This is a genomic window from Leucobacter sp. L43 (genome assembly GCF_016597785.1).
In the GTDB taxonomy this organism is placed as follows: domain Bacteria; phylum Actinomycetota; class Actinomycetes; order Actinomycetales; family Microbacteriaceae; genus Leucobacter; species Leucobacter alluvii.
On sequence record NZ_JAENJG010000002.1, the window covers coordinates 224,344 to 282,014 of the forward strand.

Genomic DNA, 57,671 nt, shown 5'->3' on the forward strand with positions numbered 1-57,671 from the left:
GCTGCCCGGCACCGGGCGGGTCACCGCGGGGTCCGTGCAGTGGGGTGGCCGAGAACTCGTCGGGCTCGGGCGCCGCGAGATGGAGCGCATCCGCGGCCGCGAGATCGGTCTCGTTCCGCAGGACCCGATGTCGAACCTCAACCCGGTGTGGTCGGTCGGGTTCCAGGTCGAGGAAGCGGTCCGCGCGAACGGACTCGCGACCGGCAAGAAGGAGGTGCGCGAGCGCGCGATCCAGGTGCTCGAACAGGCCGGATTGCAGAACGCCGCCCAGCGCATGAAGCAGTTCCCGCACCAGTTCTCCGGCGGGATGAAGCAGCGAGCGCTCATCGGCATCGGCCTCGCCGCCAGTCCGCAGCTGCTGATCGCCGACGAGCCGACCTCAGCGCTCGACGTGACCGTGCAGCGCGTCGTCCTCGATCATCTGCAGGGGCTCACGCAGCAGCTGGGCACGGCCGTCGTCTTCATCACCCACGATCTCGGGCTCGCTGCTGAGCGCGCCGAGAAGCTCATCGTGATGTACAAGGGCAACATCGTGGAGTCGGGGCCGAGCCGAGAGATCCTCGAACGCCCGCAGCACCCCTACACCAAGCGGCTCGTATCCGCGGCGCCGAGCCTGGCATCCCGTCGCATCGGTGCGGACGCCGAGCTCCCCACCGCGCCCACGCAGACGTTCGACCTCTCGGCACTCGCCGACGAGCCGAAGCCGACCGTGAAGCACGGCGAGCCGATGATCGAGGTCTCGGATCTGGGCAAGATCTACAAGATCCGGAAGGGCAATTTCGGATCGGAGGAGTTCCACGCGGTCGCCGGCGCATCGTTCTCGGTCAACCGCGGTGAGACCCTGGCCCTGGTCGGGGAATCCGGCTCCGGCAAATCCACCATCGCGAAGATGGTGCTGCAGCTCGAGAAGCCGTCGTCGGGCTCGATACGGATCGGCGGTCAGGAGACCGCGGATCTGTCGGGGCGGGGGCTCTTCGACCTCCGCCGCACGCTGCAGCCGGTATTCCAGGACCCGTACGGATCCCTCGACCCGCTCAACAACATCGCGAGCACCATCATGGAGCCCCTCAAGATCCACGACGTGGGTGATGCCGCGAGCCGGAAGGCGCGCGTCTACGAGTTGCTCGATCAGGTCGCCCTGCCGCGGGAACTGGCGACGCGCTACCCGAACGAGCTCTCGGGAGGGCAGCGGCAGCGCGTCGCCGTCGCGCGCGGGCTCGCACTCAAGCCCGACATCCTCGTGCTCGACGAGGCGGTGTCGGCGCTCGACGTGCTGGTGCAGGCGCAGATCCTCGACCTGCTCGCGCAGCTGCAGCGCGAACTGGGACTCACGTATCTGTTCATCACCCACGACCTCGCCGTCGTGCGCCTCATCGCGGATCGTGTCTGCGTGATGCAGCAGGGCCGCATCGTGGAGCAGGCGACCACTGATGAGGTGTTCGAGAATCCGCAGGAGGAATACACGAAGAACCTGCTCGCCGCGATTCCGGGCGCCCACATCGAGCTCGGGCAGCAGAGGTAGCGCGTTCAGCAACGCCCGCGCCTGTCTGGCACTCCGGACAGGCGCGGGCGTTGCTGCGTTGTCGCGAGGCGGGCGAACCGCTGGGATAGGGGAAGCGGGATGAGGCCCGCGATCCAGCACTTCAGCGAAAGGTCCAATGATGGCACTTCCCGGCGCACGCCCCGTCCGTTCCCCACGAGGCAGCGAGCTCTCTGCGAAGAGCTGGCAGACGGAGGCACCGCTGCGCATGCTCATGAACAATCTCGATCCAGAGGTGGCCGAGCGCCCCGACGACCTCGTCGTGTACGGCGGCACCGGCCGAGCGGCGCGGAGCTGGGAGGCGTTCGACGCCATCGTCGATACCCTGCGCGACCTGGAGGAGGACGAGACCCTGCTCGTGCAGTCGGGCAAGCCGGTCGGCGTCTTCCGCACGAACGTCTGGGCGCCCCGCGTCCTCATCGCGAACTCGAACCTCGTGGGGGACTGGGCGAACTGGCCCGAATTCCGCAAGCTCGAAGCCGAGGGCCTCATGATGTACGGCCAGATGACCGCCGGCTCCTGGATCTACATCGGCACGCAGGGCATTCTGCAGGGTACGTTCGAGACATTCGCCGCGGTCGCGCGCAAGCGCTTCGGCGGCACGCTCGCCGGGACCATCACCCTGACCGGCGGCTGCGGGGGAATGGGCGGAGCGCAGCCCCTCGCCGTCACCCTCAACGAGGGCGCGTGCCTCATCGTCGACGTCGACCAGAGTCGACTCGAACGCCGCGTCAGCAAGCGCTACCTCGACGAGGTCGTGACCAGCGTCGACGAGGCGCTCGCGAAGGTCCAGCAGGCGAAGGAGGAGCAGCGCGGGTGGTCCGTCGGACTCGTCGGGAACGCGGCCGAAGTGTTCCCCGAGATCCTGCGCCGGCACCGCGCCGGCGAGATCACCATCGATGTGGTCACCGATCAGACGAGCGCGCACGATCCGCTGAGCTACCTGCCGATCGGCTACGAGGTGGGGGAGCGGCTGCAGCGGGCCGAGGTGGATCCCGAGCAGTTCACCCGCGATGCGCAGGCCGCCATGGCGGCTCAGGTGCGGGCGATGGTCGAATTCCAGGACGCGGGCGCCGAGGTCTTCGACTACGGCAATTCCATCCGTGACGAGGCGCGCACCGGCGGGTACGACCGAGCATTCGAGTTTCCCGGGTTCGTGCCGGCCTACATCCGTCCGCTGTTCTGCGAGGGCCTCGGCCCGTTCCGCTGGGCGGCGCTCTCGGGAGACCCCGAAGACATCCGCGTGACGGACGAGGCGATCCTCGAGCTCTTCCCGGAGAACGAGCACCTGCACCGGTGGATTCGCGCGGCTCAGGATCGCGTGGAGTTCGAGGGACTGCCCGCGCGCATCTGCTGGCTCGGCTACGGCGACCGCGCGAAGGCGGCCGTGCGCTTCAACGAGCTCGTGGCCGAGGGCAGGCTGTCTGCTCCGATCGTGATCGGACGAGATCACCTCGACTCCGGTTCGGTCGCCTCGCCCTACCGCGAGACCGAGTCGATGGCGGATGGCTCCGACGCCATCTCCGACTGGCCGTTGCTCAATGCCCTGACCGCCGCTTCGTCGGGGGCCACGTGGGTCTCGCTGCACCACGGCGGCGGCGTCGGCATCGGTCGTTCGCAGCATTCCGGCCAGGTCTCGGTCGCCGACGGCACGCCGCTCGCGGCGGAGAAGCTGCAGCGATTGCTGACGAACGACCCGGGCATGGGGGTGATCCGCCACGTCGATGCCGGCTACCAGCGGGCGGTCGACGTGGCGGGCGAGCGCGGCGTGCGCATCCCGGTGGCCCCCGTGATCCGCAACACCGACCAGGCCTGGTGACGCGATGACGCGATCGGCGAGCCTGCTCATCGACAACATCGGCGAACTCACCACGAACGACGATGCCGGGGGCGGTCGCCTGCACGATGCCGCCGTGCTGATCGAGCGGGATCGCATCGCGTGGGTCGGCGCGGCAGCCGACGCCCCCGCGGCCGACGAGCGCGTCGATGCCGCTGGGCGCGCGGTGTTGCCGGGGTGGGTCGACTCGCACACCCATCTCGTCTTCGCCGGCGACCGCACCGCCGAGTTCGAGGCTCGGATGGCGGGCGAGGCCTACGCCGCCGGTGGCATCAACGTCACGGTCGAGGCGACGCGCGCCGCGACGGATGCCGCGCTCGAGGCGAACCTCGAGCGACTGGTGGCCGAGGCGCGGCGCGGCGGCACCACGACGATCGAGACGAAGACGGGGTACGGTCTCACCGTGCGCGACGAGCAGCGCGCGGCCGTCGTCGCGGGCAGGCACGTGGATGCCGTGACCTTCCTCGGCGCGCACGTGGTGCCCGCCGGCGCCGACCCCGAGGGGTACCTGGATCTCGTCACCGGGCCGATGCTCGACGCCGTCGCGCCCCACGTCAGCGCCGTTGACGTCTTCTGCGAGCGCGGCGCATTCGACGAGCTGGCGACGGAGCGGGTGCTCGCGGCCGCCGGGCGCGCAGGTCTCGCAACCCGCGTGCACGGCAATCAGCTCGGGCACGGACCGGGGGTGCGGCTCGCCGTCGGCGCTGGATCGCTCAGCGTCGATCACCTCGGGTTCCTCAGCGAGGAGGATGTCTCCGCGCTGGTCGATTCCTGGGCCGAGTGGAGTGGGGGATCGGGACGCCGCGGCACGGTTGCGACGGTGCTCCCCGCGTGCGACCTCTCCACGCGGATGCCGCTGGCGCCTGCGAGAGCGCTGCTCGACGCGGGGGCGGTGCTCGCGATCGCCTCGAACGCGAACCCCGGCACCTCGTACACCAGCTCCATGGCGTTCTGCGTCGCGACGGCGGTGCTGCAGATGGGGGTGACCGTGCAGGAGGCGGTGCGCGCCGCCACGCTGGGCGGAGCCATCGCGCTCGGCATGGACCGAGACGGCTGGCGGGATCCCAAAGGTGCGGAGCAGGGCGCGGTCGGCGTGGTCGCGCCCGGTGCGCGGGCCGACCTGCAGCTGCTCGACGCGCCGTCCGTCACCCATCTCGCCTACCGGCCGGGGATGCCGCTGGTGCAGGGTGTGTGGCGGGCCGGGCGACGCATTGTGTGAATCGGCATCAAGGCAGAGTCTTGAGGGGTCCAGAAGGACCTGCCTGACAGATGTTGCCGGTCAGTATCAATCGACGTCCCATTTTCGCTAGGCTGCGAATGTTCAAACACCGGGCGCATCGACACCGTAGTGATGCGCGTTTCCCGGGTAGTGAGAGGGAAAAAGATTGAAGAAGACGATGATGTCTGCGGCCGCTCTGATGGGCGCCGCACTGCTGTTCACCGGGTGCGCCACGAGTAGCACCAGCGGTTCGGGCGATGGCGGCGACGAGGGCGGTGACGCCATCATGATCGGCACGACCGACAAAGTCACGTCGCTCGATCCGGCCGGATCGTACGACAACGGATCGTTCGCGGTCATGAACCAGGTGTATCCGTTCCTGCTCAACAGCGAGTACGGCACCGCTGAGGTCACGCCGGACATCGCGGAGTCGGCCGAGTTCACCTCGCCCACCGAGTACACCGTGAAGCTCAAGAAGGGGCTGACATTCGCCAACGGCAACGACCTCACGTCGAGCGATGTGAAGTTCTCCTTCGACCGTCAGGTGGCGATCAACGACCCGAACGGCCCCGCGTCGCTGCTGGGCAACCTGGAAAGCGTCGAGGCTCCCGACGACACCACGGTCGTGTTCACGCTCAAGAACGGCGACGACCAGGTCTGGCCGCTGATCCTCTCGAGCCCCGCCGCACCGATCGTCGATGAAGACGTCTTCGCCGCCGATGCGCTCACCGGCGACGACGAGATCGTGTCGGGCAAAGCCTTCGCCGGCCAGTACGAGATCACCTCGTATAAGCTGAACGAGCTCATCGCGTACGCCCCGTTCGACGGCTACCAGGGCAACCTCGGCGAACCGGCGAACAGCGGCGTGAACGTCAAGTACTACGCCGATGCTTCGAATCTGAAGCTCGACATCGCGGGCGGGGCGATCGACGTCGCCTTCCGCTCGCTGTCGGCCACCGACAACGACGAACTGGCCAAGAACGACGACGTGAAGCTCGTCGAGGGCCCCGGCGGCGAGACCCGCTACATCGTGTTCAACTTCAACACGCAGCCCTACGGTGCGACCGCGCCCGACGCGGACCCGGCGAAGGCGATGGCCGTGCGCCAGGCCGCGGCCGACCTCGTCGACCGAGCGGCGATCGCGAAAGAGGTCTACAAAGACACGTACAGCCCGCTCTACTCGTTCGTGCCGGACGGCCTTCCGGGCGCGACCGAGCCGCTGAAGGAGATGTACGGCGACGGCGCCGGCGCACCCGACGCCGCGAAGGCCAAGCAGCGCCTCGAAGATGCGGGCGTCGAGACCCCGGTGCAACTCAGCCTGCAGTACAACGGGGATCACTACGGCCCGTCCTCCGGCGACGAGTACGCCATGGTGAAGACGCAGCTGGAGCAGGACGGACTCTTCGAGGTCGACCTGCAGCAGACGGAGTGGGTGCAGTACTCCAAGGATCGCACCGCCGACGTGTACCCGGCCTACCAGCTCGGCTGGTTCCCCGACTACTCGGATGCTGACAACTACCTCTCGCCGTTCTTCCTGAAGGAGAACTTCCTCGGCAACCACTACGACAACCCCGAGGTGAACGACCTGATCGTCGAGCAGCAGACGCAGACCGACGAGGGGAAGCGGATGGACGAGATCGGCAAGATCCAGGAACTCGTCGCGAACGATCTGTCGACGCTGCCGCTCCTGCAGGGCAAGCAGGTCGCCTACACGGGCACGGACGTCGAGGGCACCACGCTCGACGCATCGTTCAAGTTCCGGTACGCGCCGATCTCCAAGTAGCGCACGCCGTGGCAGCGGGCTCCACCCTCGGGTCGGGGCCCGCTGCCATGGACCGACGCGAACAGGCTCTCACATGACTGCTCCCGCACCTGTCGTCGCGGCGCGACGCGCCCCGACCGGAGGTGGGCTCGGACGCTACGTCCTGATCCGCCTCCTGCTCATCATCCCGACCGTGTTCATCCTCGTCACCGTCGTCTTCTTCCTCATGCGCCTCACCGGCGACCCCATCACGGCAGCCCTCGGCGGGCGGCTCCCTCCCGACCAGCTCGCCGAGCGAGTGCACGAGGCGGGATTCGACCGACCGCTCATCGTGCAGTACTTCGACTACCTCGGCGGCATCTTCCGCGGAGATTTCGGCACGTCGATCACGGACAACCGCCCCGTCATCGAGATCCTGTTCCAGTACGGCTCCGCCACGCTCGAACTCGTCTTCTACGCGCTGATCGTCGCGTTCGTCATCAGCATTCCGCTCGGGCTCATCGCCGCCTACCGGCGCGACCGCTGGCAGGACGCGGTGCTCCGCATCATGGCGATCCTCGCGTACGCGACGCCGATCTTCTTCGTCGGGCTGCTCCTCAAGCTCGTGTTCTCCGTCTGGCTCGGCTGGCTCCCGGTCGCGGGCCGCGCCGGCACGCGCACCGAGCTCGTCATGGGCGGCGTGGATGCGCCGACCGGCATCTACCTGCTCGATGCGCTCCGACTCGGCGACATGCAACTGGTCGGCGACGTGCTCTGGCACGCCGTGCTCCCCTCGGTCGCCCTGGGCCTGCTCACCGCCGGGGTGTTCCTGAGGCTCATCCGCACGAACGTCATCGGCACCTTCGGGCAGCAGTTCGTCACGAGCGGTCGTTCTCGCGGCGTGAGCGAGTACCGGCTCCTCACCAAGCACGCCTTCCGGCCCGCACTGATTCCGATCATCACGGTCATGGGCATGCAAGTCGCACTGCTGCTCGCGGGAGCCGTGCTGACCGAGACGACATTCGAATGGAAGGGGCTCGGGTTCATGCTCGCCGAGTACCTCAAAGCGCGCGATTTCGTGGCGGTGCAGGGCATCGTCGTGATGATCGCGGTCATCGTCGCCGTCACGAACTTCGTCGTCGACCTCGTCGCGGCCGCCGTCGACCCGAGGGTGAGGTACTGAACATGAGTATGCAAGATCTCCCCACGCCGTCGACTGCGACGCTCGCCGTCGCCGTCCCGCAGGGCCGACGAGTGCGCGACCGTCTGCCGGTGCTCACCCAACTGCGGCAGAGCGTCGGACTGCAGCGCGGCATGCTCGTCACCGGGCTCGCGCTCACGGCGCTGTTCGTGCTGCTGGCCCTCCTCGCCCCCCTGATCGCGCCGTACGGGTGGGCGCAGCAGTCGGTCGACGGCGTCGCGTTCGGCACCCAGCAGGCTCCGAATGCGACGAACCTGCTCGGCACCACGGTCTCGGGATTCGACGTGCTGTCGCGCGTGATCTGGGGCGCCCAGACCGCGCTGTTCGTCATCGCCGCCGCGATCCTGTGCTCGATCTTCCTCGGCATCGCGCTGGGTCTCGTCTCGGGGTACTTCGGCGGCTGGCTCGACCGCATCCTCGTCGTGCTCTGCGATGCCATCTACGCATTCCCGTCGCTGCTCCTCGCCATCGTCATGTCGATCGTGATCAGCCGCGGCCAGTCGACGCTGTTCGGCGGCATCCTCGCCACGGCGCTCTCCATCACGGTCGTGTTCGTGCCGCAGTACTTCCGCGTCATCCGCGCTGAAGTGGTGCGCGTGCGCTCCGAACCCTTCGTCGAGGCCGCACGCGTGATCGGCGTGCCGACCCGCCGCATTCTCGTGCGGCACGTGCTGCGCAACTCGGTGCGGTCGCTGCCCGTCGTCGTCACGCTCAACGCCTCCGAGGCGCTGCTGACGCTCGCCGGGCTCGGCTTCCTCGGCTTCGGCATCGAAGCCACCTCGGCAGCGGAGTGGGGGTACGACCTGAACCGCTCGGTCGCGGATGTCACGAGCGGCATCTGGTGGACGAGCGTCTTCCCCGGCGTCGCCATCGTGCTCGTGGTGCTCGGCATCACGCTCGTCGGTGAGAGCCTCAACGATCTGTCAGACCCGCGACTGCGTCAGCGCCGCCGGGCAAAGGGAGCATCATGAATCGCATCGCCGAGATCACCGACCTCCGGGTGCGGTTCGCGACCGACGGGGAACCGGTCGACGCGGTCAAGGGCATCAGCCTCTCGGCCAGCGCCGGCGAAGTGCTGGCGATCGTCGGCGAATCGGGGTCTGGCAAGACCGTGACCGCGAATGCGCTGCTCGGGCTGCTCCCGGAGACCGCGACGATGTCGGGCGCGGTGATCGTGCGGTCTCGCGCCGGTGACGAGACCGACGTCGTCCACGCCTCCCACGCCGCGATGCGCGATATGCGCGGGAACGCCGCGGCAATGGTGTTCCAGGAGCCCTCGACGGCGCTGAATCCGGTGTACACCGTCGGGTGGCAGATCGCCGAAGGGTTGCGCGCCCACGGCCGCATCGGCAAGAAGGCGGCGCGGGCGCAGGCCATCGACATTCTCCGCCGCGTCGGGATCCCCGATCCCGAGCGTCGGGTCGATGAGTACCCGCACCAGTTCTCCGGCGGGCAGAAGCAGCGCATCGTGATCGCCATGGCGCTCGTGCTCAACGCCGGCCTCATCGTCGCCGACGAGCCCACTACCGCGCTCGATGTCACGGTGCAGGCCGAGATCCTCGAACTGCTGCGCATCTGCCGCGATGAATTCGGTGCGACGATCGTGCTCATCACACACAACATGGGCGTCGTCGCCGACCTCGCCGATCGCGTCATCGTGATGTACCGCGGCGAGATCATCGAGGAAGCGCCGGTCGCCGAGCTCTTCAGCGCTCCGCAGGAGCAGTACACCCGCGACCTGCTTGCGGCCGTGCCGCACGTCGGCCACGGCAAATCGCTCACCCAGGCGCGCGAGGCGGGCGACGTCGTCGCCGAGTCCTCCGAACGCGACACCACCGGGCACCTCATCGTCGCCGAGAACGCCCAGATCGGGTACCCCTCCCGCTTCGGGCGGGGCGCCGTGGTCGCGGTGCACGGCGTCGACTTCTCCGTCGCACCCGGCGAAGTGGTGGGGCTCGTCGGCGAGTCGGGATCGGGCAAGACCACGATCGGCCGCGCCGTCGTCGGCCTGACGAAGGTCGTCGACGGGTCGCTGCGAGTGCTCGGCCACGAGATGCGCGATGTGCAGCAGCGATCGCTCGCGCCGCTGCGGCCCGACATCGGATTCGTGTTCCAGGATCCGGCGACGAGTTTCAATCCGCTGCTCTCGATCGCCGAGTGCATCGCCGAGCCGTTGATCGTGCACGGCCGGGCGTCGAGCCAATCCGCCGCGCGGGGTCGCGTCGACGAGCTGCTCGACGCGGTGCGCCTGCCCGCGAGCTTCGGCGATCGCTTCCCGCACGAGCTGTCGGGCGGGCAGCGCCAGCGGGCCTCGCTCGCCCGGGCGCTCGCGCTCGATCCGAAGCTGCTCATCGCCGACGAGCCCACCAGCGCCCTCGACGTCTCCGTGCAGGCGACGGTGCTCGAACTGTTCGTGCAGTTGCAGGCGGAGCTCGGGTTCGCGTCGCTCTTCATCAGCCACGATCTCGCCGTCATCGACGCGGTCTCCGATCGCATCATCGTGCTGCAGCAGGGGCGGATCATGGAGCAGGGAACGACGGCCCAGGTGCTGAGCCGCCCGCAGAATCAGTACACGCAGGAGCTCCTCGCCGCGATCCCGGTGCCCGATCCGGCGGAGCAGCGTCGCCGGCGCGAGGCCGCACGTGCCCGCAAGGTGCGTGCGTAACGCCAGCAGCAGGGCAAACAATCGTCGAGGCCGGGCCGTGCAGCACGCACGTACACCCGGCCTCGACTCAGTATTCGCGGGTCGTTCACGAAGAGACCCGCTAGAATAGTGCGTCGGCGTCTTTCGGCGCCACCGCGGGGCGATCCCGCTCCGTGGCCGGCATCCCGCCGCGCCGACGCTCACTCGTCTCGTTAGGACTCTACTACTTATGGCTCTCGCCACTCGCGATGACCTCCGCAACGTCGCCATCGTCGCACACGTCGACCATGGCAAGACCACCCTCGTCGACGCCATGCTGCGTCAGACCAACTCCTTCGACGCGCACACCGAGGTCGACGATCGGGTCATGGACTCGAACGACCTCGAGCGCGAGAAGGGCATCACCATTCTGGCCAAGAACACGGCCATCACCTACGAGGGCGAGCACGCCACCGGCGGGCCCATCATCATCAACGTCGTCGATACGCCCGGCCACGCCGACTTCGGCGGCGAGGTGGAGCGCGCGCTCTCGATGGTCGACGGCGTCGTACTCCTCGTCGACGCCTCCGAGGGCCCGCTGCCCCAGACGCGCTTCGTGCTGCGCAAGGCGCTCGAGTCGAAGCTCCCCGTGATCCTCGCGGTGAACAAGACCGACCGCCCCGACGCGCGCATCGAAGAGGTCGAGGGCGAGGCGCAGGACCTCCTGCTCGGTCTCGCATCCGACCTCTCGGAGGATCACCCGGACATCGACGTCGACGCCGTGCTCGACGTGCCGACCGTGTACCTCTCGGGTCGCGCCGGTGCCGCCTCGCACGAGCGTCCCGGCGACGGCGAACTGCCGAACAACCCGGATCTCGAGCCCCTCTTCCAGACGATCCTGGAGCGCGTGCCGGCGCCCCAGTTCGACGACACGTTCCCGCTGCAGGCGCACGTCACGAACCTCGACTCGTCGCCCTTCCTCGGCCGCATCGCGCTGCTGCGCGTGCACCACGGCTGGATCAAGAAGGGCGAGACCGTCGCCTGGGTGCGCCACGACGGCAATGTGCAGAACGTGCGCGTCACCGAGCTCATGCTCACGAAGGCGCTGACCCGTTTCCCGGCTGAGAAGGCTGGCCCCGGCGACATTGTCGCTATGGCCGGCATTCCCGAGATCACCATCGGCGAGACGATCGCCGACGCCGAAGACGTGCGCCCCCTGCCCGTCATCACAGTCGACGAGCCCGCGATCTCGATGACCATCGGCGCGAACACGTCGCCGCTCGTCGGCAAGGTGAAGGGCCACAAGCTCACCGCGCGCATGATCAAGGACCGCCTCGATCGCGAGCTCATCGGCAACGTGTCGCTGCGCGTGCTCGACGTCGGTCGTCCCGACGCGTGGGAGGTGCAGGGTCGTGGAGAGCTCGCACTCGCGATCCTCGTCGAGAACATGCGCCGCGAAGGCTTCGAGCTGACCGTCGGCAAGCCCCAGGTGGTCACCAAGGAGATCGACGGCAAGAAGCACGAGCCCTACGAGCACCTCACCATCGACACCCCTGAAGAGCACCTCGGTGCGATCACGCAGCTGCTCGCAGCGCGCAAGGGGCGCATGGAGAACATGGTGAACAACGGCACCGGCTGGGTGCGCATGGAGTTCATCGTTCCCGCCCGCGGTCTCATCGGCTTCCGCTCGGAGTTCATGACCATCACTCGCGGCACCGGCATCGCGAACGCGATCTCGCACGGCTACGGCGAATGGGCCGGAACCATCACGACCCGCAACAACGGGTCGATCGTCTCCGACCGCTCGGGTGTCGTGACGCCGTTCGCGATCATCAACCTCCAGGAGCGCATGAGCTTCTTCGTGCAGCCCACCGAAGAGGTCTACGAGGGCATGGTCATCGGCGAGAACTCGCGCTCCGAAGACATGGACGTGAACATCACCAAGGAGAAGAAGCTGACGAACATGCGTTCGGCTGCTGCGGACACCTTCGAATCGATGACGCCGCCCCGAAAGCTCACGCTGGAGGAGTGCCTGGAGTTCGCCCGCGAGGACGAGTGCGTCGAGGTGACGCCCGAGAACGTGCGCATTCGCAAGGTCGAACTCGCAGCGACCCTGCGTGCCCGCTCGGCATCGCGTCTCAAGAACCAGAAGTAGCACGGGTTCGCCCGGAGGGCCCCGACTCGCGCAGGTGCGCGGGCCGGGGCCCTCGTGCTGTTCGAGACGCTCGACGCGCTCCGAGGCCCGGTCGTAGGATCGGATCATGTCGATCATTCACCGCACCACCCTGAGCCCGTCCAAGTACGATCTGCTCGCAGCGTGGCTGCCGGCGCAGCCGTGGTTCGCGGGCGATGTCGCACGACTCGCGCCCGTCGGCGCCTACCGCTTCGACGATCCCGAAGGCGAGGTCGGCCTCGAGGGTCACGTGTTCACCGCGGGTGACGAAGTCGTGTACCACGTGCCGCTCGCCTACCGCGGGGCCGCGCTGGACGACGGTGACGACTTCGTCGTCGGCACCATGGAGCACGGGGTGCTCGGCAGGCGCTGGGCGTACGACGCGATTGGCGATCCGGTCTTCCGCGCGGTGCTCTCCGGCGCGATCGTGCGCGGCGAGCACGGCAGTCGCGAGTTCACGCAGGATGCCGAGGGAAACTCGGCCGAGCGCGAACCCTCGGTGCGGGTGCGGGGCACCGGAACCGCGGGCGAACCCGTGCCCGACCTCGCAGCGGTGCGGGTGCTCTCGGAGGGGGCGGCGACGATCGCCGAGACGGAGTTCGCTCGGCTCGCCGTGCACCGCGCGGTCGCGGTCGACGCCGGGGACGATCCCGTGGGCACGCTGAGCCTCCGAGGCGAGTGGCCGGGCGCGGTCGACGCGCTCCTGGCGTCGCTCACCGTCTGACGCCGCTGCACCGCTCCACCGCACGCCCACCGCTCCGCCGCACGCCCACTTCTCCACCGCCCACCCACTTCTGGGAGCGGGGTCACTCTTCGTGCGTGTTGCCATCGCGACACCCACGAAGAGTGACCCCGCTCGCAGAGGGGAGGGAGGGGCGACACGTCCGGAGCGCCCCCGTTTTCGTGATTCGCAGGGAAACCGCTAGAGTATTCCTTGCGTGAAACACGCAATCGGGATGTGGCGCAGCTTGGTAGCGCACGTCGTTCGGGACGACGGGGTCGCAGGTTCAAATCCTGTCATCCCGACGGAAACGGCCCGGAACTGCGTTGAGAAATCAACGGGGTTCCGGGCCGTTGTCGTATGCTGAGGCCCATCGGTGCAGCGGCGGGAGGAGCGCACATGGAGCACGCAGACCGCGTTCGGGCGCTGCTCGTCTCCGAGCAGGATCGCATCGGCGCGCGCGTGTCGAAGCTGGAGCACGACATCGCCGCGTTGACGAGCGCTCGACGAAGCGCGGTGGACGACGACGAGCACGATCCCGACGGCGAGCCGTTGTCGGCGAGATGGTCGCTGCTCGCCGGGCTGCTCGACTCCGCTCGCGACGACGCCCGACAAGCCGCGGACGCGCTGCGGCGGCTCGACGCTGGCACGTACGGCGTGTGCGCGCAGTGCGGAGAGCTGATTCCCGTCGGTCAGCTCGAGGTGCGCCCGTTTCGCGAGCGCTGCGTCGCCTGCACACCCTAGGGCTGCGAATCAGCGTGCTGGTGCCGCTGCTGTCGAGGCGGGCGCACCGAGTCGCCCGCGCAGCACCGATCGCGGCATCCAGCGGGCCCTGGCGCGGCGCGCGGGGCCGGCCCCGTCGCGCAGCGCCGCGATGGTCGCGTCGAGATCGCGTTCCATATCGGAGCGGCGGTCGGATTCACGACCGGAGTCATCCGCGTCATCCGCGTCATCCGCGTCATCCGAGTCATCCGAGACATCCGAGACGTCAGAGACATCCGCGCCGTCGCTCGGGGTTTCGCCTCTGGGAGAACCCGCGCCATAGCGCTCGGCCGACATCGCTGCGGCGATCCTGCGCGCCGCGAGAGCCGGCGCTCCGGTGAGTACCCCCGCGCGCTCCCAGTGCTCGAGCAGAGCGTCCGAGGTCTGCGCGCGCGGGGCAGCAGCCCCGTCGAACGCGTCGAAGCCGAGATCGGAGGCCGTATCGCGCAGCTCCTCCCATGCAGCTGACGCCGGAGCAGAGGCGCTGCGCATCGCGCGCACTCGGCGTCGTCTGCGCCGGCCCCGCCGAGCGGCGGGAACGCTCAGTGCCGCACCGAGGAGCAGCAATGCTCCGGCTGCGGTCGCGAGCATGCTCGGCAGCGTCGCCGGCGCCGCAGGGCTGCTGTCGGTTTCGGCGCCAGCTGCGGTCGCCTCCGCGGGAGCATCCGGGGCATCCTCGGTCGGTTGGGCGAGATCGGTCGGCTGCTCCGCCGGTGCGGAGGTCGGGTCCGGCGCGTCACTCGGATCAGCGCCCGACGCCCCGTCTCCGTCGGCCAGTGCCCCCGCTCCGCCCGGTGTCGGTTCGAAGGCCACCCAACCGAGGTCATCGACGTAGATCTCCGGCCAGGCATGCAGTTCGCGCCCCAGCACGACCGTCGTCTCGTCGGCCTCCGCGCGGCTCGCGTACCCCACGGCCACGCGGGTCGGTACGCCGAGCTCTCGAGCCATGACGGCGAAGGTCGCGGCGTAGTGCACGCAGAAGCCCTGTCGCGTCTCCAGAAACTCCGTCATGACGGCATAGGGATCGTCGGGGTCGGCGCCGGGCTGATACGGCGCGGCCTCGTCGTAGCTGAACGCTCCACTGCGGAACCAGTCCTGAAGCGCCCGGCCGACCGCGATCCGGCTCGTTCGCCCGGCGGCCACATCAGCGGCCGCCGAGGACACCGCATCGGGAATCCCATCGGGAAGCGCGAGGTAGGGGGTGATCGGTGCGCCGGCCTCCGGGTCCCGGATCAAGGCGGTTGCGCTCTCCGGCAACGAGGCGAGCCCGTCCGCCGGCAACTGGCCCGCGTCGAGGGGAGCGGCCTCGGCGGTGTAGCGGTACCCGCGCCGGGTGATATCGCGTTCGGTCTGCGCCGTGTTGGACGCCGCCGACCACCACCACCGCTCGGCCTGGAACTCGTCTCCGTCACGGCTCGGATGCACGACGGTGGTGGATTGCGGCAGCGGGAGCCACGAGCTCAGCAGCCCGTCGATGGTGATGGTCACCGTGCGCGCGGGCGCGGGCGGTGCCGAATCCGTAGCGGTCGGCGGCAGCTGCGCCGGTGACCGCTCCTGGCTCACGTCGGCGCGATTCGCCGCGAGTTCCTGCTGGGGCTGCCACTGCCCGCCGTCGAACTCTGCGAGCGTCGCGAGCGTGAACCGCAGCGGCCCAGGCGCCGAGCTCGTGAAACTGAACGCTGGGGCGCTGCTGCGCTCCTGGAGATCCTCCGCCAGCGCGAGCGTCACGTCGGGAACCGTTCGCGACACGGGTGAGGGGAAGAGCGAGTCGTTCCACACGCGGTCCTGCGTCGCGGGGGTGATGGCCATCGCGCCGACGGCGAGCGCTCCCGCGAGGAGGCCGGCTCCGATGCCGTGCCACCTCGGTGATCCAGAGCCGACCCACGCGAGGAGGCCCAGCATCAGGAGCGACGCGCTCCACGCGGTGATGCCGATCGAGACTCCGGTGACGGCTGCAGGGACGAGGAGCACGAGTGCGACGAGTGCTCCGGCGAGCAGCGGAGATTCGGTCAGTACGAGCAGCAGGGTCGTCGCCCCTGCGACGAGCAGCACGGTCGCGAGGAGCAGCTCGGTCAGCGGTCCGGAAACGACGAGCGGCGCCGAACCTCCGACGATGCGCACCTGCACCTGCTCGAAGACCGCGGCAGGTTCGATCCACCAGTCGACGGCCCGGCCGCTGGTGACGAGGAGCGCGGCCCATACTCCAAGGCCGGCTGCGAAGCCGGTCATGCCGGCCAGAGCGCCGCGCTTCGGCCGCCCGGCCCGCACGGCGCAGGCGGCCGCGATGGTCGCTCCGATGATGCCGACGGCGGACGGCCACCAGGATCCCCAGACGAACACGCGGGTGAGCGCCGACAGCGCTACGATCCAGAGCAGCAGCAGCAGGCCTCCGGCGATCCACAACCGAGGCGGCGACATGCGATCGTCTGCCGCGACCGTGCCAGGCGGGGCCGCACTCCGCCCGGTTGCGGCCGGCCCGCGGCGCGTGCGCCGCAGCGCACTCATGACGGCTCCCGCACCGGAAGCGCTCGCCAGGCGCCGGGCAGCGCGCCCTGCGCGGCCCCCACTGTGATGAGCGTGCCGCCGGCCGCAGACATCTCGAGAGCGCGCATGAGCCGGCGGTGCACGATCCCGGTGACCACGATCCCGGGGAGCAGCTCCGCCGTCGCCTCGTCTGCGCCGTCGTCGGCCTCGCACCGTGCTGCTGCGAGCGTTCGCAGCAGCACGTCGACGTCTCCGCTGATCGCGGCAGGCTGCCCCGCGCACCGCACCTCGACGACGTGGCCGGAACGCGCCCAGTGGATGACGATCGCGGCGGCAGCCGAGACGGCGACCTCGAACTCTGCATCCGATCGGTAGGCGTCGGCGTCGCAGTCGACGCGGAGCGCCCGCTCGGAGCGTGTCGCAGGCTCGGGGAGGTTCACGAGCCACTCGCCCTGCCTGGCGCTCTGCTTCCAGTTGATCTGCCGGGAGGCGTCACCACGACGGTACTCGCGGAGCGCGCCTCCGCCGATGCCCCCGTCGCCGATGCCGTTCGCCGCGGTTCCCGCATCACCGCCGAACGACGCGGTCACCTCGGCTTCGAGCAGCTCGGGGAGCCCCGGGAGGGCGCGGGGCAGGACGGTCGCCGGGGCGACGGCGTGCGTCTGCGCGTCGAATCGCACGAGGCCCAGGGGGTCCACGATGCCGACGGCGGTCACGCGCACCTCCTGCGGCCCTCGCGCGCTCGCGTGCCAGTCGAAGACGCCGGCGGCATCGGATCCTCGCACCCACCGCAGTGGCACGGAAGCCTGCCGGCCGGCCGCATCCCACACGAGGCGACCCGACGCCGTCCACGGCAGCCGGTGGGAGACGGTGGCCGTGCACACCACGATCGAGCCGACGAACGGTGCGGGCTCGTCGAGTCGAACCCGCACGTCGAAGCGAGCGAGCAGACCGCTGACCAGGGCGCAGGCGAGTGCGACGACGACGAGTGCTGCGAGCAACCAGGCGAGGTACCAGACATCGCGCAGGCCGATCGCGTACCAGCTCGCCCCGAGCAGACCAGCGCCGAGTGCGCACCCCCAGCCGCGAGGCGTCAGCGTTGCCGACCAGCCCGGGGATTCCGCGCGGCTGTCGCGCATCACCGGAGCGGGGTTCGAGCGACGATCTCCTCGACGATCTCGGTCGCGGCCCGTGCGGCCTCGTCGGCGCGGGCGAACCTGCCGCGCGGCACGAGGCGGTGCGAGAGCACCGTCGTCGCGAGGGCGGCGACATCGTCGGGTGACACGAAGTCGCGCCCGAGCACGGCTGCCCTCGCCCGGCTCATCCGGCTCAGGTGCACGGAGGCGCGCGGGCTGGCGCCGAGCGCGACGCCGCCGTGGCCGCGCGTCGCATTGATGAGGTCGACGATGTAGGCTCCGACCTCCGCGGAGAGGTGCACGCTGGCGACCGCGCGCTGCGCGGCTCGCACCTCCTCCACCGATGCGATGGCCGGGACGACGTCGCGGCGATCCTGATCCGACTTCGCGAGCAGCATGCGCAGCTCGGACGCGGGATCGGGGTACCCGAGCGAGATGCGCGTCATGAAACGGTCGCGTTGCGCCTCCGGGAGCGCGAAGGTCCCCTCCATGTCCTGCGGGTTCTGCGTCGCGACGACGACGAAGAGGTCGGGGAGGCGGTGGGTGCTGCCGTCGACCGTCACCGACCGCTCCTCCATGGCTTCGAGCAGCGCGGACTGCGTTTTCGGCGTGGCCCGGTTCACCTCGTCGCCGATCACGATGTTCGCGAAGATCGGCCCGGGGTGGAACTGGAAGCGACGGCTCTCCTGGTCGTACACCGAGAGGCCGGTCACGTCGGTCGGGAGCATGTCCGATGTGAACTGGATGCGGCGCGCATCGGCGCTGATGGATCGTGCGAGGGCCGTCGCGAGCGTCGTCTTGCCCACTCCCGGAACGTCTTCGAGGAGGAGGTGGCCGCCCGCGAAAACGGTGGTGACCACCGTCTCGATCACCCCTCGCTGACCTTGGATGACCTGCGCGAGCGTATCGCCGATGCGCTGCGCGAGTACGCTCGGAGGCACTGCCTGGGCGGGTGCGGCCGGGACCGGCTCGTGCGACAGTTCGGTCATCGACATGGCGGCCGCCCCTCTTCAGTCCAGTGACAGGCAGCTTGCCACACCACCCCGGGAATTGCCGGGTTGCGCGCACTTCGGCTCGCGGGCAGCGGGAGCCGGGGGAGCGGCCTAGACGCTGCCGCCGAGTTCTCCGGTCAATCGTTCGTGCATGGTGCGGCTGTCTGGGTTCATGCCGACGAACTCGACGGCCGCCCCGTACTGCGCGTACTTGGTCTCGATCGCGTCGAGCGCGGCGACCGTCGACGCATCCCAGACATGCGCTGCGGTCAGGTCGATGACGACGCGCGGGGGGTCACTGTGGTACTCGAAGAGCGTGGTCAGATCGTTGCTCGACGCGAAGAAGAGCTCGCCCGTGACGGTGTAGTGCGCGATCGCGCCGGCGACACCGTGCTCGTCGCGCAGCTCGCGGCGCACGTCGACCACGCGCGCGACCCTGCGGGCGAAGAGCACCGAGGCGATCAGTACGCCGCCGATCACGCCGATCGCGAGGTTGTGCGTCGCCACCACCAGCGCGACGGTCGCGACCATGACGAGCGTTTCGCTGCGCGGGAGACGGCGCAGCGTGGCCGGCGCGATCGAGTGCCAGTCGAACGCGCCGATCGAGACCATGATCATGACGGCGACGAGCGCGGCCATCGGAATCAGCGCGACGATGTCGCCGAGCGCCACGATCAGCACGAGCAGGAAGACGCCGGCGAGGAACGTCGAGATGCGGGTGCGCGCGCCCGATGCCTTGACGTTGATCATCGTCTGCCCGATGACGGCGCAGCCGCCCATGCCGCCGAAGATGCCCGACATCATGTTCGCGACTCCCTGGCCCCAGCTCTCGCGCGTCTTGTTCGAGTGGGTATCGGTGATCTCGTCCACGAGCTTCGCCGTCATCAGAGACTCCATCAGCCCGACCAGCGCCATCGCGCACGCGAACGGGGCGATGATGGTGAAGGTCTCCCACGTCAGCGGAACGTCCGGGATGAAGAGCTCGGGGAGACTCCGCGGCAGTTCGCCCTGGTCGCCGACGGTCGGGACGGCGATGCGCGCGGAGACGACGACGACGGTGACGGCGATGACCGCGATCAGCGGCGCCGGCACGACCTTCGTGATCCTCGGGAAGACGACGAGGATCGCGATGCCGAGCACGACGAGCGGGTAGACGAGCCACGGCACGCCGATGAGGTGGGGCAGCTGCGACATGAAGACGAGGATCGCCAGAGCGTTCACGAACCCCACCATCACGCTGCGGGGAATGAAGCGCATGAGCTTCGCGACGCCGCAGGCGGCGAGCACGATCTGGAAGACACCGGCGAGGATGACCGTCGCGATGAACATGTCCATGCCGTAGGTGGGAGCCACCGGAGCGATCACGAGCGCCACGGCCCCGGTCGCTGCGGTGACCATCGCCGGCCGGCCGCCCACGAAGGCGATGGTGATGGCCATGATGAACGAGGAGAAGAGGCCGACCTTCGGGTCGACGCCGGCGATGACCGAGAAAGCGATCGCCTCGGGGATCAGGGCGAGAGCGACGACCAACCCGGCGAGGGCCTCCCGCGTCAGCAGGCGCGGCGACCGCAGTGCGGTGAGCACCGAGGGATCGGCGCGGTATCGGACGCGGTCGTCAGTCACTGAGCGGTTCACCCGACCACTGTAATGCCCCGCGGGGTCGGCGGTTTCCATGCCGGCGGAACGCGCGTCAAGGGGGAGCGCGCACGGCGGGCGCTGAGTAGACTTCGGATGAAGCCGCTGGGAGGTGCGATGACCGGAATGCAGGATTTGACCGGAGGGCGCGAGCTCGTGATGGTGTCGAACCGATTGCCCGTTGACCGGGTGGTGGCGGCAGACGGGACGACGTCCTGGCGCACGTCGCCGGGCGGTCTCGTGACGGCCGTCGAGCCGATCGTGGAGCAGCTCGGCTGCGTCTGGGTCGGGTGGGCCGGGAGCGAGGACGAGCACATCGAGCCGTTCGAGATCGGCCGCATGCGGCTCGAGCCCGTCGAGCTCTCGCACGACGATGTCGAGCGCTACTACGAGGGGTTCTCGAACGGCACCCTGTGGCCGCTGTACCACGACGTGATCGCGCCGCCCGAGTATCACCGTCACTGGTGGGACCGGTACGTCAAGGTCAATCGACGCTTCGCCGAGCGCGTGGCCGAGACCGCGGCTCAAGGAGCGGTCGCCTGGATCCACGACTACCAGCTGCAGCTCGTACCGGCCATGCTGCGGGAGCTGCGCCCCGATCTCACGATCGGGTTCTTCCTCCACATCCCCTTCCCGCCGCGCGGGCTCTTCGAGCAGCTGCCCTGGCGTCGCAGCATCATCCAAGGGCTGCTCGGGGCGGACGTCATCGGCTTCCAGCGCGTTCCCGACGCGATCAGCTTCCGCACGATCGCCGAGCGCTACACGCACACCCAGGCGCTCGGCAACACGATGGTGCTCCCGGCCACGCCGGATGCCCCGGGGCGCACGGTGCTCGCGCAGGAGTTCCCCATCTCGATCGATGCAGCGGCGTTCGCCGAGGTGGCGCGGCGCCCCGAGACGCAGCAGCGCGCTCGTGAGATCAGGGCCGAACTCGGCGACCCGAAGACGGTGATGCTGGGCGTCGATCGGCTCGACTACACGAAAGGCATTCGTCACCGATTGAAGGCGTTCGACGAGTTGCTCGCCGACGACGAGATCGATGCCTCGAACATCGTGCTCGTGCAGGTGGCGAGCCCGAGCCGCGAGCAGGTCGACGCGTACCGTCAGCTGCGCAACGAGGTCGAGCTCACCGTCGGCCGGCTGAACGGCGAGCGAGGCACGATCGGCCACTCTCCGCTCGTGTACCTGCATCGCGGGTATTCCCGCGAGGAGATGGTGGCGCTGTATCTCGCGGCCGACGTGCTGCTCGTCACGCCGCTGCGCGACGGGATGAACCTCGTGGCGAAGGAGTACGTCGCCTGTCGCGAGGACGAGCAGGGCGTGCTCGTCCTGAGCGAGTTCGCGGGCGCCGCCGATGAGCTGAAGGATGCGCTGCTCGTGAATCCGCACGACATCGAGGGCTTGAAGGCCGCGTTCCTCCGGGCGACGCACATGCCGCAGGAGGAGCAGCGCCGGCGCATGCAGGGGATGCGGCGCGCAGTGCACGACAACGACGTCGAGCACTGGGCCTCCGCGTTCCTCGGGTCGATGACCTCGATCTCCGAGACCCGGGCGACGGCGCAGGCGAATGGCACGGCCGAGGGAGCGACTGGACCGGTCTCGCTGGTGCCGCAGGCGTTCGTGCCGCGCAGCGTCGGTGACCGGCTCCGGCGCATCGCGACGGCATCATCATTGCTGGTGGCGACCGACTTCGACGGCACGATCGCTCCGATCGTGCCTCGGCCGCAGGACGCGCGGATGCTGCCCAGGGCGCGGCAGGCGCTGGAGATGCTGAGCGCTGCGCCCGGCGTGCGCGTGGCCCTCCTGACCGGGCGCTCGCTGGGCGGGCTGGCCGACACCGGCACCGGCAGCGAGGGGTGGATCGTCTCCGGGTCCCACGGTTCTGAGCTCACGGGATTCGATGTCTCAGGAGTCGTCGGGACGAACGGCTCGGGGGAGCCGACCGATGAGGAATCCGATCGACTCGATCGCATCACCCGGCGTTTCGAGCGCGTGCTCGGGTCCGAGCCCGGCGTGCGCCTCGAGCGCAAGCCGTTCGGCGTCGCCGTGCACACGCGGGAAGTCGCGGACCCAGAGTACGGCCGCGAATTGCTCGCTGCGGCCGTCGAATTCGGCGTCGCGGAGGGGCTGCACGTGCGTGAGGGCAAGCAGGTCCGCGAGTTCTCGGTACGCGCTTCCGACAAGGGAACGGTGCTGCAGACCATCCGCGAGGCGCTTCCGCCGGGGCCGGTGCTCTTCATCGGCGACGACGTCACCGATGAAGACGCGTTCGCGGTGCTCGGTCCCGACGATCTGGGCATCAAAGTCGGCGAGGGGGAGACGGCCGCCACGGGCCGAGTGCCAGACCCGGCTGCCGTCGCGGCGGTGCTCGCGCGCCTCGTCGAGTTGCGCACCGGCATCGTCATCGGCTCCGACTGAGTCGCCTCTCGCCGAGCGCGTGCGAGTACGGCTCGTCTCGGGCCGAGCGCGTGCGAATACTGATGGGCGCCTGCGAAATCAACCCCGCTGACAGCATCGGGCGCCGAGCAATACGCTCGTCAGTGAATCGATGATCAACCATGATCGGTTCTTCGACACGACGATAGGAGTGCCCCGAGATGAATACTGTCAGCAGCGACATCGATATCGACCTTCCCATCCGCACCGTCTACAACCAGTGGACGCAGTTCGAAGACTTCCCGGCATTCATGGGCGGCGTCGAAGAGGTGAAGCAGGTGGACGAGACCACGTTGAACTGGCGCGTCAAGGTCGCAGGCGTCGAACGCGACTTCCTCGCGAAGATCACGGAGCAGGTCCCGGACGAGCGCGTCGCGTGGAACAGCATCTCCGGACCGTCGCACGCTGGTGTCGTCACCTTCCATCGACTCGATGAGAACAAGACGCGAGTGCGTCTGCAGCTCGACTGGGAGCCAGAGGGCTTCGTCGAGCACGCAGGCGCTGCACTGCAGCTCGACGACGCTCAGGTCGGCAAAGACCTGAAGGAATTCGCCCGTCTGCTCGAATCGAATGGATTCGAATCGGGTGCGTGGCGCGGCTCGGTCGCTCGACCGAGCGACGGCACGGCCGTCTGAGCCCGCACCGCAGCACAGCACCACCGAAGGAAGGGGACGGCCATGGCCGAAATCTGGGAGCCAACGGATGAGATCGACGGGGACGAGGACCTCACGGTGACCGATCACCGCGATGAGGATCGCCCGCTCGTGTCGGCAGATGACGAGCAAGCGGTGGAGGTGACGACCGACGATCCCCGAGAAGCGCTCGAAGAACTCGGCGAGGATGTCGCATCCTCTCCCGCGCGTCGCGCGGAAGACACCGAGACCGACCTCGACGCCGGAGAGGCCGTCTGAGCGTGGGAACTGCCGAGACCGAGACCCGCAGCTTCGGCGTCGAGGAGGAGTTCCTCCTGCTCGACGCCGAAACGGGCGCCCCCATCGATCGCGCAGCGCAGATCGTGGAGCGGCGGCCGGAGCTGCGCCGCGAGGCGGACCGCGAGTTCTTCTCCAGCCAACTCGAAACCGCGTCGCCGGTCTGCACGGAAGCGCGCCAGGCCGACGAGGCGCTGCGCAGCTTCCGCTCCATCGCGGGTGCTGCTGCAGCGGATGTGGGGGCGGTGCTCGCGGGCACGGGCCTGCCACCGGTCGGGGGAGAGCACGAGGGCTCGGTCACCCCGAAGGCCAGATACCGCGAGATTAGATCCGAGTTGCGGGCCGCCGCTGCGCATCAGTACGTCACCGGAACGCACGTGCATGTGTCGGTGCCGTCGCGCGACGCCGGCGTAGCCGCCCTCCGGGGGCTGGCTCGCTGGGCTCCGGCACTGCTCGCGATCTCGGCGAACTCACCCATCTGGTGCGGTGAGGAGACGGGGCTCGCGAGTTGGCGCCATATCAAGAGCATGGCGTGGCCGCTCGCCGGATACCCGCCGGAGTTTTCGTCGGGGGCTGAGTACGAGCGGACGGTCGCCAGCCTCGTCGACACGGGCATTCTGATCGATCCGGGCATCGTCACCTGGGTCGCGCGTCTCTCGGAGCGATTCCCGACCATCGAGCTGCGCATCGCCGACGCGCAGCTCGAGCCGGAAGCGGCCGTCTCGTTCGCGCTGCTCGTGCGAGGACTGGTCGACCGCATCCTCGACGACGCGGAGCACGGCCGCGAGGAGGAGCGCGTCACTCCCGGTCTGGTGAACGGAGCGATTTGGATGGCCGCGCGGGATGGACTCTCCTCCGCGATCATCGACCCGGTGCGCGGGACCGCGCATCCGGCGGCCGCGGTCCTCGACGAGATGTTCGGGTTCGCCGAGCGATCGCTGGAGCGCTTCGGCGACGCCCAGCGCGTCGAGCAGTATCTCGGCGATCTCCGCACGTTCGGCGGCCCGGCGCAACGGCAGCTCGCGAGCTTTCGCGAGGGCGGCGTCTCCGGGCTGCTCGACCTCTACCGTGCGTCCGGGGTGCAGGAGCGCCGATGAGCGGATCGGGCCGTCGCGGCGGTCGTGGGGGCCCGATCACTCGGGAAGTCGACGGGGATGGCTTCGTCTATCGGCGAGACGGTCGCCGTGTGACCGCCGCGAAGGAGATCGCCCGGATCGAGTCGCTCGCGATCCCTCCGGCGTGGACGGACGTGCGCATCGCGCGCGGGCCGTCCGCCAAGGTGCTCGCCAGAGGCATCGACGCTGCCGGGCGCACGCAGATGATCTACCACCCGCGGTTCCGACAGCGTCGCGAGCGGGAGAAGTTCGCCCGCCTGGGCAGGTTCGGCACCGCTCTTCCGAAGCTGCGCGCCCGCGTTGACCGAGATCTGCGTCGCAAACGCCTCGGAAGAGAACGCGTCGTCGCGTGCGTGATCCGACTCATCGACCTCGAATTCTTCCGCGTCGGCAATGAGGAGTACGCAGCGAAGCACGGCAGTTACGGCGTGACGACGCTCCGGGAGGAGCACATCGAGGCCACCGGGAGCTCGGTGCGGTTCGATTTCGTCGGCAAGAGCGGAAAACGGCATGCGCGCCGAGTGGCGGATCCGAGAATCGCGCGATTGATCGCGCGGCTCGAAGAGCTTCCCGGTGACGAGGTCTTCCGCTTCTTCGAAGACACGGGAGTGTCGCGGCAGGTGCGGAGCAAGCATGTGAACGCGTATGTGAAGCGCGTGATGGGCGAAGAGTTCACGGCGAAGGATTTTCGCACGTGGGGCGGCAGTCGGATGGCCCTCTCGTCGCTCCTCGAGCACGACGAAGATGCGTTTCGCACCCAGAAGCGCGCTGCGGCTGCCGTCAGGGATGCGGTCCGCGCCGCGGCGGAGCGGCTCGGCAACACTCCAGCGGTCACGAAATCCTCGTACATCGACCCGAGAGTGCTCGGGCTGGCGGAGGACGCCGCAGCTCGGGAGCGCTTACGAACGGCCCGGGAGAAGATGAAGCCCCAGGCGCACCTGAGCGTCGACGAGCAATGCCTGCTCGCCCTGCTGGCCCGCCGGGCGCCGCGCTGAGCGCGGGCCCGCCGGGACAGGTCGTCAGTCGCTCAGCGCTTCGCTGACCGCGGTGGGCGAATCGTAGGTCTGGTCGGGAAGACCCTCGAGGGCCTGTACCACGTCGTCCGAGGCGCCGAAGTTCCGTGCTGCGTCGACGAGTGCCGACCGGTCGGCGGGGTAGTCGACGCCTCCGAGGGATCGCTGCACCTCGATGGGGTTGCTCGATGCTGACATGTCGTCTCCTTTCTTCTGGGGCTCGGGCCGGGAGGATCCCGACTCCGGGAACAGCTCGTCGCTCGCCTCGATGCGGCGATCGACGATGGACGTCGGCGCTTCGAGGTGCACCGCGCCGCTCGGCAGAATGCCCGCGCCGCCGCGGCGCTCCATGACCCGCCATTGCGCCACGCGGTCCTCGCCCACGTGGTGCGCGGGCAGCTCGCGCCAGAAGGCGAAGCCGCCGGCCGCTCGGAGGGCCGCGGTATCGAAGAGCGCGCACGCTCCGATCCACGCCACGCGGTAGGCGAGTCGGTCATCGTCCTGCAGTTCGAGACGGGCCGCGAGATGAGCGAGGTTCGCCGCGTTGTGCAGCGGCCAGCGCTCGTGCTCCGGCGTATCGGGGCGCACGTACTCGGGGCGCACGCCGGAGGGCGGCCACGGTTCGAACGCACTCAGCTCGTCAGGCCTCGGGTCGTCGAGAAACGAGAGCCCCTGCACGGCGTACCCGACGAACCCGCAGCGCTGCTCCGAGAGGGACGCGTCGAGTCTCGAGAGGGAGCCGGGCTCCAGCCACACGTCATCGTCGAGATAGAGCACCCGCGGCGCGGCTGCGCAGCTCAGCAGGAAGTCGCGCTGCTCCGCCAACCCGCGGCGGGGCAGGTGACGGTGCACCTCGACGGCGCGGCCCTGCGCTCGAAGCACGCGGATCATCGCGCTCACGGCGGGAACCTGCTCGACGGGCTCCTCGGACTGGTCGCTGACGACGACTCGGAACGGCGGGTTGTCCTGCGCCGCGAGCCCCGAGAGCGTGACGGCGAGCTCTGGCCCTCGATCGGCGGTCGGAATCAGCACGTCGATCTCGATCGTCTGCTGGGCCGCAGGGCGCGCCCAGTGCGCGGCACCGCGCCGGCTGGGGCGCGCGCGCCTCCGGTGCGTCTGCGCGTTCCGGTGCACAGCATTCCTCCGTTCCAACATGGTCATGCTTCGGCCGTCGTACGCAGCCGGTCGATGAGTTCGGTGGTCGAATGATCGGGGACGTAATCGAGGATCACGACCTCCCCGCCCATGCGACGCATCTCCGCGGCCTCCTCCAGCATCTCGGGAGTGTAATCGCCGCCTTTCGCGTACACGTCCGGGCGCAGCTCACGGATGGTCGCGCACGCCGTCTCATCGTCGAACACCGTGACGTAGTCGACGCAGGACAGCTCTGACAGCACATTCGCCCGGTCCCGGATGCCGTTCACCGGCCGCCCAGGGCCCTTCACGCGTCGCGCGGAATCGTCGCTGTTCAACGCGACGACGAGCACATCACCGAGACGACGGGCCTGCTTCAACGACGCCGTGTGCCCACGGTGGAGCACGTCGAAGCATCCGTTCGTGAACACGATGCGCGCTCCGGCGTTGCGATGCGCTTCCAGGCGCCGTGCGAGATCTGCGACGGAGATCTGCGGATCCGGTGCGGCCGTCGCACGGAGTTCGAGCTCGTCGAGGGAGCACCGGCAGGTGCCCGTGCGCTCGACGGCGATGTCTGCGGCGAGCTGTGCGAGGTCGACGGCAGCGGAGAGCTCGCAGTCAGCTGCGCGTGCGACGGCGAGGGCGGAGACGAACACGTCGCCCGCTCCCGACGCCTGCTGCTCCGGGGCCGCGTGGGCCCGCGTTCGATGCGGCCGGGCGCCGTCCGTCAGCAGCACGGTGCCCGTTCGGTCGAGCGTGACCACCACCGACCGGGCCCCGCTCCGGCTGCGGAGAGCCTCGCCCGCATCGATGGCCGCCCCGACGCGTGCCTCACCCGAGCCCAGCGGCCTGCCGAGCAGCCGCTCGGTCTCGCCGGCGTTCGGGGTGATCACGTCGGGCCGGAGCGCGGACCAGCGCGCAGGGTCGTGCGCGTCGATGATGAGGAGCGCCGCTCGCGGCAGCTCGGCGAGTTCGGCGATCATCGCGTCGTCGAGCAGAGCCGCGCCGTAGTCGCAGATCACGAGTGCATCGCACTGGGTCCCCGCCTCGCGCAACTCGGCAACGAGCCGGTGCCGCACGCGCTCCGGCCACGGTTCGCGCTGCGTGTCGTCGAGTCTGAGGAGCACATGATCCGCGACCGACACGCGCGCCTTCGTCGTGGTGCGCGCTCCGTCGACGCACTGCAGCGCGGAGACGTCGACGTGCGCGTCGCGCAGGCCCTCCCGGAGGCGATCGCCGGGCTCGTCCGCGCCGATGGCGCCGAAGGCCAGCACGTCCGCCCCGAGCGCGGCCAGATTGCGCGCCGTGTTCGCGGCGCCGCCGGGAAGGTCTCGGGCGCCGGCCAGTTCGACGACGGGCGCTGGAGCCTCGCGAGCGACGCGGTCGACGGTGCCGTGCCACCATCGATCGAGCAAGAAATCGCCGAGCACCGCGATGCGGGGCCGGCGCGCCCGAATGCGAGCGATGCTGTCGAGCGTGTTCATCACGACCGCCTTTCCTGGGGAACGATGACCGGTCCGTTTGAAACCGGGGCGAAGCGGGCAGAAGAAGAGCAGGCGCGTTGCGCGCCGAATACCGGACACGTCATCGCGAGATGGAGGAACACATGCCGCACGACCCGTACCGCACCTCGGAGGGCGCCGACCACGCTGCAGGGCCAGCGGTGATCCCGAGGAGACCGATCGTCGGTGCGCTGCGCGAGAAGATCGACGGGGTGCGGAAGATCGCAGTGCTGCGCGGCGGCGGTATCGGGGATCTGCTGTTCGCGCTCCCGGCCATCACGGCCCTCGCGTCCGCCTACCCGGAAGCCGAGATCACGCTGCTCGGCACGCCGGCGGCGCGACTGCTCGACGGCCGCGTCGGCGCACCGCACCGCATCGTGCGGCTGCCCGTGGCGGAGGGGGTTTACGAACCGAGCGGGGCAGCGGTCGACCCGGAGGCGCTGCGACGCTTCATCGCCGAGCAGCGCGGAGCCGGCTACGACCTCGCCGCTCAGATGCACGGAGGAGGCCGCTTCTCGAATCCGTTCGTGGCCGGTCTCGGCGCCCGGTGCACGATCGGCACGCGCACCGATGATGCGCTCGCGCTCGAGCGGTCGCTGCCGTACGTCTACTACCAGCACGAGGTGATGCGATGGCTCGAGGTCGCCGCGCTGGCGGGCGCTGCCCCCGTCGATCTCGAACCGCGTGTGATCGTCGCGCCCGAAGAGGTGGAGCTCGGCCGAGCCCGCCTGGGCGAAGCCGACGGCCCGATCGTGGTCGTGCACCCCGGGGCGACCGATCCGCGGCGCCGCTGGCCCGTCGAACGCTTCGGCGCGGTCGCGGCGGAGCTGTCGCGCTCCGGCGCGGGGGTCGCGGTGATCGGCGACGCCTCCGAGCAGCGGCTCGCGGACGACTTCGTCCGTGCGGCTGTCGCAGCCGGAGCTGCTGCCGCACCACTGAATCTCGCGGGGAAGCTCTCGTTCGACGAACTTCCCGGTGTGCTCGCCTCGGCCGACCTCTGCCTGGCCAACGACAGCGGCCCCCGGCACCTCGCCCAGGCGGTCGGAACGTCGACCGCGTCGGTCTTCTGGTGCGGAAACCTGCTCAACGCGGGCCCGATGGGGCGGGGGGAGCACCGGGTGCAGCTGTCGTGGACCACGAACTGCCCGGTGTGCGGCCGCGACAGCACCCAGGTGGGATGGACGGCGCCGAGATGCGAGCACGATGACTCGTTCGTCGCCGATGTCAGCACGGAAGCGGTGCTGGCCGACGCCCGAGCACTGCTCGCGGAGCGCGCGCGCTGAGGGTCGCGCGCGCTCCGGCCACCGGGCTACGGCCATGACGGCTCGTCCTCCGGTGCGATCACGAGCTCGCGAACCTCGGATCGCGGTGGCTGCTGCAGGGCGAAGAGCACGGCTCTGGCGACGTTGGCCGGATCGTTGAGTTGCGCGTCAGCAGCCGGCCGGTACTGCTCGGGTCGATCGTCGAAGAACGACGTCTGCATCCCGGCGGGAATCAACGTGGTCACGCCGAGACGACCCGCGGTCTCTGCGGCGAGCGCTCGCGAGAAGCCGAGCACCCCGAACTTCGAGGCGCAATAGGCCGTCGCCTCGGGGAGCGCGCGGAGTGCGAGCGAAGACGCGATCGTCACGACGCGGCCGTGGACGCGCTCGAGGTGCGGCAGCGCCGCGCGGACCGTCGATACGGTGCCGAGCAGATTCACGCCGATCACGCGCTCCCACTCGGTCGCGTCCACGTCTTCGAGCCGACCGCACCGGTCGATGCCGGCGGCGGTGACGACGGCGTCGATGCCGCCGAGCTCTTCGGCGATGGCGGCGACGGCGTACTCCACCTGCGCGCGGTCGGAGACGTCGGCCGCCTGCGCGACCGCGCGATCGTGCCAGGCGCTGACGTCGAGATCGATGATGGCCGGGGTGCCTCCCGCCTCAGCGACGGCGTGCGCCACGGCGGCGCCGAGCCCGGAACTCCCGCCGGTGATGAGGACGCGGCCGAGCGGGGAGGGAGTGGTGGAGAGGGTCATCGAGGGTCCTTTCTCAGGTGGGACGAGGTGAGCAATGCGCGACGCAGGGCCGCGCGGGTGAATCGTGTCAGCCGACGCGGGCGATGGCCTCAGCAAGGGCCGTGGTCGACCGGCCGAGATGATAGGGGAGCGTGAGGACCCGCCCGCCCCAGGACTCGACGAGCGCGGCTTCGGGGAGGGCCTGGGCGCTGTAGTCGCCGCCTTTGACCCAGACGTCGGGCCGCAGGCGGTCGAGCACGGCCTGGGGGTCGTCCTCGGCGAACACCACGACGGCGTCGACGCAGCTCAGCGCCGTCAGCAGCTCCACCCGATCCTGCTCGCTGATGAGCGGACGCTCATCGCCCTTGAGACGGCGGACCGATTCGTCGGAGTTCAGGCACACGATCAGGCAGTCTCCGAGTCCGCGCGCGGCTGCGAGCGTGCGCACATGCCCCGCGTGCAGCAGATCGAAGCATCCGCCCGTCGCGACGACGGTGCCGCCCGAACTCCGCACCTGCTCGGCGATCGCGAAGGCGTCGGCGCCCGCAGTACGAGCACGTGGAAGCCCGGTTGCGCCGAGCGCTGCGACGCCTCCCGACGACAGGAAATCGCCGGCGGCGTCGACCGCGCTCCGCACCGCGTCGGGGAGGGAGTCGCCGGCGGCGAGGGCGAGGAGTGCCGAGGCGGCGAAACGATCTCCGGCTCCGCAGGCGTCGGCGGCGTCGACGGGACGTGCGGGGATGAGGGCCGGAGCGTGATCGGCGTCGAGCAGCAGCGCGCCTTCCGAGCCGAGCGTGACGACGACCGCCGTGCACCCCCAGCGCTCTCGCAGGCGCGCGGCGGCACCGGCTGCAGACGCGGCGTCGGCGGAGGTGCCGGCGGCCTTCGCGGCCTCTGAGAGGTTGGGGGTCACGAGGCTCGCAGAGGGAACCGGATCGGCGCCCCGTGGATGCGGGTCCCAGACGAGCGGTACGCGCGACCCCCGTCGATGCAGGGCGACCCGGATTTCAGGGTGCGCCGTGAGCGCGCGGCCGTAGTCGGAGACGATGATCGCGTCCGCCTCGCCGATGGCGCCGAGCATCTCCCGGGTGATGTGGGGCAGCACGGGATCGCCGCAGCCGTCGTCGATGCGGGCGACGGGCTGGCCGGCCGCTCGCAGACGCGTCTTCACCGGGGTGGGGGCTGGCAGCAGCCCGGCGACCAGGTGGATGCCGTCGAGGTGGGCGCGGAGCCGCTCCGCCGGTTCGTCCGAGGAGAGCGCGGTCACGAGCGTGACGTCGTGCCCGTCGTGCTGCAGCATGCGTGCGACGAGCCCTGCGCCCCCCGCGCGGGAGCGGCGCGTCTGCACGTCGACCACCGGGACCGGGGCGTCGGGTTGGAAGCGTTCCGCGACGCCGTCGACGTCCTCGTCGAGGAGCGTGTCTCCGACAATGACGATCTTCATGATTGGGGCTCCGTTCCCACGCAGGCGTCGAACACTTCGCACATCGCATGGATCGCCGCGAGCTGGCACTCCTGCACATGGGGTGACGCGCCGTCCAAGCAGATCGCATCGTCGCAGAGGCGCGCCAGTGGATTCGGTCCCGGCCCGGTGAGCGCCCAGCTCGTCGCGCCCGACTCCTCTGCCGCGCGCGCGGCCTCGAGCAGGTTCGGGCTGCCTCCGCTGGTCGAGAGCAGCAGCACGATGTCTCCGGCTCTTGCGTGCGCCCGCACCTGACGTGCGAACACCTGGTCGAATCCGTAGTCGTTGCCGATCGCGGTGATGCTCGACGTCTCCGCGTGCAGCGAGATCGCAGAGTAGGCGGCGCGGTCATCGCGATAGCGACCGACGAGCTCAGCGGTGAGGTGCTGAGCCTCGGCGGCCGAGCCGCCGTTGCCGCCGACCAGCAGGCGTCTGCCCGCGCGGAGTCGGGTCGCGAGCTCGACGCCCCATGCCTCGAGGTGGGTCGCGTGCCGGCGAGCCTGAGCGAGAGCTTGCGCGAGCGCGTCGAAGTGGTCGGTGACGGCGTTCGCCGTCGATCGCTCGGCGGCGATCGGCGCCTGGGTGAGCGTTGGGGTGGTCATAGTGCGGCCTCCGCGAATTGTGCGCTCGAAGCGCGGTCGGTGCGTTGTCTGGTGTGCTGCAGTGCGCGTTCGTAGATGCGCTCGGTGCGAGCGGCGACGCGCTCCCAGCTGTATCTGGCTTCGACGCGCCTGCGCCCCGCCGCCCCGAGCGTCGCGGCGAAGGCGGGATCGGCACGGAGCCGGGCGAATGCATCGGCGACGGCCGGTGCGTCTTGCGGAGGCACGAGCAGCCCGGTCACTCCGTCGACCACCGTGTCTCCCAGGCCGCCGACGTTCGCGGCGACGACCGGTGTGCCGCAGGCCATGCTCTCGAGGGGAACGATGCCGAACGGCTCGTACCAGGGGGTGCAGACGACGGCGTCGGCCTCGCGGATCAGTGCCGGGACGTCATCGCGCGGCACGCGGCCCAGGAATCGCACCTGATCCGAGACGCCGAGTGATTCGGCGAGCGCCGTGAGGCGGACCGTCTCGGCGTCGGGTCCGGATTCGCCAGCGGGCGCATCCCCGGTCCCGACGATGTGCAGCTCGACGTCGTCGATTCCCTGCTCATGCAGCAGACCGACTGCGCGGATGGCGATGTCGACGCCCTTCCGCGGGACGAGACGCCCGAGACTGAGCACGCGGAAGGTCGCTCCTCGAGCGGCGGCGCGGCCGGTGTTCTGGAACATGCCGAGGTCGACGCCGCACGGAGCGATCTCGATGCGGTCTTCCGGGACGCCGAGGAGCCGCAGTTCTGCGACCTCGTCCGGGCACGTGGCGATCACTGTAGCTGCACGCTGGCCCACGAGCGGCTCGAGCCGCGCGCGTTCGGCCGGGCTCGTATCGGCAGCGCCCTGGTACCGTCGCTTCACCGAGCCGAGCGCATGGAAGGTGTGCAGCACTGGCGGATGGCCCGTGCCCCGCTCGGCTGCGGCGTCGAGGGCGGCGATGCCCGACATCCAGAAGTGACTGTGCACGACGTCGGGGCGGTCGAAGCGCCACGCAGCTGCGAGCCCAGCTGAGAGGGCCGGGAGGTGCGGGAGGAGGTCGTCCTTCGGCACGTGGCGCTGCGGGCCCGCGGTGAGATGCACGACTTCGACTCCTGGGCACAGGGGCACGCGCGTCGGGGTGGTCGGGTCATCCCTGCGCGTGAACACGGTGACCCGGTGGCCGCGCTCCGCGAGCGCCCGTGACAGCGCGGCGACGTGCACGTTCTGGCCGCCGGCATCCACGCTGCCCGGGGTGGCGAGGGGATTGGCGTGCTCGGACACCATGGCGATCTTCACGATGAAGCTCCTTCGGTGATCAGGTGGGGGGCGTCTACGCGCGCCCGGGCGCGACGGGTGTGGGCATCACGGGTGTCGGCCAGGACCGCGTCCCAGTCATCCAGGAAGCGTCGGAGGCCGTACCGCGCGATCGCGGCTTCTCGCGCGACGGCACCGCGTCGATGCGCCTCGTCGGGATCGAGGAGCAGCAGGTCGGCGGTCGCGACCAGTTCTGCCGGGTCCGCCGAGCGGGCCCCGGCCTCGGGCGGCACGGCGCGCGCAGCTTCGGTGGCGTCGAGCACGAGCACCGGCATGCCGAGGAACATCGCTTCGAGCAACGAGAGTCCGAGGGATGTCCACCGCATCGGATGCACGTAGGCCCGACGCTGGGCGAGTTCCGCGTGCAGTCGCTCCGTCGGCAGATCTCCGACGATGCGGAGACGGTCCGGCCCCAGATCGAGTGCGGCCGGCAGACGGTCGGTGGCGATCCCGAAGCAGTCCAGCCGCCCGGCACTCGCGAATGCGGGCAGCAGGTCGGTGCCCGTGACTCGCCCGCGCCGCACTGGTTCGTTGATCACGACGCCGAGCGCTTCGACGGCGCCCGTGTACTGCTGACCCGGGTCGGGGATGCCGTGCTCGATGACGACCGTCGGTGCCGAGCCGCAGTCCCAGATGAGGCGGTTGAAGTGCGTGACGTGCACGACCGGGATGTCCGTGCGATCGCTCAGGAAGTGGCGCTCTGCCACCGGCGAGTGCTTCGGGGTGTTGTGCTCGACGAACACGGCCGGAACGTCTCGGCCGGGGCGCCGCCCGAGCAGCGACTCGGCCCACTCGAGCTCTTCGATGCGCTGCAGCACGACGAGGTCGACATCGACGCCGGCGAGTTCGGCCGCCTCGATTCGACGGGCGTGCGGGGGGAGCGGCGGCATGTCGCGCCCCGGCTCCGCCGGCACGAGATACTCGTGCGAACCGCTCAGGAACGCCTGCATCCAGCCGCCGTGCAGGTACCACACCAAAATCTTCATCGTCGTCCTTCCTGTACGCCCTGCACGCGCGGAACTGCGCGCGCGGGCTGTGCGTGATGAGCGCGATCTCGGTCGCGTCCGAGTGGTTCGAGCTCCTCGATCGCCGCGAGCACCGCTGCAGGTGCCACACCGGCGAGGCAGGGGTGCCCCGCGACGGGGCAGTCACGGGCGCGCGAATCCTTGCAGGGCGCGAGCTGGTCGCCCAGCAGCCGCACGGGGACTCCGTACGGCGCCCATTTCACGGCTGGCACCACTGGTGAGAACAGGCTCACCACGGGGGTGCCGACCGCAGCTGCCAGATGCGCCGGTCCGCTGTTTCCCGACACCAGCACGTCCGCACCCGCGAGCACGCCTGCCAGCTCCAGCGTCGAGCACGCTCCCGCGAGGTCGATCGCCTCCGGCGCCTCCGCGCGGATACGTCCGGTGAGATCCGCCTCCCCGGCGCTCCCCGTCAGCACCACCTGACGTTCGGTCTGGCCGAGCAGCCGAGCGAGGCGTGCGAAGTGGAGAACGGGCCACCGCCTGGCCGCCACCGCTGCGCCAGCATGCAGCGCGACGTACGGCGCGCCGCCCGTGAGCGCCCGGGTGTCAGGCGTCGGCACGACCGCGAGACGCCCGTCGTCCATGCTCGGGTATCCGGCGGCCTCCGCGATCGCGAGAGCGCGCTCCGGCTCAGGGATATCTTCGCGAAGATCCTCACCGGGGCGCAGTCGCACGTCGAGCAAGGACCCGGGGTGGTCGACGGAGGCGCCCGTGATGCGTTCCACTCCCGCAAGTCGCAGCAGGAGCGCCAGGGGGAGCGGCGACTGGTGGAACGAGGTGAGAATGACCGCCTCTGCGGCGCCGGTATCGCGCACGCTCGCGATGAGCTGCTCGGCGTGCTCCCGGCTCACCTCGCGCCAGGGCTCCGAGATCCACGGCGCCTCCCAGACGATGGTGCGGCTGACGCCCGGCAGCAGAGCCGCTCCGCCCGCACCCAACGGCCCGCACAGCATGACGACCTCTGCCTGGTGCGCGACAGCGCGGACCGCCGGGCCCGAGATGAGCACGTCGCCCATGCTGTCGAGCCTGGCGACGAGCACCGGCGCGCTCATCGATCCGCTCCAGACCTGCTGCCGAGCGCGATCTCCACCGCTTCCGCGATCGTCTCGGCGACCGTCGTCGCGTCGTCGCGCTCCTGCTGCAGCGTGAGACGAGTCGGTACGAGGATGCCGCGCGCACCCGCAGCTTCTGCCGCATCCACGTCGGCGCCGATATCGCCGATCATCACGACGTTCTCAGCAGCCACCCCGAGCTCAGCGGCAGCCGACACGATCATTCCCGGCCTCGGCTTGCGGCAGTCGCACGCGTCGCGCGGGGCGTGCGGGCAGATGCGCCAGACGTCGAACGGGCCGAGCAACTGCTCGATGCGTTCGTTCACGCGACGCACCTGTTCCTCGCTCAGCAGCCCGCGAGCGATGCCCGACTGATTGCTGATGACGCCGACGGGAATCCCGGCCGCCCGCACCCGATCGACCGCGGCGCGGGCCGACGGCATCGGGCGCACGGCTTCGGGGTCGCCGTTGTACGGAACGTCGACGATGAGGGTGTCATCGCGATCGAACAGCACGGCGTGCACGGGTACTGCGGGTTCAGTCATACCTCCCTCATTCCCCGAAGGAGCAGGAGTAAACGCAGAGCCCGACCCCTTGCGCCGCGCTCCGGTGTGCGGTAGTCCAGTGGTGGGTGCTCTGCGCAGACGAGGCAATCTCGGGGCGGGGCGCACGAGAGGGGAACCACACATGACTCGACGGCATCGTCCTGTGCTGCTCGCACTGCGAACGCTCAAACTGGGAGACCTGCTCGTCGCGGTTCCTGCGCTCCGCGCTCTCCGACGCGCGTTTCCGGAGCATCGGATCGTGCTCGCGGCGCCCGGCTGGCTGTCGCCGATCGTCAGACTCGTCGACGCCGTCGATGAACTCCTCCCGACACCCGGCCTCGATGATCCGCTGCCGCTCGAACCCGGCAGCGTCGATATCGCGGTGAACCTGCACGGGAACGGGCCGGAGAGCCGGGCGGTCATCGACGCGCTCGAACCGCGTCGGCGCATCGTGCACCGTTTGCCGGATGACCCCGTCATCCACGACGAGGCGGCGCCAACCTGGGTGGACGGGATGCTCGAACGGGAGCGCTGGGTGCGCCTGGTCTCGGCCTTCGGGGCGGCGGGAGACCCGGATGAGGTGCGCATCGCGGTGCCGGAGGCGGTGCCGCCCGTGACGGGAGCGGTCGTCGTGCACGTCGGCGCGTTCTACGGTTCGCGGCAGTGGCCCGTCGACCGCTTCGCCGAGGTGGCGCGGGCCCTGCGTGCGGACGGGTGCCGCGTCGTCGTGACGGGCGATGAGCGGGACCGTCCGCGGGCCGTCGCCGTCGCCGAGGCGGCCGGGTTGACGGATGACGATGTGCTCGCCGGGAGGATCGGCCTGGCTGAATTCGCGGCGGTCATCGCGCGCGCGCCGCTCGTCGTGACGGCCGACACGGGAGCGGGTCATCTCGCCTCCGCGTACGGGGTGCCGTCGGTGGTGATCTTCGGCCCTGCGCCGCCGGAGGAGTGGGGGCCGCCTCCCGGCCCGCACGTGGTGCTGACCGACGCCGCGGTGCGCAGGGGCGAAGCATTCGCCATGGAGCCGGATCCCGCGCTCCTCGCGGTGACGGCCGGAGCCGTCGTCTCGGCGGCGCGCGGCGTCATGCTCCCGCCCGAGCCTCGGTCGACGCTCGATGCTGCGCCCTCCGCCGGTTCCGCGGCGGAACCAGGAGCCCGGCGCGCGGCGGCGTCAGGCGCGAGCGACGTCGGTGTTGAGCGCAGCGCGCAAGCGCTGCAAGATGCTCGCCAGGAGTCGTGACACCTGCATCTGGCTGACGCCGCACTCGAGCGCGATCTCGGATTGGGTGAGCTGCTCCTCGAATCGCAACCGCACGATGCGACGCTCCTCCGAAGTGAGGGTGCGCGTCGCTCGTTCCAGCGTCAGCGCGAGGTCGGTTCTCGCGTACTCGGACTCCCGATAGGGCAGGGAGTCCGCGAGCGTGAGGTCCTCCGAGCCGCCGGGGATGGGAGTGTGCAGCGAGATCGCCTGACGGGCGGAGTGGCACTGCACCGCTTCGGCCACCAGCGCCAGTGGGCGGTGCAGCACTTCGGCGAGCTCCGCCACCCGGGGCGCGCGCCCGAGTTCCTGCTCGAGTACTTCGCGCACCGCAGGCACCTCGATCGCGAGCTCCTGGAGACGTCGCGGGGGCCTCACGAACCACGACGTGTCGCGCAGATACTGCTTGATCTCCCCGGCGATGGTGGGCACGGCGAACGATACGAGGTCGTCTCCGAGATCCGGGTCGAAGCGCTCGACGGCCTTCGCGAGCCCGATGCACGCGACCTGGCGGAGATCTGCCGCATCCTGCTGGCGCACGCGGTATCGGCGCGCGATGGAGTGCGCCAGATCGAGATATTCGACCACGACCCGCTGATGCAATCGCCGTCGTCCTGCAGGGCCGGCCCGCCGCGCAGCGGCGAGGAGGGCGATCGCGTGCGCGTTGCGCGCAGCGTCTGCTGCTGCTCGGTCGGCGCGTCCGCCCGGAGCGACGGGTGCAGGGGATGCTGCGAACGCCGGGTTCGGTGCGAGCATGGGCCTCCTCCAATGAGAGCGGTCGGGGGTGAGTGACCGACGCGGTGTGCCGGGCGCACGCGGTGCGGCCCGAACGGGTACAGCTACCGCTCCAGGATCGCCACGGGTCCCAGCGACGGGCAGCGCCTTGCATCCGAGCCGAACTTCACCTAACATCGGCCGCCCGCGCCTCGACGGGTGCGAGGATGCGGCGGACGGCACGGGGCCGCGCCCTGTCAAGGGCCTGCCCTCCGTTCGAGGTCCTTCCTAGCTTGGAATCATGACTGCACTGTGGCACCGCACCGGCCCGACCATCCCCGTCTCCCCGTCGGAGCCGACGCCGCTCGGGCGTCGCTACGACACGGTCGTCGTCGGCGCGGGACTCACCGGCCTCGTGACGGCGGTCCTGCTCTGCAGAGCGGGTCAGCGCGTCGCCGTGCTCGAGGCTCGCACGGTCGGAGCCGTCACGACGGGCCACACGACGGGCAAGCTCAGCCTCCTCCAGGGAAGCGTCTTCTCGCAGGTGCGGCGGCACGTCGGCGACGAGGCGCTCTTCGCCTATGCGGAGGCGAATCGTGAGGGACAGGCGTGGATGGTGCGCGAGCTCGAACGACTCGGTCTGCCGATCGATCGGCGCGATGCCGTGACGTACGCCAATGGCGAGGACCATCTCGACGCCCTGGAGCGCGAGCTCGAGGCATGCCGTGTCGCAGGAGTCGATGCGCGCTGGGCTGACGATACGGGCCTGCCGTTCGCGACCGCCGGGGCGATCACGCTCGACGACCAGGTCCAGTTGCAGCCCATCGAGGTGCTGGCGGCGCTCGCCGCCGAAGTGCTCGAGCGCGGCGGCGAGATCCATGAGCGGAGGCGCGTGCACGGGGTGGAGGAGGACGGCGACGCCCTGCAGGTGCAGACTGCGGGCGGCGTCGTGTCGGCCGACCGCTGCGTGCTCGCGACGGGTGTGCCGATCCTCGACCGAGGTCTGTTCTTCGCGCGACTGGAGCCCTCGCGCTCCTTCGTCACCGCCTATGACGTGCCGGAGGACCGCATCCCACGCGGTATGCACATCTCGATCGACGCCCCGGACCGCTCCCTGCGCACCGCTCGGGGCACCGATGGGGAGACACTGGTCGTCGTCGGGGGCGGCGCGCACACGACCGGACGGGGCGGAGACACGGTGCGCACGCTGGCGGAACTCGATGCCTGGGCGCAGCAGAAGCTCGGCGCCGGGCCGCGGGTCACGTGGTGGGCCGCGCAGGATTATCAGCGGCACGCGTCGCTCCCGTTCGCGGGTCCGCTCGCAGGAGGGCACGGCCGCATCTTCACCGCGACGGGCTACGACAAGTGGGGGATGACGAATGCAGTGGCCGCGAGCCTCGTGATCGTGTCGCAGATGCTCGGCGGCCGGCTCGACTGGGCCGACACCATGCGCCACGCGGGCCCCGGTGTCGCCGGCGTCGCCGATGCGGTGCGCGTCAACGCGGAGGTCGCAGCGCATGTCGCCGTCGACTGGACCAAGGCGGTGCTGAGCGGCTCTGGCGCGGCCGACCTCGCAGAGGGGGAGGGCGCGATCGTGCGAGAGGGCGCCCGGCCGGTCGCGGTCTCACGCGTCGACGGGAAGCTCTGCCGCGTGTCGGCTGTGTGCACGCACCTCGGCGGCATCGTGAACTGGAATCCTGCAGAGCGCAGCTGGGATTGCCCGTTGCACGCCTCGCGATTCTCCGCAACGGGAGAGGTGCTCGAGGGGCCCGCCGTTCGAAACCTCGCAGCGGTCGATGACGACCGGAGCGCAGCCGAAGGCTAGCGACCCCATCGGCGACTGTCGAGGGGCTGCGAGACGGAGCATGGCTCGGTTAGCGTCGAATGCCAAGGACCACCCGACTGAGGAGAGGACGATCGATGCCGAAATCGAAGACCCCGCAGCTGAAGGATCCCGAACTGTACGACCGACTGCGCGAAGACGGGGCCTCGGCTGAGAAGGCGGCCCGAATCTCGAACGCGGCGGCGAAGGATGGCCGGTCGAACGTGGGGAAGCGCGGCGGCCACGCGGAGGACTATGACGAGCGCACCGTGCCGGAGCTGAAGAAACGGGCGAAAGAGCTCGGGCTCAGCGGCTACTCGGATCTGCGCAAGCAGGAGCTCATCGACTTGCTGCGCTCGCATTGACCGCCGCTTCGGCGGCATGGAATACCCCTGAACATCGCAGTAACCGGATCACCGAGGAGGACGCATGACCCCGAACCTGGACCCGCGGACGAAGTACCCGAAGGCCCCGCTGCCGCAGCAGGAGCAGCCGTCGCAGCCCGGACTCACGGCGCCGATGCAGCCGGCGCCCGACCACGGCGAGGACACGTACACCGGCACGGGAAAGCTCGCCGGAATGCGCGCGCTCATCACCGGGGGCGATTCCGGGATCGGACGGGCCGTGGCGATCGCCTTCGCGCGCGAAGGCGCGGATGTCGCCATCGCGTACCTCCCAGAGGAGCACGAGGACGCGCAGGCGACGCTCGAACAGATCGAACTCGCGAATCGGCGCGGGGTGCTGCTGCCCGGCGATCTCCGACACGAGGCGGATTGCGTCGAGACGGTGAGCCGCACGGTCTCGGAACTCGGCGGCCTCGACATCCTCGTGCTGAACGCGGCGACCCAGCGTGAGCGCGGGCCGAACGCGGAGGTGACCCGGGACGCCGTCGAGAACGTGTTCTCGACGAATCTCGTCGCACCGATTCTGCTGTTCCGCGAAGCGGCTGAGCACCTGCAGCCCGGTTCGAGCGTCATCGTCACCGCCTCGGTGCAGGCGTACAATCCGTCGCCCGATCTGCTCGATTACGCAATGACCAAGGCGGGGCTCGTCGCGTTCACGCAGGCGCTCGCCGAGCAGCAGGGCGAACGCGGAGTGCGCGTCAACGCCGTGGCGCCCGGGCCGATCTGGACGCCGCTCATCCCGGCCACCGGCTGGGACGAGAAGCAGGTGCATTTCGGCGAGGACATGCCGCTCGGCCGCCCGGGGCAGCCGGCCGAACTCGCCGGCGCATACGTCTACCTCGCTTCGGAGGACGCGTCGTACGTGTCGGGGGCCGTGCTCCCGGTGACCGGCGGCAAGCACCTCTGACGCTCAGCGGCTCACGAGGGCGGGGCGTGCGTTCGCTACAGTGGTGAGCATGTCTCCGACCCGCGGGCGTCCGCATGCCTCCTCGCGAGAGATGCTTGCGGACGCCGCGTGTGAGCTCTTCCTGGAACGCGGGTACGAAGCGACGTCGGTGACCGAGATCACCAGGCGCGCAGGCGTCAGCCGTTCGAGCTTCTTCAATTACTTCTCATCGAAGGCGGAGATGCTGTGGTTCGTCTTCGACGCGAGGGTCGCCGCCCTTGAACGCGCACTGCGCGAGCACGACCGAGACGTTGGAACGGCGCTTCGCACCTTCGCCGCGGGGGAGGTCCCGGAAATCCTGGCTCTCGCCATCGCCGAGGGGCGGACGATGGACGTGGAGGGCGAGCTGGAGACAGGACGCGCGGTCCGGCAGCTCAGGATCGCCGCGGCCATCGAGGCGCGCCTGCGTCGCGACGGTCATGATGCGCGCCGGGCTGAGATCGTGGCCGCGGGGTACGCGGCGGCGCTCGTCGGAACCGTGTGGCGGTGGGCGCTGCTCGGCGCCGGACGCCACCGCCTCGACGCACTGCTCGAAGGTGCGATCGTCACGGCCGAGGAGATGCACGGGTCGGACGGCTAGCGCGGCGCCGAGCGATCGCTCGCGACAGCACGGCGATCCTCGAATGCGCGCTGCGGCACTACGAACCGGAGCGCGACCGACGCCGCGAGAGCGGATCCCCCGCAGACGCACCAGACGATGACGTACCCGGTGAACGAGCCGGCGGTGCTGCCCCCCGAATCCGCGCCGGCTGCGCCCGCGACGCCGTGCAGGAGCGCGATGCCGAAGATCGCCGATGCGATCGCGCCGCCCACCGTCTTCGTCGAGTTGGTGAGTCCCGTCGCAACGCCGGTGAGACGGTCGGGGGCCCCGGCCGCCGCAGCCGCAGGCAGAGCCGCGACCAGGGCGCCCGAACCGAGCCCGGCGACGATCATGTTGATGATCATGTGCGGGTAAGCGGTGTGGAACGGCAGGAACATGAAGTAGCCGATCGCGACGAGGAGGGCGGCGGCTGCCAGCGCGTTCCGCGGCGTCGACCAGCGGGCCACCAGCGGATACGCGAGCGCGCCGACGACCATCGCGATGAGATAGACGCCGATGACGAGCGAGGTCAGGAAGCCGCCGATGCCGAGACCGTACCCGGCGGTGGCTGGATCCGTTCGAATGAAGGTCGACAGCGGGGCTTGTGCGCCGAGCACGCTCATGCCGAAGAGTGCCGCGGTCACGAAGACCGGCGCGAGCGCCGGTGAGCGGAAGAGGCGCACGTCGATGAGGGGATCGGGGTGCCGGAGCTCCCACCGTCCGAACGGCACGAACAGGAGGAGTCCGAGCGCGACGACGCCCCAGGCGAGCGGGCTCTCCACCCCTTCGATCCGCAGCAGACTCAGTCCGCCCGTGAATGCCAGGAGCGCGAAGGTGATGAGCATGAGCCCGACGGTGTCGAGTCGGCCGCCCAGTTTCACGGAGGATTCGCCGACCCCGAACATGATGACGAAGAAGCACATGACGACGAGCACGCCCGGAACCAGGAGCACGCCGAAGATGGGGAAGCCGTCGATGAGCCGCCCCCCGATGAGGGCGCCGGAGATCGCGCCGAGTTCGAGCGCGGCGACCAGCAGGCCTGCCGCCCGTGCGGTGAGCAACGAGCGTCCGTCACGGCCGGCCGTGCGCGACCAGATGAGCGCGATCTCGAGCGGCAGCCAGACGACGTACACCCCCTGCACCGTCCATGCGGCGAGAAAGAGCGGGAACGTATCGGCGAACGGCAGCGCGAGGGTCGCCGCAGCGGTCACCGCCGTGGACCAGAGCAGGATCCGCTTGTGCCCGATCATGTCGCCGAGTTTCGCGAGCACCGGCACGACCAGCGCGGACAGCATGAGTTGCGAACCCTCGAGCCAGTTCACGTCGGCATCCGGCACCTGCAGGTGCCGCGCGATATCGGACAGCATCGGGGTGTAATAGCCCTGGAGAAAGCCGCTCGTGAACTCGACGAACGCGAGGAACCCGACCACGCCGGCGAGCGCGCCGAGTCGCACGCGCGTCACGGGAGCTGCCGAGCAGGGAGCCGCTGGAGGAGCGAGCGGTGGAACCGGATGCCGCGTTCGAGTTCGTCGACGGCCACGCGCTCGTCGACGCCGTGGATCGTCGCCCTGAGTGCTGACGACATCGCGAGCGGCGCGAATCGGTACACCGCTGGAGCGAAGCGATGGAAGTGCCGTGAGTCGGTCGCCGCGAGCATCACGTACGGCACCGCGCTCGCTCCAGGGTGCGACGTGCGCACCGCGTCCGCGATGATTCCGAACTGCGCATTCTCGGTCGATGATTCGGGTGAGGGGTCCTCGCCGTCGACGACGTCGATCCGGATGGCGCGGTCGGCGACTCGGCGCCGCACGCGCTGCACGGTGGAAGCCACGGTCTCTCCGAGCGCGATGCGCAGGTTGATGGTGGCGCTTGCTCGCGAGGGGAGTACGTTCGCCGCCGTGCCGCCTTCGAGCATCGTGGCCGCGATCGTCGTACGGATCATCGCAGCCGGCTCGCCTCCCATCCGTGCGAAGAGGCGCGCCGTGAGACGAGGCCGCGCGGCCAGCAGCCGGTACAGCAGGCGGGCGGGTCCGTGAGTGCTCGGCACGAGGCGCTCGAGCATGCGGCTGACCCCGCGCGGAGTGCTGGTCGGGAATGTGCGGGGGTGCAGGCGGGCCACGGCGCGCGCGACACGGGTGACTGCGGTGAGGGGCGGTGGAGCCGATGCGTGGCCGCCGTCGCCCCGTGCGCTCAGCCGCAGGGTCATCGCGCCCTTCTCGCCGACGCCCACCATCGCCGCCTGCCCGCGCACGAACGGCAGCGGAGCATCGACCACCGCGCCACCCTCATCCAGCACGAGCCATGGAGTGATGCCCCGTGCCGAGAACGTCTCCGCGATGGTGCGCGCCGCATCTCCGAATGTCTCCTCGTTGCCGCCGAAGGAGAGGTACACGTCGCGTGCGGGAGCGAATCCTTCCAGCAGCAGCGTTTCGACGGCCTCGAGGATCACGAGCAGCGGCCCCTTGTCGTCGAGCGCACCGCGCCCGTGGACGAAGCCGTCGGCGATGCGGCCCTCGAACGGCGGATGAGTCCAGGCGTCGCTCGCGTCGACCGGAACCACGTCGTAGTGCGCCATGAGCACAACCGGATCACTGTCCGAGTCGGCCCCGCGCCAGTGGAAGAGCAGCCCGAGTTCCGTGATGCGCTCTCGCGCGAGCCGACGATGCACGTTCGGATACAGCTCTTCGAGCAGCTCGACGAACGCCTCGAACGGTGCGCTGCCCCGTTCTTCGATCTCCGCAGAAACGGTGGGGATCCGAATCATGCGCGAAAGCCGGTCAGCTGCACCCGAGTGGTCCGTCATGGATGCACCTCACAATCTCGCTGCAAGTCGCGTGCCCTGATCGATCGCGCGTTTCGCGTCGAGCTCTGCCGCGATATCGGCTCCGCCGATGAGATGCGCATCGATGCCGAGCTCGGCGAGCTCGACGTGCAGATCGCGGGCCGGGTCCTGGCCGGTGCACAGCACGATGGTGTCGACTTCGATGGTCACCGGTTCGCCCTCGAGTCCGAGGTGCAGACCTGCATCATCGATCCTCCGGTACTCCGCCCCCGGAACCATGCGCACGCCCCGGCGGGCCAGCTCGGTCCGGTGGATCCACCCGGTGGTCTTGCCGAGCCCAGCGCCCAGCTTGCCGCCGCTGCGCTGCAGCATCACGACGGAGCGTTTCGCGGGCGCTTCGACGGCGACGGTCAGTCCGCCGGGACGGCGGTACTCCGCGTCGACTCCCCAGTGGGAGAGGAAACCAGCGACGTCTGCGGGATCCTCTTCGGTATCCGAGGTGAGGAACTCGGCGACGTCGAAGCCGATGCCTCCGGCGCCGAGAATCGCGACGCGCCGGCCGACCGGAACGCGATCGCGCAGCACATCGAGATAGCCGACGACACTCGGATGATCGAGGCCGTCGATCACCGGTCGTCGCGGCAGCACTCCGGTGGCGAGCACGATCTCATCGAAGCCCTGTGCGGCGAGCGATGCTGCGTCGACCCGTTCGCCGAGCCGGACGGTGACGCCGGTCTCCGTGATACGCACTCCGAAGTACCGCAGTGTCTCCCGGAATTCGCTCTTGCCGGGTACCTGCAGTGCGACGTTCAGCTGGCCGCCGATACGGGTATCGGCCTCGAACAGCGTCACGTCGTGCCCGCGCGAGGCGGCGGTCGTCGCGCACGAGAGGCCGGCAGGGCCCGAACCGACCACGGCGATGCGTCGGGGGGCGGTCGTCGGCGAGATGATGAGCTCAGTCTCGTGCCCGGCTCGGGGATTCACGAGACACGATGCGACTTTCCCGGCGAATGTGTGATCGAGGCACGCTTGGTTGCACCCGATGCAGGTGTTGATGCGTTCAGGGGTGCCAGCAGCCGCTTTCGCGATGAACGCTGGATCCGCCAGGAACGGGCGTGCGAGCGACACCATATCGGCGCATCCCTCGGCGAGCACGGCTTCGGCGCTCTCGGGGGTGTTGATCCGGTTCGTGGCGATGAGCGGAATCGACACGGCGCCCATCAGGCGATGCGTGACCCAGGAGAAGGCCGCGCGGGGCACCGAGCTCGCGATCGTCGGGATCCGCGCCTCATGCCAACCGATTCCGGTGTTGATCATCGAGGCGCCGGCGGCCTCGACGCGGAGCGCCAGGTCGACCACCTCGTCGAGTGTGGAGCCGTCGGGTACGAGGTCGAGCATGGAGAGGCGGTAGATGAGCATGCGCTCGTCGCCGAGCGCGGCACGCACCCGACGCACGATCTCGACCGGGAATCGCGCGCGACGCTGCGCATCGCCGCCCCACGCATCCGCGCGGTGGTTCGTGTGCGGCGCTGCGAACTCGTTGATGAGGTATCCCTCCGAGCCCATGATCTCGACACCGTCGTAGCCGGCGGCACATGCGAGCGCAGCCGTGTGCGCGAAGTCGTCGATCGTGCGTTCGATGTCTGCGTCGCCGAGTTCACGCGGCGTGATCGGGGAGATCGGTGCGGGGAGGGGGCTCGGGGCGACGATATCGGGGTGCGCCCCGTAGCGTCCAGCGTGAAGGATCTGCAGGACGATGCGCCCACCCGCGTCATGCACTGCGTCGGTGATGACGCGGTGATCGGCGATGTCGTCATCACTCGTGAGCATCGCCGCCCCCGGAGTCAGGCGGCCCTCGTCGTTGGGGGAGACGCCGCCGGTGACGATGAGCCCCGCGCCGCCGACGACGCGCTCGCGATAGAACGCCGCGAGCCGGTCGAAGCCGCCCGGCGTCTCTTCGAGACCGATGTGCATCGAACCCATGATGATTCGATTCGGAAGTGTGATGGCGCCCAGCGTGAGGGGCCGGAACAGGTTCGGATACGTCAGCGTCGACATGCAGCTCCCGTGTCGGGGTCAGAATGTTCCGAATGTAGCGATGCGCCGATGCGAAGTCGAGGCGAGTGTGCGCTACATACAAAAAAAACGAGGTGCAGGGCGTGAGCCCTGCACCTCGTTCAGTCGCGCGACTTAGAGTGCGCGGATGTTGCTTGCCTGCAGGCCCTTGGGGCCCTGCTCGACGTCGAACTCGACGCGCTGCTCTTCGAACAGGTCGCGACGGCCGTTACCCGAGATCGCGCTGAAGTGCGCGAAGACGTCGGATGCTCCGTCGTCGGGGGTAATGAAGCCGAAGCCCTTTTCCGAGTTGAACCATTTCACGGTGCCGGTGGCCATACTGTATTTCCTTCTTGTGTTGCTGGCCGCGAGAGCGGCCGGGGTGCCACGGCGACGGCGCCGACGTGGAGACTGGTAGCTTGCTGCATTTCAGCGGCAAATAAAACGTGCTGGAGAATCCCTACGTTCGGCATTACTGGTCTTACCCGTTGAGCCTATCCCACGGTTCGCAATCACGCGAGGCCTGGCTGCGTAATCGTTACTTTCGGCGAAGGATCTGTACTCGCATCTTGACAGCTCCCGATGTGCGCGTATGCTGCTTAAAGTCACATTGACTCTAACCTGGTCCGGTTGAGGGTATGGCGGAGAGGGAGGTCGAAGTGGATTTCGCGGATGTCAGCGCGAGCGAACGCCCCTATCTCCCGCCTGCCGTTGCGGTCTCCACCGTGGCTTTCGCGCTCAACCCGCCGTCGGGCGCGTTGGTCGTCGGAGAGGGGGTGCGGCACGACGCGACAGGGGAGACGAGCGCCACGCTCTGGATCCCGCTCGTGCGCCGCACGCGCGCACCGTATCTCGGACGCTGGGCGCTCCCGGGCGGTCCGACGCGCTGGGACGAGACCCTCGCCGACACGGCACTGCGTTCGATCCGTGCGGCGGCGCAGTGCACTCCGGGGTACCTGGAACAGCTCTACGCGTTCGGCGGAGTCGAGCGGTCGGCCGATGCGCAGCGCCTCGTCACCATCGCGTACTGGGCGATGCTCGGCGAAGACGATCTCTCGACTGCGGTGCCCGGCGGCGCCGAGGGCGGTTCCACGGGTGCATCGACCGCAGAGCAGGCGGGCGGGCGGAGATGGGATGACCCGCGCGTCGATCCCCCGCGCGTCGATCCCCCGCGCGTCGATCCCCCGCGCGCCGAGATCGGAGCTGCGATCGATGAGAGCGGCCGCGCCGATGCCAACGTCGCCTGGTGCTCCGCCGATGCGCTGCCCGACCTCGCCTTCGACCATTCCGCGATCACCGACTACGCGCTCGCCCGGTTGCGCAGCAAGACAGAGTATGCAGCCGTCGCCCACCGCTTTCTGGGACCCGTGTTCACCATCGGCCAGTTGCGCGCCGTGCACGAGGCCGTGCTCGGGTACGCCGTCGATCCGGCGAACTTCAGGCGACAGATCCTCGCGCGGGGCGCGCTCATCGACACCGGAGAGCGTGAGACCGGCTCACCGCACCGGCCCGCTCGACTGTACCGATTCTCGAACGAGGCGGCACCGGAGTTTCCGGATGCACGCCCGCAACCCCGGAGGCCAGCATGACCAGCGTCTACGAGCTCATCAGCGAGGCCGCAGAGCGAGAGCGCGAGATGCGGCCGGCATCAGCGCCGACATCTCCCGCAGCCCGATCCCATCGCCGACCGATCGCTCTCCGTGCGACCGGGTCGTCGAGTTGCGATTCCGACCTCTCGCAGGATCCCTGGCAGGTCGACCGGGCGCCCGGGTACGGTCCCGGTGCGTCGACGATCGATCAGGTTCCCGAGCAATCTCCGCGCCAGGGCCCGCTTCCCGAGCGATACACCGCGGCGAGCGACGATCAGCTGGCCGACTGGATCACCTCCGCGCGCGAGGCCCTGGGTCCGCGCGTGCAGATCCTGGGACACTTCTATCAGCGCGACGAGATCGTGCAGTACGCCGACTTCGTCGGTGACTCGTTCATGCTCGCGCAAGCAGCGAAATCGAGCCCGGAGGCCGAAGCCTTCGTCTTCTGCGGAGTGCATTTCATGGCCGAGACCGCCGACATCCTCTCCGGGCGCGACCAGGCGGTGATCCTGCCGAACCTCGCAGCGGGGTGCTCGATGGCGGACATGGCCACGATCGACCAGGTCGAAGCGTGCTGGCGCGACCTGATGGCCGCCCTCGGCACGACGGAGGAGGACGGACGGCGCACCGTCATTCCCGTGACGTACATGAACTCATCGGCGGCGATCAAGGCGTTCTGCGGTCGCAACGGAGGGATCGTCTGCACGTCGTCGAACGCTCGCGCCGTGCTCGAATGGGCCTTCGAACGGGGGCAGCGGGTCGTCTTCTTCCCGGACCAGCACCTCGGCCGCAACACGGCGAAGGCCATGGGGATCGACGAGGCGGAGATGCCGCTGTGGCGGCCGCATCTGCCGCTCGGAGGCAACACGGAGCAGCAGGTGCGAGATGCGCGCGTGATCCTGTGGAACGGGTTCTGCTCCGTGCACAAGCGCTTCACCGTTGCGCAGATCGAGCGCGCGCGCGCCGAATTCCCCGATGTGCGCGTCATCGTGCACCCCGAGTGCCCGGCCTCGGTCGTCGAAGCGGCCGATGGTGCCGGCTCGACGGAGTACATCAGACGGGAGATCGAGCAGGCCGCTCCGGGCAGTGTGATCGCGGTCGGTACCGAGATCAACCTGGTGAACCGATTGCAGCAGCAGCGACCGGACCTGACGATCTTCTGCCTCGACCCCGTCGTGTGCCCGTGCTCCACGATGTACCGCATCCATCCGGCGTACCTCGCGTGGACTCTCGAGGCGTTGCTCGACGGCTCGACGCCGAATCGCATCAGCGTGCCGGACGGCGTCGCCGATGACTCCCGCGTCGCACTCGAGCGCATGCTCGCCGCGAAGCCGTGATCCTCGTCATCGGATCGGGAGTCGCCGGTCTGTGCGCGGCGCTCGCCGCGGTGCATGCAGGAGCCGATGTGATGATCGTCACGGCCGGGGAGCTCGGCACGGGCAACGGATCGTCCGATGGGCGCGAACGGGTGCTCGGGAACACCCCACTGGCGCAGGGCGGGATCGCCGCGGCGATCGGCATTGAGGATCGCGCCGCCGACCACCTGGCGGATACGTTGCAGGCCGGAGCGGGACTGACCGTTCGTGCCGCCGCGGACGTGCTCGTGCGCGACGGGGCGCGGCTGGTGCGCGGACTGCTCGCGGAGGGCTTCGCCGCCGACCGGGGGAGCGATGGGGGCGTGGCCCTCGGCCTCGAGGCGGCGCACTCGAGAAATCGCATCGTGCACGCGGGCGGCGATCGGAGCGGAGCGGTGCTGCATGCGCACCTCGTGGGTCGCGTGCTGGACTCCGTGCCCGGACGTCGGAACGGATCGCTCAACGGCGCCCTCGTCGTGCGCGAGCGGACGACCGTCACCGGGCTCCTCAGCGAGGCCGGCGCGGTGACCGGGGCGACGGTGCGCGATGCCGACGGAGCTGAAGCGAGCCTCTCCGCCGATGCCGTGGTGCTCGCAACCGGGGGCTACGCCTCGCTGTACCCGATGAGCTCGAATCACGCTGGAGCGCGCGGTGCGGGCATCGTGCTCGCCGCTCGTGCGGGGGCGGTGGTCGCCGACCTGGAGTTCGTCCAGTTCCATCCCACGGTGCTCGCAGAGGGGCAGAACGGCCGAGGCCTGCTGATCTCGGAGGCGGTCCGGGGTGCCGGGGCGGTGCTGCGCGACGCTCGGGGCGAACGGTTCATGCTCGGGCGTCACCCGCGTGCTGAGCTCGCGCCGCGTGACGTGGTCTCGCTGGAGACGCACCGCGCCATGCATCGCGCAGGTGCTGCTGAGGTGTGGCTCGACGCCACCCCGATCGAGCATCGTGAGGGCTCGGGAGCGCTGCGGCGCCGATTTCCCGCGATCTCGCGGGCCCTCGCAGCGCGTGGGCACGATTGGGCTCGTGAGCCGGTACCGGTCGCGGCTGCCGCGCACTACACGATGGGTGGGGTGGCGAGCGATACCTCGGGCCGCAGCAGTGTGCCGGGGCTGTTCGTCGCGGGCGAGGCCGCCTCGACGGGCGTGCACGGTGCGAATCGACTCGCTTCGAACTCGTTGCTCGAAGGTCTGGTGTTCGGCGGCCGCGCGGGAGCGGCAGCGGCGGGATACCGAGGTCGGCAGGACGAGTGGCTCGAAAGCGGCAGCGCTCTCGGGCGACTGGTGCTCGATGCGGACAGGTGCGTCGTCGGTGACGGCGAGCCGCGGCACACCGGGGCGCTCGAGCTGGAGGTCTCACGGGAGCTGGGCACCCACCTGGGAATCGAGCGGAACGGCTCCGGGCTCGCGCTCGCAGCGCGGGTGTTCGAGCGCGGTGCGGGGGATGCAGCGCGGCTCGCGACCATGATCTGCTGTGCTGCGGCGGCCCGCAGGGAGACGCGCGGGGCGCACGTGCGATCGGATTTTCCAGACGTCGATCCAGCCCTCTCCCGCCGACGCGCGTTTCGCATCGAGTTCGGCACGGCACCGCCGCCCAGCCCGCCCGCACCGTCACGCCCCCGACAACTGACCCAACAGAGGAGCGTTTCCGTATGCTGACGCAGTCCATCGTCGATACCGCGGTTCGCGCCGCTCTCGCGGAAGACGCTCCGTGGGGCGACCTGACCGCCGAACTCGCGATCCCCGCCGAGCTCGGCATCGCAACACGCCTGGTGGCCCGCGAATCGGGTGTGTTCGCGGGCGGGGCGATGGTGCGCGAGACCTTTCGGCAGGCGGATGCGCGCATCGAGATCACGGATCTCGTGGAGGACGGTGCGGTGTTCGCCGCCGGAGAGGTACTCGCCCGCGTTGCCGGCCCCGCCAGAGGCGTGCTGACCGGCGAGCGCGTGGCGTTGAACTTCGCTCAGCGGCTCTGCGGTGTGGCGACGCTCACCTCGCGCTTCGTGTCGGCCGTCGCCCACACGTCTGCGCGCATCGCCGACACCCGCAAGACGACGCCGGGTCTGCGCGCTCTCGAGAAGCATGCGGTCCGCGCCGGGGGCGGTGTGAACCACCGCTTCAGTCTCTCCGACGCGATCATGGTGAAGGACAATCACCTTGCAGCCCTCGGCGCATCCGACACCGCGACGACGACGCGCGCGTTGCGGCTTCTGCGGGAGCGAGCCGGGCACACGACCGCGATCATCGTCGAGGTCGACCGGCTGGATCAGCTCGATGCGGTGCTCGCCGCCGATATCACGGGGGTGCTGCTCGACAACTTCCCGCTCGACGATCTGAGCATGGCGGTGCAGCGGATTGCGGGCAGCGTCGTCGCGGAGGCGAGCGGAGGGGTGTCGCTCGAGACGGTGGCCTTGATCGCGGAGACGGGAGTCGATGTCATCTCAGTCGGGCAGCTGACGCACGGTGCTCGCGCGTTGGACCTGGGTCTCGATGCGGATTGAGCGCCGCGCATGAGCTGGGAGCACCGCGCATGAGCTGGGGAGCGCCGCGCCTCGGCTCGAGTGCCGACGGGTATCTCGACGCCGCAGCGACGGCGCCGCTGCGGCCTGAGGCGCGGGCCGCGATGATCGATGCGCTCGACGACGGCGCGGCGAACGCCTCGAGCGTGCATCAGGCCGGTCATCGTGCCCGTTCACGGATCGATGCGGCACGGTCTGACATCGCGACGGCATTCGCTGCGCGTCCGTCCGAGGTGATCTTCACGTCGGGCGGTACCGAGGCCAACAACCTCGCGATCATCGGGCTCGCACTCGCGAACCCTCGCGGTCGGCACCTGGTCACCACGCCGATCGAGCATCCGTCGGTGATCGAGAGCTGCCGGTATCTGGAGCGCGTCTTCGGCTTCTCGCTCGACTTCGCAGAGGTGGACGAGGTCGGACGCGTGAGCGCCTCGTCGGTCGCAGCGCTCGTGCGCTCAGACACGGCGCTCGTGTCGGTGGGGCTCGCGAATGCGGAGGTGGGTACCGTGCAGGATCTGCCGCGGATCGCGCAGATCGTGCACGCCAGCGGGGTGCTCCTGCACACGGACGCCGTGCAGGCCGCTGCCTCCTTACCGGTGCGCTTCGGGTCCGCGACGTTCGGCGTCTCAGGAGCCGCCTGGCCGGGACCCGGTATCGATGCGATGACGATCGCGGGCCACAAGTTCGGCGGGCCGCAGGGAACCGGGGCGCTGCTCGTGCGATCCGGTCTCGCCGTGGAACCGCTGCTCCACGGCGGCGGGCAGGAGCAGGGGCGCCGAGCCGGCACCGAGAACGGACCGGCGCTCGCGGGCTTCGCCGCTGCGGTGCGCGCAGCCAGTGCGGAGATCGGCTCGCAGGGCGTGGCGCTGATCGAGTCGCGCGAAGCGCTGATCGAACGCGTGCTCGCGGAGGTGCCGGGAGCCCGTCTCACGGGCGATCGCGCAGAGCGACTGCCGGGGCACGCGTCGTTCGTCGTCGACGGGGTGAGCGGAGAGTCGCTCCTGGTGGCCCTCGACGCCGCCGGATTCGCGGTGTCCTCTGGTTCGGCATGTGCTGCGGGATCGGATGACCCGTCTCCGGTGCTGCTCGCACTCGGTTTCTCCGCCGAACTCGCGCAGACCGGCATCCGATTCACGCTCGCCGGCCCCGTGACCGCGGCCGCGATCGACCGCATCATCGAGGTGCTGCGCGCCGAGACTGCGTCTGCCGCGCACCGCCGAGGCTCGTGGAACGGGTCGCAGTGAGTCTCCGATACAGCGGTTTCGTCGTCAACCGGTGCACCATGGCGGCGAGCTCATGCCCAGCATCGATGGCGAGCGCCTCATGCGCCTGGCGGCGTGCCACCGACTGATTGCCCTGCAACCACCAGAGCCAGGCGCTCAGTGCGAGCATGCCGGGTCTGAGGGGCTCCGGCGTCTCGCTCATCGTCTCTCGCAGACGGGCGAGCACCCCGCGCAGGCGGCCGTGCTCGGTGAACTCTGGGCACGCACCGTCGAGGATGCGGAAAACGGACCAATCCGATGCGGCGACGCGTGTGCGTTCTCGCCCGGCCGAGGTGTTCGCGCGGTACTCCGTTCGGAGCCCCGCGGCCGGTTCGTCGGTGAGCGGTGGGAGATCGATCTCGAGTTCCACCGGCACGCCGGTGAATCTGCCGATGGGCAGTTCCGCGGCGAGTTCGAGAGGGAACTCAGGACGGGTGAGGAGTCCCAGTGCGATGATCAGCCAGCGATCAGAATGCGCACTGTTGCGGACCAGGCGCGCCGCAGCGTCACTGCTCAGCGGGCCGTCGGCGCACAGATCGCGGGTCGACTCCGCGGCTTCGGAGATCCAGGCGAAGTACGAATCGGAGGTGCTCCCGGACTCGGAGCGCAGCGGGGGGACGCGCTCCGAACCCGGGAAATCGGAGGGAGGATGGTGTTCGAGCGCGCGCGCCAGTGCCGCGGCACGCGCGGGATCTGCGGTCGGAATCTCTCCGAGCCGTTGGAGTTCGACCGGTGCCTCGATCTGTCGGAGTGGGCCGCGGATGACGGGGCTCTCTGCGATCTCGCTGAGGGGTCGGCCGGCCAATGGCGGGCGCGGGTCGAGGAAGCTCAGCCATCCATCTGCAGCGAGTAGGCAGAGTTCTCGGATCTCGACGCCGTCGCGACGGAGGCGGCGCTCGATGCGCCGCGCCAGTCGTTGCCATGGGGGAGGGCCCGTCATGTCGAACGACGCGTTGCTGACGATGACGACGGCCACCGCGACCGGGTGCTCGTGCATCGCGGAGAGATCGTGGGCGAGCTCGCTCATGAGATCGAGGATCGCGAGTGCATCGCCGGGATCGTCACTGCGGGGGAGGTCGATGCGGACCGCAGGGCCGGAGCGTGCGCCGATGAAACAGATCACGAACAGGCTGTCGGTGGCGGTGAACCCGGTGAGATAGGGCAGGGCCGCGAGGAAGTCTGCGGTGCCAGAGCATCGGATGACGGGGCGGGGGTCGGATTCGCGTTCGGTCATGATCCGATCCTCCGATGCTGCGCCGCACGACGAACGGTTATGCACAGAACTCGGCGCGGAGCACCGCGATTTCGTTTCCACGCGGCGGTGTGAGCGGGACTTCGCATCGCTCTGACCACCGCCGCGCGGAACTCGTGCTGCGGAACCGACCGCCCCGGCTACTCGACGAGCTTGCCCTGAACGGTGTCGTCAGCGGCGGCGAGCGCGAGATCGCGGAAGGCCGCCGGCGCCTCCGGGAGCGGCTCGAACACGGCACCGCGATCCGGCGTCCAGACGAAGTTCCCCCGCAGAGACGGATCCTGCTGGGTGTAATCGGAGCGGTTGTGGCAGCCGCGGGTCTCCCGACGCTCGCGCGCGCATTCGATCGTCGCCCGTGCGGCGAGCATCGACCCGTACAGATCGAAGGCATGAGCGAGGTCGTCGAATCCCGCGATGTCCGGATGCGCCGTGACCCGCGCCACGCGCTCCTGCAACGCTTCCAGTTTTCCGAGCGCGGTCGTGAGACCGGCCTCGCTGCGCACGACGCCGACGTGCTCGGTCATGATGTCTCGCAGAGCGCGCTGGAGCCGACGCGGGCTCTCGGTGCTCTTATCGGCGGTCCCCGCTCCCTCCAGCAGGTTCTGCATCTCGGCGCGCGCCTCGGCGACGGCGGCCGGGTCGCGGCGGATCTCGGTGAGCCCCGACACGTAGTCCGCGGCATCGGAGCCGGTGATGCGGCCGTACACGAGCAACTCGATGAGGGAGTTGCCGCCGAGGCGATTCGCGCCGTGCAGGCCGCTCGACGCCTCACCGATCGCGTAGAGTCCTGCGACCCCGGTGCTGTGCGTGTCGGGCGTGACCCACACCCCGCCCATCGAGTAATGGGCGGTGGGCGCGATCTCGATCGGCTCCTCGGTGATGTCGAGCATCTGCAGATCGATCAGCGTGCGGTACACCCGTGGCAGCTTCGAGAGGATCTGCTCGCGCGGAAGATGCGAGACGTCGAGGAAGACGCCGCCGTTGGTGGTGCCGCGGCCCTCAGAGATCTCGGTGTAGCTCGCGAGAGCGACGCGGTCCCGGGTCGAGAGCTCCATGCGTTCGGGGTCGTAGCGCTCCATGAAGCGCTCTCCGAGCGCGTTGCGCAGGACTCCGCCCTCTCCGCGAGCCGCTTCCGAGACCAGCGTCCCGGCGGCGTCGGCGGGTTCGAGGATGCCGGAGGGATGGAACTGCACGAGTTCTGCGTCGCGGATCTTTCCGCCGGCGAGCGCGGCGAGTCGGAACGAATCGCCGGTGTTCTCATCGCGCCGGGAGGAGGTGTTGCGCCAGATGCGCGTGTGGCCGCCCGCCGCCAGGATCACGGCGTCGGCGTGGATGACCACCGGGGCTCCGTCGACGATGTCGAACCCGTAGGCGCCGAAGATGCGCCCGTCGGCGACGAGCAGGCGCGTGATGTACACCGTATCCACGATCGAGACGCGCAGTTCGGCTGCGCGCCGCATCAGGGTGCGCTGAATCTCCAGGCCGGTGTAATCGCCGGCGTACGCGGTGCGGCGATACTTGTGCGCGCCGAAGAAGCGCTGGCTGATGCGGCCGTCGTCCTCACGGGCGAACGGCATGCCCCAGCGCTCCAGATCCTCGATGCCGCGCGCGGCGTTGCGGGTGACCGTCTCGACGATCGCGGGGTCGGCGAGGAAGTACGACTCGCGGAGCGTATCGGCGGCGTGCTGTTCCCAGCTGTCCTCGGGATCCATCGTGCCGAGGGCGGCGTTGATGCCGCCTGCGGCGAGGGTCGTGTGCGCGTCGTGCGCGCGCCGCTTCCCGACGGCGAGCACCTGGACGCCGCGCTCCGCGAGTTCGATGGACGCGCGGAGTCCGGCTCCGCCGGTGCCGATGACGAGTACCGAGGTGGAGAGGAGGCGCTCGTTGCGAGCAGCTCCCTGGGCGGGGGTGGGAGAGATGCGATTCATGCTCATCACGCTACGACCGGCCGATCGATTACTCCAATGAATAGACCTGATCACCAAGATGCGTTTACGCTATGAAAATGAACCTCGAACAGATCCGTGGCTTCGTCGAGATCGCGCAGCTCGGGCACTTCACCCGCGCCGCCGAGCGGCTCCACCTGGCCCAACCATCGCTCAGCAGGCAGATCTCAACCCTGGAAGCGGATCTCGGCGTCGAACTGCTGCACCGCGTCCGCGGCAACGTCGCTCTGACCCCAGCAGGGGAGCGGCTCCTGCCGATCGCGCGGCGGATGCTCGCCGACGCCGAGACCGCGCGCCACGAGATGACAGATCTCGCCGAGCTGCGACGCGGGCGCATACGGCTCGGCGCGACACCGACGCTCTGCACGAGCCTCGTCGCCGATGTGCTCGCCGCGTTCCGCGACCGCTACCCGGGCATCGAGATCGAGATTCTGGAGCGGGGCTCGCGGAGCCTCATCGCTGCGCTCGTCGAGGGAGCACTCGATCTTGCATTGATCGTAACGAGCGTGTCGTCCGGAGCGGCGCGTGCGGTGCTCGAACGCGAGCAGATTCTCAGCGAGCGTCTCGTCGTGGTGTCGGATCCGACCCGGCCGGATCCGTTCGGCCGCGACGAAACCGGTTCGGAGGACCCCGACCGTCCCGTCGAACTCGAGGAGCTCGCGCGAGTGCCGCAGGTCGTGTTTCCGGAGAACTACGATCTCAGGGTCACGGTGGACGCCGCGTTCCGCGCACGCGGAGTGACCCCGCTCGTCGCGGTCGAGGGAGCGGAGATGGACGCGGCGCTGAGCTTCGCCGGTCGAGGGATCGGCGTCGCCGTGGTGCCAGCGATGGTGGCGGCGGACCGCCCGATGCTGCGCACGGCTCCACTCGCTGACGCGGCGCTCTCGCGCACCGTGAGCATCGCGCGCCGCGTCGACATGGCTCCCACGCGCGCCTGCGCCGCGCTGCAGGCGGTGATCCGCGAGGTCGCCGACCGCGTCACCGCGCCCGGCGCCGAACTGTCGAATCTCGTGACGCGCGTCGGAGG

The 57,671-nt window shown here is 69.7% G+C and carries 47 protein-coding genes and 1 tRNA gene (2 of these 48 only partly in view); 28 read left to right on the top strand and 20 right to left on the bottom strand.

Annotated elements, in window-relative coordinates; all coding sequences use genetic code 11:
* The 11 genes from JE033_RS10295 to JE033_RS10345 form a co-directional block, all read left to right on the top strand.
* On the top strand, positions 1-1,522 hold the 3' portion of the coding sequence (locus tag JE033_RS10295) for an ABC transporter ATP-binding protein (protein WP_090150786.1). 194 nt of this gene lie to the left of the window's left edge; the window shows 1,522 of its 1,716 coding nt (coding positions 195-1,716); its start codon lies beyond the left edge, outside the window; the stop codon is at positions 1,520-1,522.
* Between the two features lie 139 nt (positions 1,523-1,661).
* A complete protein-coding gene (gene hutU / locus JE033_RS10300; RefSeq protein WP_200331403.1) occupies positions 1,662-3,359 on the top strand; it encodes a urocanate hydratase in 1,698 nt (565 codons plus the stop codon).
* A 4-nt stretch (positions 3,360-3,363) separates the two neighbouring features.
* The gene (locus JE033_RS10305) at positions 3,364-4,596 is read left to right on the top strand and encodes an amidohydrolase family protein (RefSeq protein ID WP_200331405.1); all 1,233 of its coding nucleotides are present in this window, start codon (positions 3,364-3,366) and stop codon (positions 4,594-4,596) included.
* A gap of 181 nt (positions 4,597-4,777) precedes the next feature.
* Positions 4,778-6,379, top strand: a complete 1,602-nt coding sequence (locus tag JE033_RS10310) for an ABC transporter substrate-binding protein (RefSeq protein WP_200331406.1) — start codon at positions 4,778-4,780, stop codon at positions 6,377-6,379.
* Between the two features lie 73 nt (positions 6,380-6,452).
* Positions 6,453-7,520, top strand: a complete 1,068-nt coding sequence (locus tag JE033_RS10315; RefSeq protein WP_200331407.1) for an ABC transporter permease — start codon at positions 6,453-6,455, stop codon at positions 7,518-7,520.
* 2 nt (positions 7,521-7,522) lie between these two features.
* The gene (locus JE033_RS10320) at positions 7,523-8,509 is read left to right on the top strand and encodes an ABC transporter permease (protein WP_090150777.1); all 987 of its coding nucleotides are present in this window, start codon (positions 7,523-7,525) and stop codon (positions 8,507-8,509) included.
* Positions 8,506-10,203 (top strand): ABC transporter ATP-binding protein, encoded by a 1,698-nt coding sequence (locus JE033_RS10325; protein WP_090150774.1) that lies wholly within the window; start codon positions 8,506-8,508, stop codon positions 10,201-10,203. Before JE033_RS10320 ends, JE033_RS10325 begins: the two co-directional genes overlap by 4 nt.
* Positions 10,204-10,411: 208 nt before the next feature.
* Positions 10,412-12,316, top strand: coding sequence for a translational GTPase TypA (gene typA / locus JE033_RS10330; RefSeq protein ID WP_090150771.1), 1,905 nt, complete (start codon positions 10,412-10,414; stop codon positions 12,314-12,316).
* Between the two features lie 106 nt (positions 12,317-12,422).
* Entirely contained in the window at positions 12,423-13,058 is a 636-nt protein-coding gene (locus JE033_RS10335) for a hypothetical protein (protein ID WP_200331408.1), read from the top strand.
* Between the two features lie 228 nt (positions 13,059-13,286).
* Positions 13,287-13,360, top strand: a tRNA-Pro gene (locus JE033_RS10340).
* A gap of 94 nt (positions 13,361-13,454) precedes the next feature.
* A complete protein-coding gene (locus tag JE033_RS10345; protein ID WP_200331409.1) occupies positions 13,455-13,799 on the top strand; it encodes a TraR/DksA C4-type zinc finger protein in 345 nt (114 codons plus the stop codon).
* A gap of 9 nt (positions 13,800-13,808) precedes the next feature.
* Here JE033_RS10345 and JE033_RS10350 read toward each other — a convergent pair whose 3' ends face one another.
* The 4 genes from JE033_RS10350 to JE033_RS10365 all read right to left on the bottom strand — a co-directional run bounded on the left by JE033_RS10350 (position 13,809) and on the right by JE033_RS10365 (position 20,064).
* Positions 13,809-16,322 carry a DUF3488 and transglutaminase-like domain-containing protein gene (locus JE033_RS10350; protein ID WP_200331410.1) on the bottom strand — a complete coding sequence of 838 codons (2,514 nt, stop codon included), beginning with the start codon at positions 16,320-16,322 and terminating at the stop codon, positions 13,809-13,811.
* Positions 16,319-17,440 (bottom strand): DUF58 domain-containing protein, encoded by a 1,122-nt coding sequence (locus JE033_RS10355; RefSeq protein WP_200331411.1) that lies wholly within the window; start codon positions 17,438-17,440, stop codon positions 16,319-16,321. The genes JE033_RS10350 and JE033_RS10355 overlap by 4 nt, the downstream gene beginning before the upstream one ends.
* The gene (locus JE033_RS10360; protein WP_200331412.1) at positions 17,440-18,432 is read right to left on the bottom strand and encodes a MoxR family ATPase; all 993 of its coding nucleotides are present in this window, start codon (positions 18,430-18,432) and stop codon (positions 17,440-17,442) included. Before JE033_RS10360 ends, JE033_RS10355 begins: the two co-directional genes overlap by 1 nt.
* Positions 18,433-18,540: 108 nt before the next feature.
* Positions 18,541-20,064 carry a SulP family inorganic anion transporter gene (locus JE033_RS10365; protein ID WP_090150752.1) on the bottom strand — a complete coding sequence of 508 codons (1,524 nt, stop codon included), beginning with the start codon at positions 20,062-20,064 and terminating at the stop codon, positions 18,541-18,543.
* Between the two features lie 117 nt (positions 20,065-20,181).
* On the opposite strand from JE033_RS10365, the gene JE033_RS10370 reads away from it, so the two are divergent.
* From JE033_RS10370 to JE033_RS10390, 5 genes are all read left to right on the top strand, one after another.
* On the top strand, positions 20,182-22,482 hold the full coding sequence (locus JE033_RS10370) for a bifunctional alpha,alpha-trehalose-phosphate synthase (UDP-forming)/trehalose-phosphatase (protein ID WP_090150749.1): 2,301 nt from the start codon (positions 20,182-20,184) through the stop codon (positions 22,480-22,482).
* Positions 22,483-22,661: 179 nt separating this feature from the next.
* Positions 22,662-23,135, top strand: a complete 474-nt coding sequence (locus JE033_RS10375; RefSeq protein WP_090150745.1) for an SRPBCC family protein — start codon at positions 22,662-22,664, stop codon at positions 23,133-23,135.
* A 42-nt stretch (positions 23,136-23,177) separates the two neighbouring features.
* Positions 23,178-23,411, top strand: a complete 234-nt coding sequence (locus JE033_RS10380; protein WP_090150742.1) for a hypothetical protein — start codon at positions 23,178-23,180, stop codon at positions 23,409-23,411.
* Positions 23,412-23,413: 2 nt separating this feature from the next.
* Positions 23,414-24,526 (top strand): YbdK family carboxylate-amine ligase, encoded by a 1,113-nt coding sequence (locus JE033_RS10385; protein WP_200331416.1) that lies wholly within the window; start codon positions 23,414-23,416, stop codon positions 24,524-24,526.
* Positions 24,523-25,539, top strand: a complete 1,017-nt coding sequence (locus JE033_RS10390; protein ID WP_200331418.1) for a DNA topoisomerase IB — start codon at positions 24,523-24,525, stop codon at positions 25,537-25,539. Before JE033_RS10385 ends, JE033_RS10390 begins: the two co-directional genes overlap by 4 nt.
* A 24-nt stretch (positions 25,540-25,563) precedes the next feature.
* Here JE033_RS10390 and JE033_RS10395 read toward each other — a convergent pair whose 3' ends face one another.
* Together JE033_RS10395 and JE033_RS10400 are read right to left on the bottom strand one after the other, a co-directional pair.
* On the bottom strand, positions 25,564-26,691 hold the full coding sequence (locus JE033_RS10395; RefSeq protein WP_370567946.1) for a DUF2795 domain-containing protein: 1,128 nt from the start codon (positions 26,689-26,691) through the stop codon (positions 25,564-25,566).
* A 23-nt stretch (positions 26,692-26,714) separates the two neighbouring features.
* Entirely contained in the window at positions 26,715-28,175 is a 1,461-nt protein-coding gene (locus tag JE033_RS10400) for a PfkB family carbohydrate kinase (RefSeq protein ID WP_200331423.1), read from the bottom strand.
* A gap of 122 nt (positions 28,176-28,297) precedes the next feature.
* Between JE033_RS10400 and JE033_RS10405 the strand changes: the two genes are divergently transcribed.
* Complete coding sequence (locus JE033_RS10405; protein WP_200331425.1) at positions 28,298-29,476, top strand: glycosyltransferase family 9 protein; 1,179 nt, start codon at positions 28,298-28,300, stop codon at positions 29,474-29,476.
* A 26-nt stretch (positions 29,477-29,502) separates the two neighbouring features.
* Here JE033_RS10405 and JE033_RS10410 read toward each other — a convergent pair whose 3' ends face one another.
* The 7 genes from JE033_RS10410 to JE033_RS10440 all read right to left on the bottom strand — a co-directional run bounded on the left by JE033_RS10410 (position 29,503) and on the right by JE033_RS10440 (position 36,164).
* Positions 29,503-30,213, bottom strand: a complete 711-nt coding sequence (locus JE033_RS10410; RefSeq protein WP_200331427.1) for an SDR family oxidoreductase — start codon at positions 30,211-30,213, stop codon at positions 29,503-29,505.
* 67 nt (positions 30,214-30,280) lie between these two features.
* Complete coding sequence (rfaE2, locus tag JE033_RS10415; protein ID WP_200331429.1) at positions 30,281-31,636, bottom strand: D-glycero-beta-D-manno-heptose 1-phosphate adenylyltransferase; 1,356 nt, start codon at positions 31,634-31,636, stop codon at positions 30,281-30,283.
* The gene (locus JE033_RS10420) at positions 31,633-32,256 is read right to left on the bottom strand and encodes an SIS domain-containing protein (protein ID WP_200331431.1); all 624 of its coding nucleotides are present in this window, start codon (positions 32,254-32,256) and stop codon (positions 31,633-31,635) included. The genes rfaE2 and JE033_RS10420 overlap by 4 nt, the downstream gene beginning before the upstream one ends.
* Positions 32,253-33,521 carry a glycosyltransferase gene (locus JE033_RS10425; protein ID WP_200331433.1) on the bottom strand — a complete coding sequence of 423 codons (1,269 nt, stop codon included), beginning with the start codon at positions 33,519-33,521 and terminating at the stop codon, positions 32,253-32,255. Before JE033_RS10425 ends, JE033_RS10420 begins: the two co-directional genes overlap by 4 nt.
* Entirely contained in the window at positions 33,518-34,525 is a 1,008-nt protein-coding gene (locus tag JE033_RS10430; protein ID WP_200331435.1) for a glycosyltransferase, read from the bottom strand. Before JE033_RS10430 ends, JE033_RS10425 begins: the two co-directional genes overlap by 4 nt.
* Positions 34,522-35,619, bottom strand: coding sequence for a glycosyltransferase family 9 protein (locus JE033_RS10435; RefSeq protein ID WP_200331437.1), 1,098 nt, complete (start codon positions 35,617-35,619; stop codon positions 34,522-34,524). Before JE033_RS10435 ends, JE033_RS10430 begins: the two co-directional genes overlap by 4 nt.
* Positions 35,616-36,164, bottom strand: a complete 549-nt coding sequence (locus tag JE033_RS10440; protein WP_200331439.1) for an HAD-IIIA family hydrolase — start codon at positions 36,162-36,164, stop codon at positions 35,616-35,618. The genes JE033_RS10435 and JE033_RS10440 overlap by 4 nt, the downstream gene beginning before the upstream one ends.
* Positions 36,165-36,306: 142 nt before the next feature.
* Between JE033_RS10440 and JE033_RS10445 the strand changes: the two genes are divergently transcribed.
* The gene (locus JE033_RS10445) at positions 36,307-37,404 is read left to right on the top strand and encodes a glycosyltransferase family 9 protein (protein ID WP_200331441.1); all 1,098 of its coding nucleotides are present in this window, start codon (positions 36,307-36,309) and stop codon (positions 37,402-37,404) included.
* Here the strand turns inward: JE033_RS10445 and JE033_RS10450 are convergent.
* Positions 37,336-38,178, bottom strand: a complete 843-nt coding sequence (locus JE033_RS10450) for a sigma-70 family RNA polymerase sigma factor (RefSeq protein ID WP_200331443.1) — start codon at positions 38,176-38,178, stop codon at positions 37,336-37,338. The two genes, JE033_RS10445 and JE033_RS10450, sit on opposite strands and share 69 nt — an antisense overlap.
* A 259-nt stretch (positions 38,179-38,437) precedes the next feature.
* Here JE033_RS10450 and JE033_RS10455 point away from each other — a divergent pair, with 259 nt between their 5' ends.
* The 4 genes from JE033_RS10455 to JE033_RS10470 all read left to right on the top strand — a co-directional run bounded on the left by JE033_RS10455 (position 38,438) and on the right by JE033_RS10470 (position 41,888).
* The gene (locus tag JE033_RS10455) at positions 38,438-39,961 is read left to right on the top strand and encodes an FAD-dependent oxidoreductase (RefSeq protein WP_200331445.1); all 1,524 of its coding nucleotides are present in this window, start codon (positions 38,438-38,440) and stop codon (positions 39,959-39,961) included.
* Positions 39,962-40,056: 95 nt separating this feature from the next.
* Complete coding sequence (locus JE033_RS10460; RefSeq protein WP_200331447.1) at positions 40,057-40,323, top strand: Rho termination factor N-terminal domain-containing protein; 267 nt, start codon at positions 40,057-40,059, stop codon at positions 40,321-40,323.
* 64 nt (positions 40,324-40,387) lie between these two features.
* Positions 40,388-41,269 (top strand): SDR family oxidoreductase, encoded by an 882-nt coding sequence (locus JE033_RS10465; protein WP_200331448.1) that lies wholly within the window; start codon positions 40,388-40,390, stop codon positions 41,267-41,269.
* Between the two features lie 49 nt (positions 41,270-41,318).
* Positions 41,319-41,888, top strand: a complete 570-nt coding sequence (locus tag JE033_RS10470) for a TetR/AcrR family transcriptional regulator (RefSeq protein WP_200331450.1) — start codon at positions 41,319-41,321, stop codon at positions 41,886-41,888.
* Here JE033_RS10470 and JE033_RS10475 read toward each other — a convergent pair.
* From JE033_RS10475 to JE033_RS10490, 4 genes are all read right to left on the bottom strand, one after another.
* Positions 41,885-43,351: an MFS transporter gene (locus JE033_RS10475; RefSeq protein ID WP_200331452.1), complete on the bottom strand. Its 1,467-nt coding sequence runs from the start codon at positions 43,349-43,351 to the stop codon at positions 41,885-41,887. The genes JE033_RS10470 and JE033_RS10475 overlap by 4 nt on opposite strands.
* The gene (locus JE033_RS10480; RefSeq protein ID WP_200331454.1) at positions 43,348-44,691 is read right to left on the bottom strand and encodes a M20/M25/M40 family metallo-hydrolase; all 1,344 of its coding nucleotides are present in this window, start codon (positions 44,689-44,691) and stop codon (positions 43,348-43,350) included. Before JE033_RS10480 ends, JE033_RS10475 begins: the two co-directional genes overlap by 4 nt.
* 9 nt (positions 44,692-44,700) lie before the next feature.
* The gene (locus tag JE033_RS10485; RefSeq protein ID WP_305068654.1) at positions 44,701-46,728 is read right to left on the bottom strand and encodes an NADPH-dependent 2,4-dienoyl-CoA reductase; all 2,028 of its coding nucleotides are present in this window, start codon (positions 46,726-46,728) and stop codon (positions 44,701-44,703) included.
* Positions 46,729-46,860: 132 nt separating this feature from the next.
* A complete protein-coding gene (locus tag JE033_RS10490; RefSeq protein WP_090150682.1) occupies positions 46,861-47,064 on the bottom strand; it encodes a cold-shock protein in 204 nt (67 codons plus the stop codon).
* 299 nt (positions 47,065-47,363) lie between these two features.
* On the opposite strand from JE033_RS10490, the gene JE033_RS10495 reads away from it, so the two are divergent.
* From JE033_RS10495 to JE033_RS10515, 5 genes are read left to right on the top strand one after another with little or no spacing between them, the layout of a single operon-like run.
* On the top strand, positions 47,364-48,314 hold the full coding sequence (locus JE033_RS10495; protein WP_234037429.1) for a hypothetical protein: 951 nt from the start codon (positions 47,364-47,366) through the stop codon (positions 48,312-48,314).
* Positions 48,311-49,651 (top strand): quinolinate synthase NadA, encoded by a 1,341-nt coding sequence (gene nadA, locus JE033_RS10500; protein ID WP_200331456.1) that lies wholly within the window; start codon positions 48,311-48,313, stop codon positions 49,649-49,651. The genes JE033_RS10495 and nadA overlap by 4 nt, the downstream gene beginning before the upstream one ends.
* Entirely contained in the window at positions 49,648-51,324 is a 1,677-nt protein-coding gene (locus JE033_RS10505) for an FAD-binding protein (protein WP_200331458.1), read from the top strand. Before nadA ends, JE033_RS10505 begins: the two co-directional genes overlap by 4 nt.
* Entirely contained in the window at positions 51,318-52,166 is an 849-nt protein-coding gene (gene nadC / locus JE033_RS10510) for a carboxylating nicotinate-nucleotide diphosphorylase (protein WP_200331460.1), read from the top strand. Before JE033_RS10505 ends, nadC begins: the two co-directional genes overlap by 7 nt.
* A gap of 29 nt (positions 52,167-52,195) precedes the next feature.
* On the top strand, positions 52,196-53,428 hold the full coding sequence (locus JE033_RS10515; RefSeq protein WP_200331461.1) for a cysteine desulfurase family protein: 1,233 nt from the start codon (positions 52,196-52,198) through the stop codon (positions 53,426-53,428).
* Here the strand turns inward: JE033_RS10515 and JE033_RS10520 are convergent.
* Both JE033_RS10520 and JE033_RS10525 read right to left on the bottom strand, forming a co-directional pair.
* Entirely contained in the window at positions 53,358-54,680 is a 1,323-nt protein-coding gene (locus JE033_RS10520) for a DUF4192 family protein (protein ID WP_200331462.1), read from the bottom strand. The two genes, JE033_RS10515 and JE033_RS10520, sit on opposite strands and share 71 nt — an antisense overlap.
* A 158-nt stretch (positions 54,681-54,838) precedes the next feature.
* Entirely contained in the window at positions 54,839-56,626 is a 1,788-nt protein-coding gene (locus JE033_RS10525; protein ID WP_200331463.1) for an FAD-binding protein, read from the bottom strand.
* 77 nt (positions 56,627-56,703) lie between these two features.
* On the opposite strand from JE033_RS10525, the gene JE033_RS10530 reads away from it, so the two are divergent.
* Positions 56,704-57,671 carry the 5' portion of a LysR substrate-binding domain-containing protein gene (locus JE033_RS10530; protein WP_200331464.1) on the top strand. It continues 40 nt past the right edge of the window, so the window shows 968 of its 1,008 coding nt (coding positions 1-968); its start codon is at positions 56,704-56,706; its stop codon lies beyond the right edge, outside the window.

Excerpts from the sequence above, each read along its gene's own strand:
- JE033_RS10480 (WP_200331454.1), bottom strand. The coding sequence starts at position 44,691 with ATGACGGACCACTCGGGTGCAGCTGACCGGCTTTCGCGCATGATTCGG.
- JE033_RS10400 (WP_200331423.1), bottom strand. The coding sequence starts at position 28,175 with ATGAACACGCTCGACAGCATCGCTCGCATTCGGGCGCGCCGGCCCCGC.
- JE033_RS10420 (WP_200331431.1), bottom strand. The coding sequence starts at position 32,256 with ATGACCACCCCAACGCTCACCCAGGCGCCGATCGCCGCCGAGCGATCG.
- JE033_RS10450 (WP_200331443.1), bottom strand. The coding sequence starts at position 38,178 with ATGCTCGCACCGAACCCGGCGTTCGCAGCATCCCCTGCACCCGTCGCT.
- JE033_RS10405 (WP_200331425.1), top strand. The coding sequence starts at position 28,298 with ATGCCGCACGACCCGTACCGCACCTCGGAGGGCGCCGACCACGCTGCA.
- JE033_RS10485 (WP_305068654.1), bottom strand. The coding sequence starts at position 46,728 with ATGTCGACGCTGACGTATCCGAACCTGTTCCGGCCCCTCACGCTGGGC.
- JE033_RS10390 (WP_200331418.1), top strand. The coding sequence starts at position 24,523 with ATGAGCGGATCGGGCCGTCGCGGCGGTCGTGGGGGCCCGATCACTCGG.
- JE033_RS10440 (WP_200331439.1), bottom strand. The coding sequence starts at position 36,164 with ATGACTGAACCCGCAGTACCCGTGCACGCCGTGCTGTTCGATCGCGAT.
- JE033_RS10525 (WP_200331463.1), bottom strand. The coding sequence starts at position 56,626 with ATGAATCGCATCTCTCCCACCCCCGCCCAGGGAGCTGCTCGCAACGAG.
- rfaE2 (WP_200331429.1), bottom strand. The coding sequence starts at position 31,636 with ATGAAGATCGTCATTGTCGGAGACACGCTCCTCGACGAGGACGTCGAC.
- JE033_RS10465 (WP_200331448.1), top strand. The coding sequence starts at position 40,388 with ATGACCCCGAACCTGGACCCGCGGACGAAGTACCCGAAGGCCCCGCTG.
- JE033_RS10435 (WP_200331437.1), bottom strand. The coding sequence starts at position 35,619 with ATGAGCGCGCCGGTGCTCGTCGCCAGGCTCGACAGCATGGGCGACGTG.
- JE033_RS10445 (WP_200331441.1), top strand. The coding sequence starts at position 36,307 with ATGACTCGACGGCATCGTCCTGTGCTGCTCGCACTGCGAACGCTCAAA.
- JE033_RS10520 (WP_200331462.1), bottom strand. The coding sequence starts at position 54,680 with ATGACCGAACGCGAATCCGACCCCCGCCCCGTCATCCGATGCTCTGGC.
- JE033_RS10360 (WP_200331412.1), bottom strand. The coding sequence starts at position 18,432 with ATGTCGATGACCGAACTGTCGCACGAGCCGGTCCCGGCCGCACCCGCC.
- nadA (WP_200331456.1), top strand. The coding sequence starts at position 48,311 with ATGACCAGCGTCTACGAGCTCATCAGCGAGGCCGCAGAGCGAGAGCGC.
- JE033_RS10370 (WP_090150749.1), top strand. The coding sequence starts at position 20,182 with ATGACCGGAATGCAGGATTTGACCGGAGGGCGCGAGCTCGTGATGGTG.
- JE033_RS10345 (WP_200331409.1), top strand. The coding sequence starts at position 13,455 with ATGGAGCACGCAGACCGCGTTCGGGCGCTGCTCGTCTCCGAGCAGGAT.
- JE033_RS10325 (WP_090150774.1), top strand. The coding sequence starts at position 8,506 with ATGAATCGCATCGCCGAGATCACCGACCTCCGGGTGCGGTTCGCGACC.
- JE033_RS10380 (WP_090150742.1), top strand. The coding sequence starts at position 23,178 with ATGGCCGAAATCTGGGAGCCAACGGATGAGATCGACGGGGACGAGGAC.
- JE033_RS10470 (WP_200331450.1), top strand. The coding sequence starts at position 41,319 with ATGTCTCCGACCCGCGGGCGTCCGCATGCCTCCTCGCGAGAGATGCTT.
- typA (WP_090150771.1), top strand. The coding sequence starts at position 10,412 with ATGGCTCTCGCCACTCGCGATGACCTCCGCAACGTCGCCATCGTCGCA.
- JE033_RS10350 (WP_200331410.1), bottom strand. The coding sequence starts at position 16,322 with ATGAGTGCGCTGCGGCGCACGCGCCGCGGGCCGGCCGCAACCGGGCGG.
- hutU (WP_200331403.1), top strand. The coding sequence starts at position 1,662 with ATGGCACTTCCCGGCGCACGCCCCGTCCGTTCCCCACGAGGCAGCGAG.
- JE033_RS10410 (WP_200331427.1), bottom strand. The coding sequence starts at position 30,213 with ATGACCCTCTCCACCACTCCCTCCCCGCTCGGCCGCGTCCTCATCACC.
- JE033_RS10490 (WP_090150682.1), bottom strand. The coding sequence starts at position 47,064 with ATGGCCACCGGCACCGTGAAATGGTTCAACTCGGAAAAGGGCTTCGGC.
- JE033_RS10460 (WP_200331447.1), top strand. The coding sequence starts at position 40,057 with ATGCCGAAATCGAAGACCCCGCAGCTGAAGGATCCCGAACTGTACGAC.
- JE033_RS10310 (WP_200331406.1), top strand. The coding sequence starts at position 4,778 with ATGTCTGCGGCCGCTCTGATGGGCGCCGCACTGCTGTTCACCGGGTGC.
- JE033_RS10455 (WP_200331445.1), top strand. The coding sequence starts at position 38,438 with ATGACTGCACTGTGGCACCGCACCGGCCCGACCATCCCCGTCTCCCCG.
- JE033_RS10495 (WP_234037429.1), top strand. The coding sequence starts at position 47,364 with ATGGCGGAGAGGGAGGTCGAAGTGGATTTCGCGGATGTCAGCGCGAGC.
- nadC (WP_200331460.1), top strand. The coding sequence starts at position 51,318 with ATGCTGACGCAGTCCATCGTCGATACCGCGGTTCGCGCCGCTCTCGCG.
- JE033_RS10515 (WP_200331461.1), top strand. The coding sequence starts at position 52,196 with ATGAGCTGGGGAGCGCCGCGCCTCGGCTCGAGTGCCGACGGGTATCTC.
- JE033_RS10430 (WP_200331435.1), bottom strand. The coding sequence starts at position 34,525 with ATGAAGATTTTGGTGTGGTACCTGCACGGCGGCTGGATGCAGGCGTTC.
- JE033_RS10305 (WP_200331405.1), top strand. The coding sequence starts at position 3,364 with ATGACGCGATCGGCGAGCCTGCTCATCGACAACATCGGCGAACTCACC.
- JE033_RS10315 (WP_200331407.1), top strand. The coding sequence starts at position 6,453 with ATGACTGCTCCCGCACCTGTCGTCGCGGCGCGACGCGCCCCGACCGGA.
- JE033_RS10320 (WP_090150777.1), top strand. The coding sequence starts at position 7,523 with ATGAGTATGCAAGATCTCCCCACGCCGTCGACTGCGACGCTCGCCGTC.
- JE033_RS10355 (WP_200331411.1), bottom strand. The coding sequence starts at position 17,440 with ATGCGCGACAGCCGCGCGGAATCCCCGGGCTGGTCGGCAACGCTGACG.
- JE033_RS10335 (WP_200331408.1), top strand. The coding sequence starts at position 12,423 with ATGTCGATCATTCACCGCACCACCCTGAGCCCGTCCAAGTACGATCTG.
- JE033_RS10375 (WP_090150745.1), top strand. The coding sequence starts at position 22,662 with ATGAATACTGTCAGCAGCGACATCGATATCGACCTTCCCATCCGCACC.